This is a genomic window from Terriglobales bacterium (genome assembly GCA_035764005.1).
Lineage (GTDB): Bacteria > Acidobacteriota > Terriglobia > Terriglobales > Acidobacteriaceae > Gp1-AA112.
Genome location: DASTZZ010000055.1, coordinates 115,343 through 160,809 on the forward strand (window position 1 = coordinate 115,343; position 45,467 = coordinate 160,809).

General features: G+C 57.0%; 39 protein-coding genes and 1 pseudogene (1 of these 40 cut by a window edge). 30 read left to right on the forward strand and 10 right to left on the reverse strand.

The annotated features are described in order from the left end of the window. Nucleotides 1-348: the 5' portion of a hypothetical protein gene (locus VFU50_08560; GenBank protein ID HEU5232897.1), read on the reverse strand. 81 nt of this gene lie to the left of the window's left edge; 348 of the gene's 429 nt are visible here — the first part of the coding sequence; its start codon is at nucleotides 346-348; the stop codon falls past the left edge of the window. A 129-nt stretch (nucleotides 349-477) separates the two neighbouring features. Between VFU50_08560 and VFU50_08565 the strand changes: the two genes are divergently transcribed. Further along, nucleotides 478-1,179 (forward strand): RNA polymerase sigma factor, encoded by a 702-nt coding sequence (locus VFU50_08565; GenBank protein HEU5232898.1) that lies wholly within the window; start codon nucleotides 478-480, stop codon nucleotides 1,177-1,179. Nucleotides 1,180-1,381: 202 nt separating this feature from the next. Further along, entirely contained in the window at nucleotides 1,382-2,476 is a 1,095-nt protein-coding gene (locus VFU50_08570; GenBank protein HEU5232899.1) for an enolase C-terminal domain-like protein, read from the forward strand. Between the two features lie 283 nt (nucleotides 2,477-2,759). Here VFU50_08570 and nth read toward each other — a convergent pair whose 3' ends face one another. Further along, nucleotides 2,760-3,506: an endonuclease III gene (gene nth, locus VFU50_08575; protein HEU5232900.1), complete on the reverse strand. Its 747-nt coding sequence runs from the start codon at nucleotides 3,504-3,506 to the stop codon at nucleotides 2,760-2,762. A gap of 27 nt (nucleotides 3,507-3,533) precedes the next feature. Continuing rightward, the gene (locus VFU50_08580; protein HEU5232901.1) at nucleotides 3,534-5,006 is read right to left on the reverse strand and encodes an RNB domain-containing ribonuclease; all 1,473 of its coding nucleotides are present in this window, start codon (nucleotides 5,004-5,006) and stop codon (nucleotides 3,534-3,536) included. On the opposite strand from VFU50_08580, the gene sseA reads away from it, so the two are divergent. The 18 genes from sseA (at nucleotide 5,005) to VFU50_08670 (ending at nucleotide 24,355) form a co-directional block, all read left to right on the forward strand. Beyond that, nucleotides 5,005-5,916: a 3-mercaptopyruvate sulfurtransferase gene (gene sseA, locus VFU50_08585; GenBank protein ID HEU5232902.1), complete on the forward strand. Its 912-nt coding sequence runs from the start codon at nucleotides 5,005-5,007 to the stop codon at nucleotides 5,914-5,916. The genes VFU50_08580 and sseA overlap by 2 nt on opposite strands. A 520-nt stretch (nucleotides 5,917-6,436) precedes the next feature. Continuing rightward, nucleotides 6,437-6,691, forward strand: coding sequence for a glutaredoxin domain-containing protein (locus tag VFU50_08590; protein HEU5232903.1), 255 nt, complete (start codon nucleotides 6,437-6,439; stop codon nucleotides 6,689-6,691). A 25-nt stretch (nucleotides 6,692-6,716) separates the two neighbouring features. Next, nucleotides 6,717-7,454 carry a YggS family pyridoxal phosphate-dependent enzyme gene (locus VFU50_08595; protein HEU5232904.1) on the forward strand — a complete coding sequence of 246 codons (738 nt, stop codon included), beginning with the start codon at nucleotides 6,717-6,719 and terminating at the stop codon, nucleotides 7,452-7,454. 166 nt (nucleotides 7,455-7,620) lie between these two features. Continuing rightward, nucleotides 7,621-8,895: an MFS transporter gene (locus VFU50_08600; GenBank protein HEU5232905.1), complete on the forward strand. Its 1,275-nt coding sequence runs from the start codon at nucleotides 7,621-7,623 to the stop codon at nucleotides 8,893-8,895. 39 nt (nucleotides 8,896-8,934) lie between these two features. Further along, complete coding sequence (locus VFU50_08605) at nucleotides 8,935-9,405, forward strand: nuclear transport factor 2 family protein (GenBank protein HEU5232906.1); 471 nt, start codon at nucleotides 8,935-8,937, stop codon at nucleotides 9,403-9,405. A gap of 151 nt (nucleotides 9,406-9,556) precedes the next feature. Further along, nucleotides 9,557-10,870, forward strand: coding sequence for a M48 family metallopeptidase (locus VFU50_08610; GenBank protein ID HEU5232907.1), 1,314 nt, complete (start codon nucleotides 9,557-9,559; stop codon nucleotides 10,868-10,870). Between the two features lie 55 nt (nucleotides 10,871-10,925). Then, nucleotides 10,926-11,300: a hypothetical protein gene (locus VFU50_08615; GenBank protein ID HEU5232908.1), complete on the forward strand. Its 375-nt coding sequence runs from the start codon at nucleotides 10,926-10,928 to the stop codon at nucleotides 11,298-11,300. 39 nt (nucleotides 11,301-11,339) lie between these two features. Then, nucleotides 11,340-11,786 carry a CYCXC family (seleno)protein gene (locus tag VFU50_08620; GenBank protein ID HEU5232909.1) on the forward strand — a complete coding sequence of 149 codons (447 nt, stop codon included), beginning with the start codon at nucleotides 11,340-11,342 and terminating at the stop codon, nucleotides 11,784-11,786. Between the two features lie 403 nt (nucleotides 11,787-12,189). Next, nucleotides 12,190-12,729: a hypothetical protein gene (locus tag VFU50_08625; GenBank protein ID HEU5232910.1), complete on the forward strand. Its 540-nt coding sequence runs from the start codon at nucleotides 12,190-12,192 to the stop codon at nucleotides 12,727-12,729. A 381-nt stretch (nucleotides 12,730-13,110) separates the two neighbouring features. Then, nucleotides 13,111-14,103 (forward strand): gluconeogenesis factor YvcK family protein, encoded by a 993-nt coding sequence (locus VFU50_08630; GenBank protein ID HEU5232911.1) that lies wholly within the window; start codon nucleotides 13,111-13,113, stop codon nucleotides 14,101-14,103. 3 nt (nucleotides 14,104-14,106) lie between these two features. Beyond that, nucleotides 14,107-15,045: a serine hydrolase gene (locus VFU50_08635; GenBank protein HEU5232912.1), complete on the forward strand. Its 939-nt coding sequence runs from the start codon at nucleotides 14,107-14,109 to the stop codon at nucleotides 15,043-15,045. Nucleotides 15,046-15,296: 251 nt separating this feature from the next. Further along, a complete protein-coding gene (locus VFU50_08640; GenBank protein ID HEU5232913.1) occupies nucleotides 15,297-16,043 on the forward strand; it encodes a hypothetical protein in 747 nt (248 codons plus the stop codon). A 201-nt stretch (nucleotides 16,044-16,244) separates the two neighbouring features. After that, on the forward strand, nucleotides 16,245-17,072 hold the full coding sequence (locus tag VFU50_08645; protein HEU5232914.1) for an FRG domain-containing protein: 828 nt from the start codon (nucleotides 16,245-16,247) through the stop codon (nucleotides 17,070-17,072). A gap of 122 nt (nucleotides 17,073-17,194) precedes the next feature. Further along, a complete protein-coding gene (locus VFU50_08650) occupies nucleotides 17,195-17,539 on the forward strand; it encodes a hypothetical protein (GenBank protein ID HEU5232915.1) in 345 nt (114 codons plus the stop codon). A 259-nt stretch (nucleotides 17,540-17,798) separates the two neighbouring features. Beyond that, nucleotides 17,799-18,698, forward strand: a complete 900-nt coding sequence (locus VFU50_08655) for a nitrilase-related carbon-nitrogen hydrolase (GenBank protein HEU5232916.1) — start codon at nucleotides 17,799-17,801, stop codon at nucleotides 18,696-18,698. A gap of 134 nt (nucleotides 18,699-18,832) precedes the next feature. Then, nucleotides 18,833-20,146, forward strand: a complete 1,314-nt coding sequence (locus VFU50_08660; protein HEU5232917.1) for an aspartate aminotransferase family protein — start codon at nucleotides 18,833-18,835, stop codon at nucleotides 20,144-20,146. 194 nt (nucleotides 20,147-20,340) lie between these two features. Continuing rightward, nucleotides 20,341-21,777, forward strand: a complete 1,437-nt coding sequence (locus tag VFU50_08665) for an NCS1 family nucleobase:cation symporter-1 (protein HEU5232918.1) — start codon at nucleotides 20,341-20,343, stop codon at nucleotides 21,775-21,777. A 61-nt stretch (nucleotides 21,778-21,838) separates the two neighbouring features. Then, on the forward strand, nucleotides 21,839-24,355 hold the full coding sequence (locus VFU50_08670) for an ATP-dependent DNA helicase RecG (protein ID HEU5232919.1): 2,517 nt from the start codon (nucleotides 21,839-21,841) through the stop codon (nucleotides 24,353-24,355). Nucleotides 24,356-25,093: 738 nt separating this feature from the next. Here VFU50_08670 and fsa read toward each other — a convergent pair. The 3 genes from fsa to VFU50_08685 all read right to left on the reverse strand — a co-directional run bounded on the left by fsa (nucleotide 25,094) and on the right by VFU50_08685 (nucleotide 29,157). After that, on the reverse strand, nucleotides 25,094-25,762 hold the full coding sequence (gene fsa / locus VFU50_08675; GenBank protein ID HEU5232920.1) for a fructose-6-phosphate aldolase: 669 nt from the start codon (nucleotides 25,760-25,762) through the stop codon (nucleotides 25,094-25,096). A 19-nt stretch (nucleotides 25,763-25,781) separates the two neighbouring features. After that, nucleotides 25,782-26,630, reverse strand: a complete 849-nt coding sequence (locus VFU50_08680) for a fumarylacetoacetate hydrolase family protein (protein HEU5232921.1) — start codon at nucleotides 26,628-26,630, stop codon at nucleotides 25,782-25,784. 94 nt (nucleotides 26,631-26,724) lie between these two features. Next, nucleotides 26,725-29,157: an ABC transporter permease gene (locus VFU50_08685; protein ID HEU5232922.1), complete on the reverse strand. Its 2,433-nt coding sequence runs from the start codon at nucleotides 29,155-29,157 to the stop codon at nucleotides 26,725-26,727. Between the two features lie 1,142 nt (nucleotides 29,158-30,299). Between VFU50_08685 and VFU50_08690 the strand changes: the two genes are divergently transcribed. From VFU50_08690 to VFU50_08715, 6 genes are all read left to right on the forward strand, one after another. Then, nucleotides 30,300-30,926 carry a (2Fe-2S)-binding protein gene (locus VFU50_08690; GenBank protein HEU5232923.1) on the forward strand — a complete coding sequence of 209 codons (627 nt, stop codon included), beginning with the start codon at nucleotides 30,300-30,302 and terminating at the stop codon, nucleotides 30,924-30,926. Nucleotides 30,927-30,928: 2 nt separating this feature from the next. After that, on the forward strand, nucleotides 30,929-33,094 hold the full coding sequence (locus VFU50_08695) for a xanthine dehydrogenase family protein molybdopterin-binding subunit (protein ID HEU5232924.1): 2,166 nt from the start codon (nucleotides 30,929-30,931) through the stop codon (nucleotides 33,092-33,094). After that, entirely contained in the window at nucleotides 33,091-34,083 is a 993-nt protein-coding gene (locus VFU50_08700; protein ID HEU5232925.1) for an FAD binding domain-containing protein, read from the forward strand. Before VFU50_08695 ends, VFU50_08700 begins: the two co-directional genes overlap by 4 nt. Further along, a complete protein-coding gene (locus VFU50_08705) occupies nucleotides 34,080-34,310 on the forward strand; it encodes a hypothetical protein (protein ID HEU5232926.1) in 231 nt (76 codons plus the stop codon). The genes VFU50_08700 and VFU50_08705 overlap by 4 nt, the downstream gene beginning before the upstream one ends. A gap of 75 nt (nucleotides 34,311-34,385) precedes the next feature. Then, nucleotides 34,386-35,063 (forward strand): DUF1326 domain-containing protein, encoded by a 678-nt coding sequence (locus VFU50_08710; protein HEU5232927.1) that lies wholly within the window; start codon nucleotides 34,386-34,388, stop codon nucleotides 35,061-35,063. A 286-nt stretch (nucleotides 35,064-35,349) separates the two neighbouring features. Then, nucleotides 35,350-36,402: an alkaline phosphatase family protein gene (locus tag VFU50_08715; protein HEU5232928.1), complete on the forward strand. Its 1,053-nt coding sequence runs from the start codon at nucleotides 35,350-35,352 to the stop codon at nucleotides 36,400-36,402. A gap of 119 nt (nucleotides 36,403-36,521) precedes the next feature. Here the strand turns inward: VFU50_08715 and VFU50_08720 are convergent, their stop codons facing one another. From VFU50_08720 to VFU50_08735, 4 genes are all read right to left on the reverse strand, one after another. Then, complete coding sequence (locus VFU50_08720; GenBank protein ID HEU5232929.1) at nucleotides 36,522-36,872, reverse strand: hypothetical protein; 351 nt, start codon at nucleotides 36,870-36,872, stop codon at nucleotides 36,522-36,524. An 87-nt stretch (nucleotides 36,873-36,959) separates the two neighbouring features. Beyond that, nucleotides 36,960-37,847 carry a 5'-3' exonuclease H3TH domain-containing protein gene (locus VFU50_08725; protein HEU5232930.1) on the reverse strand — a complete coding sequence of 296 codons (888 nt, stop codon included), beginning with the start codon at nucleotides 37,845-37,847 and terminating at the stop codon, nucleotides 36,960-36,962. 140 nt (nucleotides 37,848-37,987) lie between these two features. Further along, nucleotides 37,988-39,697 carry a long-chain fatty acid--CoA ligase gene (locus VFU50_08730; protein ID HEU5232931.1) on the reverse strand — a complete coding sequence of 570 codons (1,710 nt, stop codon included), beginning with the start codon at nucleotides 39,695-39,697 and terminating at the stop codon, nucleotides 37,988-37,990. A gap of 59 nt (nucleotides 39,698-39,756) precedes the next feature. Then, complete coding sequence (locus tag VFU50_08735; protein ID HEU5232932.1) at nucleotides 39,757-40,431, reverse strand: TetR/AcrR family transcriptional regulator; 675 nt, start codon at nucleotides 40,429-40,431, stop codon at nucleotides 39,757-39,759. Between the two features lie 217 nt (nucleotides 40,432-40,648). Between VFU50_08735 and VFU50_08740 the strand changes: the two are divergent. From VFU50_08740 to VFU50_08755, 4 genes and pseudogenes are all read left to right on the forward strand, one after another. Beyond that, nucleotides 40,649-41,098: pseudogene (locus tag VFU50_08740) on the forward strand (redoxin domain-containing protein). Nucleotides 41,099-41,360: 262 nt separating this feature from the next. Next, a complete protein-coding gene (locus VFU50_08745; GenBank protein ID HEU5232933.1) occupies nucleotides 41,361-41,765 on the forward strand; it encodes a DUF302 domain-containing protein in 405 nt (134 codons plus the stop codon). A gap of 173 nt (nucleotides 41,766-41,938) precedes the next feature. Then, on the forward strand, nucleotides 41,939-44,458 hold the full coding sequence (locus VFU50_08750) for an ABC transporter permease (protein ID HEU5232934.1): 2,520 nt from the start codon (nucleotides 41,939-41,941) through the stop codon (nucleotides 44,456-44,458). 212 nt (nucleotides 44,459-44,670) lie between these two features. Beyond that, on the forward strand, nucleotides 44,671-45,249 hold the full coding sequence (locus VFU50_08755) for a cytochrome c (GenBank protein HEU5232935.1): 579 nt from the start codon (nucleotides 44,671-44,673) through the stop codon (nucleotides 45,247-45,249). Nucleotides 45,250-45,467: the final 218 nt, after the last annotated feature.

The window sequence follows — 45,467 nt, forward strand, 5'->3', positions numbered from 1 at the left end:
GAACGCGGAAATGGCAAGCTCTACGTCACGCACGGCAAGATCATAGAACATGCCGGTGGTCAGCAGATTCGCCACGATTCCAATGAGCCACAGACTTACAACATAACTGCCAATCTTCGTCCAGCGACTCAATACCACGAGGCCAGCGATGATCTCGACCACGCCGACGATGTGCATGAACGTCGCCGGGCTGAGCGGCACAACTTTGGTCGCCAGCGGGCTGAGATACATCTCCCAGTTGACGATCACATTGAAGAACTTGTCCACTCCTGCGATGATGGGGCCGACTCCAAAGCCAATTCGAAGCACCCACCACGCCAGATTGATCCGAGCATCAAACTTTTGCATTTGATCCTCCCCGTCCTGTGCAATTGAGCGGCAAAGCTGCCTTTGGTTACAACTGATTGGGGAAACCTTTGGTAACGTGGAAAACAGCGTAACCTTTTTGAGGGAAGCCACTCTATCCCATAGACCGCCATGTCAACCAGCATGTTACCCCCGACAATCGGCTCCGACGCCCTCAAGGACGAGCAGATAATCGAACGCGTCCTCTCGGGCGAGACGGCGCTTTATGAGTTGATCATGCGTCGCTACAACCAGCGTCTTTATCGCACTGTGCGTGCCATTCTGCGGAATGACGATGAAGTAGAAGACGTGATGCAGGACGCGTATGTCCGCGCCTATCGCCACCTCGGCGACTTTGCCGGACGCTCGCAGTTCTCCACCTGGCTGACGCGTATCGCGGTCCACGAAGCATTCGCGCGCCTCAGGCACGGCAAGCGGACGCAGCAATTCGACGATGAGTCCACCGGCGGAGGAGCCGACATGATTCCCGCAACCACCATCGATCCCGAACACCACAGTTCCAATGCAGAGCTGGGAGCATTGCTCGAGGAAGCCATTCTCAGCCTGCCGGAGAACCTCCGCACCGTACTAATGCTTCGTGATGTGGAAGAACTCAGCACAATCGAAACCGCCGAAGCTCTCAGCATCTCGGAGGAAAACGTCAAAACCCGCCTCCATCGCGGCCGCGCGCTGGTGCGCAAAAAGCTCTATGCACGCGTGGGCTCCAACGCTCCTGCGACTTTCTCCTTCATGGGTGTGCGCTGTGATCGGGTGGTACGGCGCGTATTCGAAATGCTCGAAGAAGCAGGCCTCTCGCAAAAGCTGCTTCACTGAAAACGAAAACGTCCTCTCCTAAAACACTGTCATCCCTCGCTCCGCCGCGATATCGTCTTGACGCCAAGAATTGCAGTTGCGCAGCGGGGGACCTGCTTTCTCAGGTCGTCGATAAATTGATTCCCGCGTAGCACAACAAAGCTGCGAACCCATCTCACAACTCAACCGCGCACACGTGAATCTTTCTCTTTGAGAGAGATTCATGAAGAGCAGCTTTCCCATAAAAAGTGTTCGCGTCTCCGTCTTCACTGTTCCGACCGACCTGCCCGAAGCTGACGGCACATTCTCATGGAACAAAACGACAATGGTGCTGGTCGAGGTCGCGGCAGGCAATCAAACCGGTCTGGGATACACGTACGGAGACGAAGCCGTCGCATCGCTGATCCACAAACCATTTTCCAAACTGCTCGAAGGCAAAGACGCCTTCTCCATCGGCGAGAGCTGGAGCGCGATGCTCTGGAAGATTCGCAACCTCGGTCGTCCTGGAGTGGCGTCGATGGCGATCTCCGCAGTTGACGCGGCACTCTGGGACCTGAAAGCGAAACTGCTCGGTCTTGCTCTGGTCGTGCTATTGGGCAAGTGTCGCGACCGCGTTCCCATTTACGGAAGCGGCGGGTTCACGTCCTACAGCATCGCGCAGTTGCAGCGCCAGCTAGGAGGATGGGCCGCACAAGGCATTCGCATGGTGAAGATGAAAGTGGGCACGCATCCTGAGCAGGATCCCGACCGGGTGCGCGCCGCCCGCGAGGCGATCGGCCCCGACGTTCAACTATTCGTCGATGCGAATGGCGCCTACTCTCGCAAGCAAGCTCTTGAGATGGCCGAGCGCTTCGCCGAATACGACGTGCGCTGGTTCGAAGAGCCGGTTTCCTCGGACGATCTCGCAGGTCTGCGCCTGATTCGCGATCGCGCGCCGGTGCGCATGGAAATTGCCGCAGGCGAGTACGGATACGACCAGTACTACTTCCGCCACATGCTCGAATCCGAAGCAGTTGACGTGCTGCAAGCCGACGCCACGCGTTGCGAAGGCGTCAGCGGATTCCTGCGCGCCAGCACCATTGCTCAGAGCTTCCACATTCCCTTTTCGGCACACACGTCACCGTCGATCCATTGTCATCCGTCCTGCGCGCTGACCGAGTTCCGCCACATCGAGTACTTCCACGATCACGCGCGCATTGAACAAATGTTCTTCGACGGCGCTGCGAAGCCGGTGAATGGATGCCTTGTTCCTGATCTGACGCGGCCCGGAATGGGATTGGAATTGAAGAGGAAGGACGCACAGAAGTACGCCGCGTGATGTTCTGCTGTATTCGAAATGCCTCGTGTTAACGTGACTGTGCTCGATCGTTATTGCACACAAAACACAACGTGCTTCGGCGAAACTCACGCCTCAGCATGACACGGTTTTTCAAGTGCGGTTTTTTCCACCATTGTCGAATTTCAACAAAACCATGTCATCCTGAGCCCTGATGTTGGGCGAAGGACCTTGTGTTTGTCGTTGGTGTTGCTTTTGCGGTTTCAAACCGCGCCGTCAGACCAGACGCACGCCTTCACCATCCGCTCGGATGACCAAGAGACCCCTACGGCGTCGCGTTCCTGTGAATCTCCACCGTTGACCACGTCTTGTCAGCCGCATGGCATACGGTCTCCAGCTTGCAATCCACGCACTTAGGTTTGCGCGCTATGCAGAGAGCCCGACCATGCCAGATCACGCGATGGGAAAAGTCGATCCACTGGTCGCGTGGGATCACACGCATGAGATCCTGCTCGATTTTGACGGGCTCGTTGTTCGCCGTGAGCTCCAGCCGGCGGGAAATGCGGTGAACATGCGTATCCACAACCACGCCCTCAGCTTTCCCAAACCAGGAACCAAGAACGACATTCGCTGTCTTGCGCGCAGCTCCGGGCACAGTTAACAGCTTGTCCATTTCATCGGGCACCTTGCCGCCGAATTCGTTCACGATCTTCTGCGCTGCGCCGACGATCGACTTCGACTTATTACGAAAGAATCCGGTGGAGCGAATCTCGGGCTCAAGTTGTTCCGGTTTTAATGCCGCGAAATCTTTCGGAGTTGGATATTTCTTGAACAGACCAGGCGTGACCATATTGACGCGCGCGTCGGTACACTGCGCGGAAAGAATCGTGGCGACCAAAAGCTCCCATGCATTCGAGTGATGCAGCGCGCACTTGGCATTCGGATACATCTCAGCGAGCCGATCCAGGATTTGTTTGACTCGCTCAGAAGATGTTGGATTGAATTTAGCCTTTTTCGGCTTCGTCGGAGCTTTCGGCGAGGCCTTCACTGCAGTGGCGGATTTTCCGGGCATTTCGCAACCGATTCTATCCGATGCCCATCAGCGTTCCCTGGCGAAGTCGATGTAGCCGCGGCGGACATCGGTATTTACAAGCTTCACGCGGAGTCTGTCGCCAACATCAACTCCCTGGCGACCGTTCACCAGCATGCCTTCCACGTGCGGCTTCATGATCCGCACAAATGTCCCGTGTTCGTTCGCGCCGGTGACAATCGCATCGAATGTCTGGCCGATATTGTGCGCCAGCGCGACTGCTGCGATTCGTTTTTGCATGTCGCGCTGCGCTTTACGTGCGGCATCCTGCTTCTCTGTGCAGTTGGTCGCGATGGCCGTGAGCTGGTCGTCGGAATATGGAGGAGGCGCGCCCGCGAGAATGGATTTGATAATGCGTTGCGTGACTACGTCTGCGAACCGTCGATTCGGCGCCGTCGAATGTGTGTAATCCTGGACAGCAAGCCCAAAATGACCCTGCCCAACTTCTCCAGGACGCTCCACCGCGTATTCCCCTGGGCCCATGAGTTTCACCATTGCCAGTGAAACGTCGGCAAAGCGGTCGGGATCGGCCGCTTTGCGCTGCATCAGAAAATCATTCAGAGCCTTCGCGTCCGGCTGCGCAGGCAAATGTCCGCCGTGCTGCGCCGCCAGCGCGACAATTCGATCCCAACGCTCAGGTGTTTTTACAACACGACGGATCGAGGAAACCTTCTTTGCTTCGAACATGCGCGCCACAGATTCGTTGGCGCCGATCATGAGTTCTTCGATCAGCTCACTTGCTCGATTCTTCTCGCGATCAGCGATGCTCATCACCTGATCGCCAGACATGATCGGCTGAAGCTCGATGCTCTCGATGTTCAGCGCACCATGAAGATGCCGCTGCTGCTTGAGCTTCTCAGCAGCTTCGGACTGCAGCTTGATTTGAGCTTGCAGTTCCGTCGACGATGCCACTTTGGAACTGCTATCCCCGGTGCCCTCCAGCCATTTGCCTACCGCACTGTACATGAGCTGAGCCTTGTTGCGCACGACTGCGCGATAGATGTCGTAGCTCTCGATGTTGCCGTCGTTGCTGACGACGAATTCGGTCACGACCGACAGCTTGTCAGCGCCTTCGAGCAACGAGCTAAGTCCGGTCGAGAGCTCCTCCGGCAGCATGGGAAACACACGGACTCCGGTGTAAACCGTCGTTGTCTCGCGAGCTGCATGACCATCGATGGGAGAGTTGCGCGTAGCGAACACGTCCACATCCGCGATTCCGACCAGTAATCGCGTGCGACCGCTGCCTAAATCTTCGGCGTATTCGATTTGGTCGAGGTCTTTGGAATCGTCATTGTCGATCGACGACCAAAGCAATGAACGCAGATCGCGGACTTTTCCGTCAGGCGCCACCGCCAGCGGATGCGCCTTGATTTGTGCAACCTGCTGCTGCACCTCGGGAGGAAATTGCGGATCGAATCCGCGCGCGCGGACAACTTGCTCGGCGAGAGCACGAAGATCTACTTCCGAAGAGGACTGGTTCATGCGCCATCGCATTGTAAATGGCAAGGTAATTACAATCGTGGCAATGAACGCGAATAGTTACCGCAATGCTGACTCTCTAATCTCGACCGAAGAGCTGGCGCGCAGCATGGGATCGAAGAACGTGAAGATCGTCGAAGCCGGATTCGACATGCCCGGCTCGAAGCCGCCGCTGGCGCGAGAAAAATATCTGCAGGCGCACATTCCCGGAGCCGTGTTCTTTGATATCGATGAGATCGCCGATAAGAGCACTTCCCTGCCCCACATGATTCCTTCCGCCGAAGAATTTGGCGAGGCTGTTGGCAAACTGGGGATCGGAAGCGAAGATCGCGTTATTGTCTATGATCGCGATGGATTAAAGTTCGCTCCACGCGCGTGGTGGACATTCCGCACATTCGGTCACGAGAAGGTTGCGGTTCTAAATGGCGGCTTGCCCAAATGGCAGGCTGAAGGACGTCCGGTCGAGAGCGGCGCGCCGAAGGTGACGCCGAAATCCTTTACAGCAAAGCTGAATCCCAAATTGGTCCGCAGCAAAGCGGATGTGTTCAAGATCATCCAACAGCATCGAGAGCAGCTCATAGACGCGCGTTCGAAGGGGCGCTTCGACGGCACTGCTCCTGAGATTTGGCAAGGACGGCGATCCGGGCACATTCCTGGAAGCCTGAATCTCCCTTCTGAGCAGCTCGCGGACGCCAACAGTCATGCCGTGCTCCCCGAAGCAGAAATTAGGCAAAAATTCCAGAGTGCAGGCCTCGATCTCAACAAACCAGTGGTCGCGAGCTGCGGGTCCGGAGTCACTGCATGCGTGCTCGCATTCGGGCTGCACCTGCTCGGAAAGTCCGATGTGGCCGTCTATGACGGCTCCTGGGCAGAGTGGGGGCTGCCGGGAGATACGCCGGTGGAAACGAGCTGAATTCCGTTAGGTCTCTCAGTTCGGTCATGGAAAGATTGGAGGATCTATTGAAACCTCCCCGCCAACCCCGAGAACAATATAGCCCTGTCGTCCGTCCGGGAGAGAAATGTCGACGGTAGCGCAGTCCTTCCAATATCTAATTCGTCGCACCCGTGCGATGGTTCCTGCCTCCACTGTAGTCAGCCGCTCCGAACGATCACACTGATTGGTTCCGTTGCCTCCGAAGATAGTCACCGCTGAGTCAAACGTGACAGTGTGTCGGCGATCAGAGCGAACATCGTTAGCCCACAAAACTAAAATCGCTAGTGCGACCACAAGGAGAGCAGTGCCTAGACTGAATACGAGTTTCTTCACTTCTCAGTAATCCCGATGCAGGCTCTTTCGTCTTTATACTACTTAAGTGAATTCCCGGATGTGCTGCATCTTCTGCAGCGTTCATACGAGTCGTCGCGGTGCTCACGCTCCGTGTTCGGAACAATAGAGCGTCCGGTTCCAAGCACTTTCACGCTACGATAGAAGCATGGATTTGACGGTCTACACTGCGTTCTGGTGCCGCGACTGCCGCGAGGCCAAGAACTTTCTGAAAAAGCACAACATTCCCTTTCGCGAGATTGACATTGAAAACACTCCAGGTGCCGCCGACGAAGTGTTACGCAACGTCGGTAAGCGCGCCATTCCGCAGTTTGTAATCGATGGCAAGTGGGTGCAGCCTTACCGGCCCGGACAAGGTTTCCTTTACAAAGAGATGAGCGCACTGCTCGGAGTCTCGGAGTAGGAGTTCTATTCCGGCACTTGCGTCAATGACCGCACAAAGTACTAGCTCAAGCGATGTTGCGAGGCAAGTCGCTGAGAATATCTCCCACATTCGTGGACGGATTGCAGAAGCGGCAAAGCGTGCTGACCGCGATTCAGCCGGCATTACTCTGATGGCGGTGACAAAAACTCAACCGGCAGACAAGATCATCGCCGCCTATGAAGCCGGCATCCGCTCTTTCGGTGAAAACCGCGTTCAGGAGTTCGCGGCCAAGCGTGAGCCATTATCCGATCTGCCCGACGCGACGTTTGCTCTGATCGGCCAGCTTCAGTCGAACAAAGTGAACAAAGCGATCGAGCTGTTCTCTGCCATTCACTCGGTCGATTCGCTTCGACTGGCTGAACGCATCAACGCTGCGATTGAGCGCTCCGAGAGAGAGCCTTTGCCTGTCGCAATCGAAATCAACACCGGAGATCCCGCAAAAGCCGGGCTCTCGCCCGATTCTCCCGAATTGGAACAGATTCTCATCTCTGCCCCGCGCCTGGCGCATCTCCGGATCACGGGTCTAATGACCATTCCACCTTTCACCGAAAACCCCGAAGGAGCGCGTCCCTACTTTCGCCGACTTCGCGAGCTGCGTGACACCATCGCAAGCCGTCGGCTGTCGGGAATTTCAACGGAACTGCTCTCGATGGGTATGTCGCACGACTTCGAAGTAGCGATCGAAGAAGGCTCGACGTGCGTTCGTGTGGGCACGGCGATTTTCGGCGAGCGCAAACCATAGCAAAAACACGACACGGATCACGCGGATTAGACGGATTTTACGGATAGTTCGCTGAAAATCGAGGATTGCAGCTACTATCTTGCTTTGCGATCCGTGGAATCCGTAGCATCCGTGTGATCCGTGTCGTGTTTTTGCTGGAACACTCTCATCAGTCTGAGGATTTGCCTTGTCCTTTTCTGAGCGCCTGCAACAAGTCCGCACCGGATTTGAACGCCCATTTTGGGTCGCGAATATCACTGAGTTGTTCGAGCGACTCTCCTATTACGCCGCCTTCGCATCACTGGCACGATACCTCCACGAGGCGCTGAGATTCCCCGTCGAGCAAGCCAGCAGCCTAACCGGATTGTTTGGAGGCCTGGTTTGGTTTCTCGCAGCTTTTGGCGGAGCGGTGGCAGATCGCCTCGGATTCCGCCGCGCGCTCTCGGTCGCATACCTGATCCTGAGCTGTTCGTATTTCCTGCTCGGCTCAATTGCTGCGCCGTGGCTCGGGCCTGTCCGCGACCACGTTCCTCTGGTGGCGCTGGTCACATTCATCCTGATGCTTCCCGCTTTGGGAATCGCGCTGGTAAAGCCTTCGGTAGTGGGAACAACGGCCCGCGCTTCCAACGAAAACGTCCGCTCAATCGGATACGCGATTTACTACACGCTGGTGAACATCGGCGGGGCCGCCGGACCGTACGTCGCTTCGTGGGTGCATCAGCGCATGAACGTGGAGAACGTATTTCGCGTTGCAGCTCTCAGCGTCTTCCTCATGTTTTTTGCCGTTCTGCTGTTCTTCCGCGAACCGCGCAAACCGGGAGAAGTGCAAACCACAAGCCTGGGACAGGTTGTGCGCAACTTTGGAACGGTGCTCATGAATCCCCGCTTCATGCTGTTCCTGCTGATCTTCACCGGCTATTGGATTTTTTACTGGCAGGAGTTCATCATCCTGCCGATTTACGTTCATGACTACATCAACCCCAATACCGATACGGAACTCATGCTGGTCACCGGACCTGTGATCGTGATTGCTTTTACTGTGCTGGTGAATGTCATCACGCAGAAGATTCCGGCTTTCAGCGCGATCATTTTGGGAACAGTGATCTCGGGCGGAGCATGGATTGTGCTGGTCGTGTCTCGCTCCGTCTTTGCGGCTTATCTCACTCTGGTACTGGTGGCGATCGGCGAAATCACGCAGTCTCCGCGATATTACGAATACATCTCCAGACTGGCGCCGTCCGGACAGCAGGGCACGTATATGGGATTTGCTTTCCTGCCCATCGGCATCGGCTCTCTCATCGCCGGCGTATTCGGCGGCAGGCTGATTCATCATTACGGCGAACTGGTGCATCGGCCGCAGCAGATGTGGTGGGCAGTTGCCGGAGTGGGCCTTGCAACCGCTCTGCTGCTTTGGATCTATGACCGCGTCTTCGCTCCAGCAGCAGCTTCCACGACAGCCTGAGCATTGCGATGCGCGACCATCGAATGCAGGAGTGCCTCCATGAATCAACGTCCTCCGCTTCCGCCATTCACGTTAGAAAGTGCCAAGCAGAAAGTGCGCTCTGCCGAAGACGCGTGGAACACTCGCGATCCGGAGCGCGTGGCCTCCGCCTACACAGAAGACAGCCGCTGGCGCAATCGCGCTGAGTTCTTTCGCGGACGCACCGCGATTGTCGAATTCCTGAAACGGAAATGGGCGAAGGAGCTCGACTATCGACTGATCAAGGAGCTTTGGGCCTTTCACGAAAACCGCATTGCCGTGCGCTTCCAGTACGAATGGCATGACGATTCGGGGAGCTGGTTTCGTGCGCACGGCAATGAGCAGTGGGAATTCGATGAGAACGGACTCATGCGGCGTCGCGAAGCCAGCATCAACGACGTTCCGATCCAAGCGGAGGACCGAAAGTTCTTGTGGCAGCCGCTAGGACCGCGTCCGGCGAACCATCCTGGATTGACCGAACTGGGCTTGTGATCTGACACTTTTTGTCATTTTGCATGGCTTCGGCGCGAGTTGCCCGCCAATTCTCAGCATCTCTGCATGCGCAAGGCAACGGCAGCACGCAACTTTTGTATCCCACGAGTAGCCAGAACGAAATCATCTCTTCTTTGGATTTGGACGCTCTGTGGGACGAATACTCGCATTAGCGCAGTTTCTGTTGCTTCTAGGGACTGCTTTTTCCCAAAACGGCCCACAGTCTCTCGCGTCTCCCACAGTTCAAGATTCGATGCATCAGGCCGTGGCCTCCCTGAGCTTTCAAGGGGTGAATCCATTCACTAAGCCATGGCTGATGGACTTCGATTTCCTATCCGCCAACCAGCAAGCGGCAGAAATCGAGACACAGGCAAATTCCAAACCGGCTCCTTTACCGCAAACCAAGTACAAACTCGAGCCCGATCCGTTCAATTCAGACCTGCACCAGAATTCGATAAATCAGGATGCTCCGGCCACCGTGGCTTCGGCGTCTCCGACTCCCGACACCGCCGAACGTATTGCGACACAGGCAGCCGAGCATGAGCAGCCGCGCGAGCACAAAGCAAAGAAGCAGGATGCAAAGTACGACATCACACGAATCGGCCATCGCGGCATCGGCTCTAACCTGAACTTCTTCTCGATCGATCGTGAAGAGGCTCTCGGCCGCGAGCTATCGCAGGAAGTAGAGCAACAGGCGAAGCTGATTAAAGATCCTGTGATCACCGAATACGTAAACCGCGTGGGACAAACGCTGGTACGGCATTCCGACGCGAAGGTGCCGTTCGTGATCAAAGTTGTCGACGACGAGCAGGTCAACGCCTTCGCTCTTCCCGGCGGCTTTTTCTACGTGAACAGCGGCGTGCTGCTGGCAGCAGATAACGAAGCCGAACTCGCCGGCGTTATGGCGCACGAGATCGCTCATGTGGCCGCGCGTCACGCCACCCGCAATGCAACTAAGCAGGAGATTTGGAATTTTGCGTCGCTGCCTCTCATCTTCATTGGAGGCCCGGTAACCATGGCGATCCGGCAGGTCGCCGGCTTTGCTGTGCCAATGTCATTCCTGAAATTCAGCCGCGACGCTGAGCGCGAAGCCGATTTCCTCGGCGTGCAGTACGAGTATGCCGCCGGGTACGATCCCACGGCGTTCGTCGACTTCTTCGAGAGGATCGACGCGCGCGAAAAGCAAAAACACGGTTTCATCGCCCGCGCCTTTTCCACTCATCCCATGAACGACGATCGTATTCGCCGCGCCGAAGCCGAGCTTGAAACGCTTCCCCCAAAAGATGACTACATCCTCACAACCAGCGAGTTCGACCAGGTAAAAGCGCGGCTGATCCGCCTCACTCGCGGACGCAGCATCAACGAAGGAAAATCCGGACCAGTCCTCCGCAAACACACCGTAGAGGACGAAAAACCGCCGATTCTGCATCGGAAAATTGGCACTACAGCCCCGAACTTCCCCTGACATTCAGCCGCATCCCGCTTACAATATTGCGAGACTTTCTTTCTGAGGTCCGGCTATGACGCGGATTCGCCTCCGCTGGATTTTTCTCGCTCTCCTCGCCTTCGCATCGATCGCAACCTTTGCCGAAGACAAGTATTCACATCTCGAGTTCGTGGTCATCCACAGCTACAACGGCAAGCCTGTGCGCAATGCCAGTGTCGTGCTCCATCCGGTAAACAAAGACGGCAAGCAATCCAAATCGGGGATGGAGTTGAAAACCGATCCGGACGGAAAAGCCTCCATGGACGGCATTCCCTACGGCAAGCTGCGAATTCAGGCCATTGCACCCGGACTGCAGACGTACGGAGACGACTTTGATATCAACCAGCCCGAACAGCAGATCACGATCAAGATGAACAAACCGCAGTCGCAGTACAGCATTTATAAGTAATCGGCGAGCTTCGGCTCCCAAACTTCAGGTCATCACAAAATGAAAAGAATTCTTCCGCTTGCAGTCATCGCTCTTTTCGCCATTGCCAGCTCAGCTCAATTTATGGAAAACGAAGTTCCGGCATACCATAAAACCCCTCCGGCGAAAGGAGAGAAGCTCGCACCAATCGCTTCGTCTGCGGAACTCGACCAGATGAACCTGAAGTACGGCTTCCAGCGCCGCGCCTACGAAGCCGCCGCGAAGGTTCCGCGAGTTCTATACCAGCTTCCCTGCTACTGCTTCTGCGACCGCTCCGCCGGACACCAGAGCCTGCATAACTGCTTCGAAGGCGACCATGGTTCGCACTGCTCAACCTGCATGCAGGAAGCCTTCTACGCGTACCAGATGACCAAGAAAGGCAAGACGGCGAAGCAGATTCGCGAAGGCATCATCAAGGGCGAGTACAAGAGCATTGATCTGAATTCGCTGAATGGACCGCTTGCGTAAGAGGCAGTCGGCACTTGGCATTCGGCACTCAGCCAAATCACAGTGCTCAAGTCCTCGACACTTCCAAACACCAACAACAATAGACAGCCTCTCTGGGGAAGTGCTGCTCAGGTCTTCCGGAATGAGCCGAGTGCCGACTGCTGATTGCCGAATGCCTAGCATTTGACGTACCCTGCATGTTCCGCGTATAAAAGCGAGTTTGTACCGGATACCTCGGCGTAACCGAATCGAAGTTGTGTCACCAGCGTTGAGGATTTCCACAGCCCGCAGACGATTGTGTGTACCTGGGACTGAGTGACCGAAGCGCCGGATAGGATTCAGGGTGACAGAAAAATCGAAGAGTTCCGGATCTAAATCCAAGACAGAAAAGCCGGTTGGCCGACAATCCGGCCACGTTCTTCAGATGCAGAAGTCGTCCGCAGCAAAAGCCGCTCCGCCACCTGACCCGAAATTTACACAGGCTGTGCAAAATTACGAGGCCGGCCTGAAAGCTCTGCAGGAGCGCAAATTCGATAAGGCCAAAGGCCTGCTGGAGAAGGTGGTCGCCGGTCCAAGCCGCGAGCTTGCCGACCGCGCGCGTGTTCACCTCAACACCTGCAACCAGCAACTTGAACGCGGCACTGCATCGTTTAAAACTGCGGGCGAGCACTACGACTACGCCGTTTCTCTCATGAACGGCGGCTCCTATGACGATGCACGCAGCCACATGGAGAAGATCCTCAAGCAAAATGCCAAGGCCGACTTCGCTTATTACGGCCTCGCACTGCTGGACTGCCTCACCAATCGTTCCGAGGACTGCCTGCGAAATCTGAACGAAGCCATCAAGCTGAATGCCTCAAACCGCTTCCAGGCAAGAAACGATCCCGACTTCAAGAACATGGCGGATGATCCTCGTTTCACGGAACTTCTGTATCCCGAAGTTCCTCCCGAGCCGGGTAGCTAGAGCCCTGCCTTTCTGGAAACAGCGAAAGACAAAGCAATTGAACACGGAGGACACGAAGGAGACGAAGGATGGTCTCGTTCGCCCGGCGAGCTTCTTTAGTGTTCACCCGCGAATCGGTTCGAGCGCAATCTCTTCGACACTCAATTCACTAAGCCCAGCCACTCGATAGACTGAGCCCACAAGTTCTCTCCTCCTCTGTGTCCTTCGTGCCTTTCGTGTTCAAATTGCTTTTCTCGTCCCTGTCTCCATGTCTGCCTGGGTTAAGATTTCACCGTGGCGCTGCCAGGGCTTTCCAAACATGGCGGATCGAGCGTGGCTGAACCTGCCGAGCGCGGGGAGCGACGCTCGGATTCGCGTTCGCGTCCATTGCGTGTTGTGGCAATGGGCGGCGGAACTGGGCTCTCCACACTGCTGCGCGGATTGAAGCGCTATGCTCCGCATACTCCCGGAATTGAGAAGCCAAAGTCAGGCTCGCCCGACTTGCCGCCGATTGGCGACCTCACTGCGGTGGTCACCGTCACCGATGATGGTGGCTCCAGCGGACGCCTGCGCAAAGAATTCAACATCCTTCCCCCGGGTGATATCCGCAACTGCCTCGTTGCCCTCTCGGAAGACGAGGCGCTGCTCTCGCGTATCTTCCAGTACCGTTTTGAAACTGGAGAAGGACTCGAGGGACACAACTTCGGAAATCTTTTCGTTACTGCACTCACGGCTGTCACCGGCGACTTTGCCGAGGCAGTGCGTGAATCGTCTAAGATCCTGGCGACGCGTGGAACCATTTTTCCCTCGACCGTCAGCAATGTTCAGCTTGAAGCACGGATGGACGATGATTCGATCGTCTTTGGAGAAACCAACATCACCCGCAGCCATCTGCGCATTGTGCGCCTCCGCATGGTGCCGGAGAACGCAGAACCATTACCGGAGACTCTGGAAGCAATCTCGAAAGCGGATCTGATCACGATTGGGCCGGGATCGTTATTCACGAGCCTCGCGCCAAACCTGCTAGTACACGGAATTCCCGAGGCCATCGCAGCATCGCGTGCGATCAAGGTGTATGTCTGCAATCTGATGACGCAGGCCAACGAGAGCCTCGGGCTCACAGCCGCCGATCACATTCGCAAGCTCTACGAACATGCCGGCGCGCCGATCTTTGACTATGCGGTCGTGAATACGGCTCCGATCAGTGAATCCCTGCAGGCGAAGTACGCACTCGAAGGCGCCAGTCGGATTGTGGTAGATCGCGATGCCATCGAAGCTCTGGGAGTACGGTGTGTGACCGGCAACTTCGTTGCCGAAGGCGATATGGTGCGACACGCTACGGATCGTGTTGCAGCCGAGTTGCTCAAACTCGCCGCAAGGACTAAGAATTCTTAACCGATGAAAAAATCACCGCTCTTGTTCACTGCGCTCTTCTTACTTGCAACACTTTCCTTTGCAGCTACAGACAATGCCCTCCAGTCTAAGATCGAAGCGCTGGCCGCGCAGCATCACGGCAAACTGGCCTTGTATGCCACCAATCTCAAAACGGGAGAGACGGTTGCCATCGATGCCGATACTCCAGTCGCAACGGCTTCGGTGATCAAACTCACCGTTTTGGTCGAAGCCATGCAGCAGGTGAAAACCGGCAAGCATTCGCTGGCGGACAAAGTGACGCTGCACAAAGACGATATCGTTCAGGGCTCCGGCATCCTGCAGTTCTTCGACACGCCGCTCGTTATCACGCTGAAAGACGCGCTCACGTTCATGATTATCGAGAGTGACAATACGGCGACGAATCTCGTGATCGATCAGGTCGGCATTAAGAACGTCAATGACAACATCACGAAAATGGGGCTGAAGGACACGTATCTCTACAAGAAGGTTTACAAGCCCGCTTCCGGCCCAATGCCGCCCGACCAGAAGAAGTTCGGATTGGGAAAAACGACTGCGCGCGAAATGGCAAAGGTGATGGAGAGCATTGTCCGCTGCGATCTGCACGATCAGAAGCTGTGCGACGCCATGCTGTACATGCTGCGCAACCAGCAGTATCGCAATCTCGTGCCGCATTACATCGAGACCTCCGACACCTCCGAAGGTCTCTCGCTGATTGCCAACAAGACCGGCTCACTCGACGCCGTGCGAAACGATGTTGCCGTCGTCTACTCGAAAAATGGTCCGATCATCATTTCGGCCTTCACCTACGACAACGAAGACAAGAGCTGGAACAACGACAACGCCGCTGAGCTTCTGGTCGCTCACATCGCCAAGGACATCATGGACGCATGGTCGCCGCAAGGACTAGCCAAAGAAATCCCCAGCACAACTTCCGCGCCGTAAGCGGGTTAACAGAACCGCCGGCGGTAGCCGGCGGGTCGGAGGTCGCCGAATGGCGAACTCCGAGCGCGACGATATTGCGAGCACTATGGAGAGACGTAGCCGCACACACTTCGGTTGCGCCACCGCGTAGCACTGCAGTAAGCGCAACAGCGGCGCTTGCCGGGGGACCCCGCCTATCGGCGGCGGTGCTGTCGTTACACGCGGCGTATGATATTCACGCGCTGATCGCATCCTAACTTCAGGCGGTTCCTATGCGCTTCTTTGTTGCTTCCGTTCTCCTGCTCAGCTCAGCGGCTTTCGCGCAGACTTCTGATTCGACAACAACCAGTTCCGACACAGCGGCTCAAACCCTGACGGTTCCGGCTGGAACAAAGTTGCTGATGCGGCTCAAGAGCGGCGTCAATACGAAAAGTGCGAAGCCCGGCGACGGCGTGTACCTGGAGACCGACTTTCCGGTGAGCATCAATAACACCATGGCGATCCCGCCGGGCACGTATGTACAAGGCGTGATCGATAACGTGAAGCGCTCCGGCCGCATTAAAGGACGTGCCGAAGTTCTCTTTCACTTCACTACGCTGATCTTCCCGAACGGCTACACGGTTTCCGTACCTGGCTCTGTCGATAACGTCCCTGGAGCCGACAATGGGAAAGTGGTCAACAAAGAGGGCAGCGTCCAGGCCGATGGGACCAAAGGGAAAGATACCGGCACAATCGCGGGCCCTGCTGCCGAGGGCGCCATCATTGGCGCGCTTGCGCGCGGTGGCAAGGGTGCTCTGGTGGGAGGCGGAATCGGCGGAGCGGTTGGTCTGGCAGAAGTGCTCTTCACCCGCGGCAATGAGATCAACTATCCAGCCGGAACACCGGTAGAAATGGTTCTCCAGCGTTCGCTCACCCTCGATCGACAGAGAATGACTCAAGAGAAGGCAGAGTATGTACCTCGGCAAGGGCCGACTCACCTGGAGAAACCGAGGCTGGAGCCGGAGCCATCTCCGAGGTAGGCTAATTTCGGCCCACGAACGCTCATGCAAAACGTCGGCGAATAATCGACCAGAATCTGTTATTCGTGCTCTCGTAAGTACCTGAAATCCTCGCTAAATTTTTTCACAATCTTTTGACTGCGCCGCTCAATTGTGCTGGTGACCTTCGTGTAGCCCCGCGTTCCGTTTCCGCACGTGCACAATCCTGCATCTCACAACCCAGTGGCACCTAAACCCGAATTCGGTGTAGTGGAGACGACGCGGGAGCAGCCGGTCCGAGCCCAGATCGAAGAACATCAGGCTGATTCGTTGATCGACTATCTCGCGGCAGTGTTCCACATCCGCGAACATCTGCCGACACGCCAAGCACGGCGTCCGGAGCTCTGGTTTCGTGGCGCCGACCGCGAGCACGATCCTATTCCCAGCGTTTTCCGATACGAAAATTCCGACGAGTGGGAGATCCGCCGCGAGTTTCGCCGGCGCGGTATCCTCATGCTCTCCGAGCGCGAGCCGCAGGATGAATGGGAGTGGTACTTCCTGATGAGGCATAACAACGCGCCGACGCGTCTGCTCGATTGGACAGACAGCGCGTTAATCGCGCTGTACTTCGCGTTGCGAAAGCCGCTCCCCGAGAAGGCGCCTCCGGCGGTGTGGGTGTTAAATCCGGTGCTGCTGAATCAAATCGTTTGCAAAACCGACTCCGTCGTCTTGAGCAATGAGCCGCAGGCGGCAGGATATTTGCCTGAATCGCCGCGCGATGAACTCAAACCAGAGCTGCCGATTGCCGTCGATCCGATCCATGTCTCGCGCAGGCTCGCCGTTCAGCGAAGCCGATTCACAATTCATGGCAAGGACCAAAATGGGCTCATTACTGTTGCGGCGCGGAATCCAGGTGTTCTGTTTCGAGTGATCATCGCAAAAGAGTGCGTGAACCCCATCCTCAACGACCTTCGCACCTGCGGCGTTTCAGAAACGACGATCTTCCCCGATCTCGAGGGACTCTCACGTGAACTGCTGGGTGAGTGGCCCGTGAAGCGGCGCAAAAGCTGAGTTCCCGGAATTTCAGCGATTTTGTTGCTCCACAGCACCATCTGAGCATCAGCTTCAGGCAAAGCTCTGCATCTAACATTCAGTACCAGTCAGGAAATCTATAAAGAAGTTGAGCGCGCCACGTGGAGTGGGATTCGGCGATAACCCTTGCATTTGCGGCAGAGCACCTGTTCGAAGCTGCCCAGCTACTTACCAGCGACCTGGTGCCGCCTGAACGTGCGCTCAAAATCGCGCACGAACAGCACCTGGTCCCCCTTCTCGAAAACGACACCTTCCTTCCGCCGGCGATTCGCGGCAAACTACTGGCCGCACAGAAGTCGTATGTGGATGCCACCTCCAGAGATTTCACTCGCGACTTCGCTCGTGAACTGGCATCGGAGCTCATGAACATCCTCTCGGAGATCACGGCGACCCTAGGTCCCATCGCGACGCCTTCGTTCCTGCGCATAAATCCAGAAGCAGCGTAGTCTTAGTTCCTGTCATTCCGAACCGCCCTCTGTTGGCGGTGAGGAATCCCTATCGACTTCGACAACGCTAATCTCCAGCGGAAGGACAACCCGCAAAACCTTTAGGACCACAGCTCGAACAAACTTCGTGATAAACGATAGGGATTCCTCAGCGCCAAAATCGCGCTTCGGAATGACAGAAGAGCGCTTCGCGTCTGCGTGGTGAGAAATAAGCGGTTTTGCGTTATAGTCACGAAGCATTCCGAACCCGAGGTAGGTAATGTCGCGAACTGTCCGCTGCGGCCTGATTCAGGCCCACAATCCTCTTGGCCCCGAGCACAGCCTGGTGCAAATCAAGAAAGCCATGATCGACAAGCATCTGAAGCTGATCGAGCAGGCGGCCAAGCAGAAGGTCCAGATTCTCTGCCTGCAGGAGCTCTTCTACGGTCCGTACTTCTGCGCCGAGCAAAATCAGAAATGGTATGAGATGACCGAGCCCGTGCCTGACGGCCCAACCACGAAGCTCATGCAAAAGATCGCGGCCAAGCACAAGATGGTGATCGTGGTGCCCGTGTACGAGGAGGAGATGACTGGCCTCTACTTCAATACCGCGTCAGTCATCGATGCCGACGGACGCTTCCTCGGCAAGTATCGCAAGCACCACATTCCGCAGGTGGCGCCGGGATTCTGGGAAAAGTTCTACTTCACGCCGGGGGACACTGGGTATCCGGTCTTTCAGACGCGCTACGCGAAAGTGGGCGTGTACATCTGCTACGACCGCCACTTCCCCGAAGGCGCGCGCATTCTCGGGCTGAATGGCGCAGAAATCGTATTCAATCCGTCAGCCACTGTCGCCGGCCTCTCCGAGTATCTGTGGGAACTGGAACAGCCAGCGCATGCAGTTGCCAACGGCTACTTCGTCGGAGCCATCAATCGGGTGGGTGTCGAGAAGCCGTGGGCAATTGGCGAGTTTTACGGAAAGAGCTACTTCTGCAACCCACGAGGGAAGATCATCGCGCAGGCCAGCAGAGATAAAGACGAAGTCGTAGTCGCCGATCTCGATCTCGATATGATCGCCGAAGTGCGCAAGACCTGGCAGTTCTTCCGCGACCGTCGTCCAGATTCATACGAGCCGCTGGTCTCGCAGGCAGGTAAGAGCGCGACAGCAGGAAAGGGATAAGAAGGCACTCAGAATCAGCAATCAGCACTCAGCATTCAGCACTCAGCAAAACCAAGCTCTAATAAACGTCGAATTTCAACGACCGCGCCTTTGCTGATCGCTGAATGCTGATTGCTGACTGCCGAGGTTTTTCCATGACCAAAGACGAAATCATCCGCAAACATAAGCAATATTTATTTCCATCGATCTCCACCTACTTCACCGATCCGCTAGTCACCGATCATGCCAGCATGCAGTACCTGTGGGACGTCGAAGGCAAGAAGTACCTCGACTTCTTCGGCGGCATCGTCACCATCTCTGTCGGGCACACCAACCCGCGAGTCACCTCGAAGGTCAAAGCGCAAATCGATAAGATCACGCACGCCTCGACGCTGTTCCCAAATGAGGCCATCGTCGCGCTCGCGGAAAAGATCGCGCAGATTACGCCCGGCGAAATTTCGCAGAGCTTCTTCACGAACAGTGGAACAGAAGCGAATGAAACTGCGATCCAACTCGCGCGCATTCACACCGGTAATTACGAGGTGGTTGCGCTCCGCCACGGCTACAGTGGACGCTCTCAACTCGCGCAATCCCTCACCGGACACGGCACCTGGCGCAAGTCGCTTCCCAGTGGAGCGCATGGAATTGTTCACGCGCTGAATCCTTACTGTTATCGCTGTCCGTTCGGCATGAAGCCGACGGAGTGCGGCGTCGAATGCGCGAAGGACGTTGAGGCCGTAATCCAGACGACCACCTCAGGTCAGATAGCTGCCTTCATCGCCGAACCGATCCAGGGCGTCGGCGGATTCATCACGCCGCCCAAGGAGTACTTCAAGATCGTCTTCAACATCGTGAAGCAATATGGCGGTCTCTTCATCGCCGACGAAGTTCAAACCGCCTGGGGACGCACGGGCAAGAAATGGTTCGGCATCGAGCAGTGGGAGGTGTATCCCGACATCATTACCTCAGCGAAAGGCATGGCCAACGGCATGCCCGTCGGACTCACCGCTACGAAACCAGACATCGCAGCCAGCTTCAAAGGCCTGCAGATTTCAACCTTCGGCGGCAATCCCGTCGTGAGCGTCGCAGCCAAAGCCACCATCGATCTGATTGAAGAAGATCGGCTGATGGATAACGCCGAAGTGGTCGGCAACTACTTCCGCCAAGGTCTCGAAGCACTCAAAGACAAGCACGACCTAATCGGCGACGTGCGCGGCATGGGTCTGATGCAGGCGCTCGAATTCGTCAAAGACCGAAAAACCAAAGAAGTCGCGCCGCAGGAAACAACGCAGTTCATGGAAGAGTGCCGCAAGCGCGGCCTGCTCGTCGGCAAAGGCGGACTCTACGCAAACGTGATCCGCATGTCGCCGCCGTTGAACATTGCCAAGAGCGACGTCGACGAAGCGATCCGTATCATGGACGAAGCGCTGAGCGCAGTCAGAGAGCCGGCGGCTGCGGCAGCCCGGTAGCTCCAGTGTGTTGTTGTCATTCCGAACCGCCGCGTTTTGGCGGTGAGGAATCCCTACGAACTAAGAGCTGTTAATTCGATCGGAAGCCCCGGCAGTTTTGTGGAACATCACTTGTGAGAACTGGGAACAGTTGCACGAGCAAACATCATAGAAGTTGATAGGGATTCCTCACCGCGAGAAGCATGCGGTTCGGAATGACAAACCTGAAAGTCATGGCCACGACCCCACAGCAAAGCCGCGCAACCAGCATCGAAACCAGCCCGCTCTACAACCGCGACCTCGCTCCGGTCGAGCCTGCGGGGAGAACGTGGTCCACCTACAACTACGCCGCGCTGTGGGTCTCGATGTCGGTGAACATCCTCACCTACATGCTTGCCGCAAGCCTTATCCAGGGCGGCATGGACTGGAAGCAGGCGGTGCTTACCGTGTTTCTCGGCAACACCATCGTGCTGGCGCCGATGCTGCTCAACTCTCATCCCGGCGCCAAATATGGAATTCCCTTTCCGGTACTCGCTCGCGCATCGTTCGGACTGCTGGGCGCGAATGTTGCAGCCGTGCTGAGAGCGCTGGTCGCCTGCGGATGGTTTGGAATTCAAAGCTGGATCGGCGGCGAGGCGATCAACACCCTTCTTGCGACACTCTGGCCGGCATGGTCGAAGAACACGCATGGCGTGGCGATCTGTTTCATGATCTTCTGGGCGATCAATCTCATTGTGGTCCTCAAAGGCATCGAGTACATCCGCTTTCTGCAAGGCATGAGCGCGCCGATCCTGCTCGGCGTCGGCTTACTCCTACTGGGATGGGCATACACATCGGCCGGCGGATTCGGCCCGATGCTCTCCGCGCCATCGAAGTTCCAAAACAGCTCAGAATTTCTTAAGTTCCTGATCCCAGCCCTGAACGGCACAGTCGGATTCTGGGCCACAGTCTCACTGAACATTCCGGACTTCACGCGTTTCGCCCGCGATCAGCGCGGACAGATCATCGGCCAGGCCGTCGCTCTGCCCACGACAATGACGCTGTATTCGTTCATCGGCGTCGCAGTCACTTCCGCGACAGTCGTCATCTATGGCTCGGCAATCTGGGATCCGGTCCAACTGCTGAGCCGATTCCATTCGCCTGTTGCGGTCGTCATCTCGCTGCTGGCGATCTTGCTTGCCACACTCAACGTGAACATCGGCGCGAACGTAGTCTCACCGGCGAATGACTTCTCCAATCTTTGGCCAAAGAAAATCTCGTTCAAGCTCGGCGGCCTGATCACCTGCTTCATGGGCATCGCCATGATGCCGTGGAAGCTGCTGGCGAATCACCGCACCTTCATCTTCGGATGGCTCGGCGGATACGCCGCCGTACTCGGTCCCGTTGCAGGAATCATGATCTGCGACTACTTCCTCATTCGCCGCAAAGTTCTCGCCGTAAACGGCCTCTATCTGCGCGGCTCGGAATATGAGTACGCGGCAGGTTTCAATTGGAAAGCGATTGCCGCGCTCGCGATCGGAACCGGCATAGCTCTGATCGGCCTCGTGATCCCGTCTGTGCGATTCCTGTACGACTATTCCTGGTTCGTAGGCTTCGCCGTAGCGTTTATAACGTATCTGCTGCTAATGGAGACACAAACCAAGCGCGGCTGAACAACTTCGATTTGAAGCCTCCGTGTCCTCCGTGTCCTCCGTGTTTAAATAGCTTTTCCGCATGCTAGAACTGCACACGCCAATCCAGTACGTGAAGGGCATCGGCCCGCGTGTGTCCGCCATTCTCAACGAAAAGGGCATCTACACGGTCGAGGATCTCCTCTACTACCTCCCTTTCCGTTACGAAGATCGCGCCAATCCTAAATCCCTCGCCGAACTCAAGCCCGGCGAGATGGCCAGCATCATCGCCGAGGTGCGCTCTTTCCACCTGTACCGGACCAAGAATGGCATTCCCATTTTTGAACTCGTCGTCGGTCAGGCAATGAAGACCATCGTCTGCACCTGGTTTCACGGCGCGTACATGAAGGACAGATTCAAAGCCGGTCAGATGCTCGCGCTCTACGGCAAAGTCGAAGAAGGCTGGGGCCGATACGCGAAAGCGCGGCTGCAGCTTATGCAGCCACAGGTGGAAGTACTCGGAGTCAGCGAAGACGATCCCGAAGACCTGCTGACCGAGCGACTGGAGAACTCAGTCGAAATCGGTCGGATTGTTCCCGTTTACGAAGCGATCGGCAAGCTGAATTCGCGCTGGTTTCGCAACACCATGCATCGTGTACTGAAAGAACTCTCGCAGGAGATTCCCGACGGTATCCCGGCCGCAGTCCGCGATGAGATGAATCTCATCAGCCGCCGTCAGGCATTCGAGCAAGCCCACTTCCCTCCTGTAGGAGAGAGCTTCGCCGCGCTCGAGAACCGCAGCACACCCGCGCATCGACGCCTCATCTTCGAGGAACTGTTTTTTCTCGAAGTCGGCCTGGAACTCAAACGCCGCAACTTCCGGCGACGCACCGGGATCAGCTTCGAGCTAAACGAGTGCGTGCGCGAAGCCATCAAGCGATTTCTTCCGTTCCGCCCAACGGCAGCGCAGAAGAAAGTTCTGGGAGAGATCGCCGCCGACATGCAAACGCCGGTTCCGATGCGCCGCCTGCTGCAAGGAGATGTGGGATCGGGAAAAACCCTCGTCGCCCTCGAAGCAGCCATGATCGCCATCGAGAACGGATATCAAGCCGCGCTCATGGCGCCCACGGAAATTCTCGCGACGCAGCACTATCTTTCCGCGCGCAAGCTGCTCGAACCGCATGGCTACCGAGTAGTGCTCCTCACCGGCTCACTCGAAGAAGACCGCAAGCGATCAACTCGCCGCCACATAGCTCAAGGCAACGCGCAACTCGTGATCGGCACGCACGCGCTGATCGAAGAGAAGGTCGAGTTTTCCAAATTGGGACTCATCGTAGTCGATGAGCAGCACCGCTTCGGAGTCCTCCAGCGCTGGCGCCTAATGCGCAAACCAACCGACGTGGAGCCGGCCGCCCCCGGCCGGGTGTCTGATAGGACTGCCCAGAGTCAAGCCTCAAAGCAATCAAAGAGCAGCACCAATGGCGTTGCTTCGGGTTTTACATCACCCGATGACCCGATCCCGGGGTCCCCAGCAGGCGCCGGTGTTGCGGCTGCTGGGGTGAAGGTCACCCGATCACCCGATCCGACTGAGCCCGACGTTCTGGTGATGACTGCCACCCCGATCCCGCGCACTCTCGCCCTCACTCTCTACGGCGATCTCGATTCGAGCATTCTCGACGAGCTGCCACCCGGACGCTCTCCGATCGTGACACGCCGCGTAACCGACGATCGTGCGCCCGACGTTTGGGATTTTGTCCGCAAGCAAGCAGCGCAAGGACGGCAGACGTACGTCGTCTATCCAGTAATCGAGAGCGCAGCCGACGAAGACGACGTTCCGTTCGACGTGCGCGAAGCCGAATTAGGACGAAATGAACTAAAAGGACCGGCGGCCGCCCCCGGCCGGGTTCTTCGCCGCGAAGGCCGGCAAGCTGCGCAACGCCCAAGACAAGCATCTCTCGCCGGCATCGCTCCACCTCCGAAGAAGTCCCGCTCCGACCGGAGGCTGAACCTGAAATCTGCGACTGCGATGTACGAGGAGCTGCGCAAGAAGATATTCGCTGACCTGCGCGTCGGCTTGCTCCATGGCCGCCTCTCGTCAGATGAAAAAGAAATCGTCATGGCCCGCTTCCAACGCGGAGAAATTGACGTGCTGGTCGCGACCACAGTGATTGAAGTCGGCGTCGATGTGCCCAACGCCACGGTGATGGTCATCGAACATGCCGAGCGCTTCGGACTCTCGCAGCTCCACCAACTTCGCGGACGCATCGGACGCGGCGCGCACAAGTCTTACTGCGTGCTCATGACCGGCGGCAAGATTTCTCCCGAAGGTGAACGCCGCCTGGAAGCGATGGTAAAGACGCAAGACGGATTCGAGATCGCCGAACTCGATCTCGAACTGCGTGGACCTGGAGAGTTCTTCGGCACCAAGCAAGCAGGCGCTCCAAGCTTCCGCGTCGCCAACTTAATCCGTGATCGCAAGCTGCTCGAACTCGCCCGAGCCGAAGCTCACCGCATTGTCACAGGCGAAGTCGGCAAGATTTCCAAAACGGAACTCAACACCGTGATGAGCCACCTGAAAACTCACTGGCAGAGACGTTATGGACTCGTTGAAGTTGGATAATGTTGTGAGAAGGTGAACAAACTCGCTGATAAGAAACAGTAGTGTCATGTTCTCGAGCGTCCAGCCCGAAGGGCGGAATGTTCTAGCCCACGCGCGTGAGAGGCTGTTACGAAACTCGAATTTTGCATTCCAAAACCACAACGCCTCGTGTTTCCCATCCTGGGAAACACAACATATGGCTCGATTTTATTGCCTGTTTCAGAGTTAGTGTGTACGAGAAGCAGAATCTGTGATGTTGAGTTCCCGCGCGTTTTCGTCGGGGTTTCCAGCAAGCGCCGATGTTTGCGGGTTGCTGGGGTGATTGCGGGAACCACCGAGCGTTGCAGTTGCGTTGCTTTTGGCTCTTGCAAAACCAACCCCAACCGCAAGGTGCTTCGGCATTCGCCTCAGCATGACAAAGCTTTATTTAGTTCACGAATGCTATTTTCATCTACTCCTGAGCCAAGGAGCGAAGCGACGCAGGCGAAGGACCTTGCGTTTGCCTTTGATCCTCGGAGGGGTGGATACGGAAGGTGCGGGATACCCAGGAACGCGCTTTTCGTTCTTGAGGTGCAGAGACCGGAGTCGGAAACATCTTGTGTTTTAGTTTTAGAACACAGCAAACCCTGAAACTGCTCTAGAGCTTCGTAACAGCCTCTCACGCGCGCGGGCTAAGATATTCCGCCCTTCGGGCTAGACTCTAGAAGACAACAACCAGTTAAGATAACGCGATTGTCCGCCCTATGGACGGCAGCGCTTTTACCCCATCGCCTTTTGCAAATCCTTCAGGTTCGCCTTCTCCCAATCTTTCGCGAACTTCTCCAGGCCGACGTCCGTCAGCGGATGGTGGAACATCATTTCCAGCACCTTGAACGGCATGGTCCCCACATGCGCTCCGGCGAGCGCCGCTTCGACCACGTGCATGGGATGACGCAGCGATGCGGCCAGCACCTGCGTTGTATAACCGTAGTTCTTGTAAATCTGCACGATCTCGCGCACCAGCGTCATGCCATTGGTGCTAATGTCGTCGAGTCGACCGACGAACGGACTCACATAGCTAGCTCCGGCTTTTGCGACCAGTAGCGCCTGGGTTGGCGAGAAGCAGAGCGTCATGTTGATCTTTATGCCTTCGCTGCTGAGCGTCTTGCAGCCCTTTACGCCTTCAATCGTTGTGGGCAGCTTCACGATCGCATTGCGATGCCATTTCGCGTAGGCGCGCCCCTGCTCCAGCATGCCTTCGAGATCGGTGGCTGTGACCTCAACGCTCACCGGCCCATTCACGATATTGCAGATTTCGATTACCGTTTCCTTGAACGGCTTGCCTTCTTTCGCCACGAGCGAAGGATTGGTGGTGACTCCGTCGAGCACTCCCATCGCCTGTCCTTCGCGGATTTCTTTCACGTTTGCGGTATCAAGGAAGAATTTCATGGCTCTTTTGTCCTCACCTCTATTGTCCTCTAAATACTTGCGGCTGCGTGACCATCTCTCTTATTTCAGATGATGTCCACTGCCCTTCGGTCACAGTGAAATTGGTGAGTGTCCCCAGGCCGGAGATGCTCACCTCGACGCGATCGTCGGCTTTCAGCGGTCCGACCCCAGCCGGAGTTCCAGTGAGAATGAGATCGCCGGGAAGCAGCGTCATCACGCTGCTGATGTAGCGGATCACTGAGGGCAGAGAGAAGATGAAGTCGCGCGTGTTCCCTTTTTGGCGCACTTCGCCGTTTACACGCGTTTGCAGATCGAGAGCCTCCGGGCGAACCTCATCACTGACAAAGGGACCAACCGGACAGAAGGTATCAAAGCCCTTGCCGCGCGTCCACTGACCATCACTCTTTTGCAGATCGCGCGCGGTAACATCATTGGCGCAGGTGTATCCGCGCACAAACGATAACGCTTCGTTCTCAGTGGCATGGCGGCATTTCTTGCCAATCACGACCGCCAGCTCGCCTTCATAGTCCACGCGCTGCGACATCTTGGGCATCACGATCTTGCCTTCCGGAGCAAGCAGCGACGAAGGCGGCTTGAGGAAGATCAGAATGTCCGCAGGAACTTCGTTGCCAAGTTCCTTGGCGTGCTCGCGATAATTGCGACCCACGCAAACGATCTTCGATGGATTCACCGGCGGCAGCAGATGGGCTTCGCTAAGTGGAGTCGGCTGCATCTCGGCTTCGTGAAACAAGCAGGCGTGCTCTTCTTCCGGCGGAGGAATGCGGCGAGTAATTACATACTCGCCGTTCTGAACCTCAACTTCCCCGTACTGCGGGCCGTCAGAGCTGGGGAATTTGCAGTAGCGCATCCTTACAGCTTAAGGGTTGGGGAGAAAAAACAAAACAGCACAACTTGAGCGAGGGTGCCTCCTGAGGACAGGCATTACGCCTCCATAACCGCCATCATTCGTGCCGCAAAGCGACGAGAGGATCTACTTGCGTTGCACGATGTGCCGGAAGAATGCACGCGCCGATCCCAACTATGATGAGTACCACGAGCACCGCACCAAAGGTCGCCGGATCGCGAGGTGAAACGTACCAGAGTTCACTGCGAACGAATCGGGTCAAAGTCAGGCTGGCAATTTCCCCAATTACGATTCCGATCGCGATCAAAGCCAGACCTTTCTTAACGACCATTCTCAACACCGCGCCCTGTTGTGCGCCGAGCGCCATGCGAATTCCAATTTCGCGGGTTTGCAGGGTTACGGAATAAGCAAGCACGCTGAAGATGCCGATCGCAGCCAATATCAAACCGATGGTCGCAAATAGCCCGAATAAAATGAAGTCAAACCGCGGCCGCGAATAACCCCACTCATTCAGATACCTCTCGACGGTACCTGGCATCACTAGAGCCACCCCGCGATCGACCGACCAGATTTCGCGGCGAACGCTGTCCAGCAACGACATCGGTTCCACCGCAGTGCGAACCAGAATCCCACGCCCAAATGCCCCGGTAATTGTGTAGGGCAGGAACGCCTCAGGCTGGGTACCTTCCAACCCAACATTCTTCAGGTCCGCAACCGTGCCGATGATTTCGAAGTACGTGTCTTTAAGCGACTGGTCGGCAATGTCGAGAAGGCTGAACTTAATTGATTTGCCAACTGGGTCCTGGTCAGCAAAAAAATCCTTTGCCAGAGTTTGATTTACCACGGCCACGTGGCGGCCCGCTTCAATATCGTTCTCCGAAAGTAGACGTCCGCTTCGCAAGCGAATGCCTACTGTCCGAAAATAGCCCTCGGTGCAGAGTTGGAAGTAGCCCCACTGGTTCTGCGGAATAGCCTTGCCCGGTACGGTGAATGCTGTGCGCAGGCCGCCGAATGGCGGAATCGTAGTGGTTTCCGTGGCAGACACCACACCGGGTAGAGCACTAATCCGGGCGAGAATCTGGCGGAAGAAAATTTTTTTCTTTTCGGCGCTATGCTCACTGCCGACCGGCAGCGGAGTGCGCACGCTGAGGATGTGATCGGGAGCAAACCCGAGGTCGATATGATAAACGGCAAACAGACTGCGCATCATCAATCCTGCGCCGACCATCAGGACAATCGTCATCGCAACCTGTGCGACAGCCAGGCTCGAGCGCCATCGGCTGTGACTCGATCCCGCGCCACTTCCCGTTCCGGAACTCTTCAGATGAGTGTGCAATCCGCCGCGCACGGAATGCAGAGCGGGAGCCAATCCGCATAGAATCGTCGTGAGCGCCGTGATGGCGAGAGCAAACAACAGCACGCGAACATTCAGTGTTACAACGGCTTCAGAAGGAAGCAGATACGGCGGCACTGCGGCAATCACGCCCTTGATTCCGCCATAAGCAAACAGCCATCCTGCAGCACATCCGAGTGCGGCGAGGATAAAACTCTCGACCATGAGCTGCGCCACAATCCGGGTGCGGCTCGCGCCCATTGACGCGCGAATTGCAATCTCTCGCTCCCGCGCAGTGGTTCGAGCGAGCAAAAGATTGGCAACGTTGCTGCACGCAATCAGCAGCAGCATGGTTACTGCCCCCAACAGCATGTAGAGCATGCCGCGGTACTGGCCGACGATACGATCGGCCAACGTGGCGGTCGTAATGGTGAAGTGCGCCGGGAAGAGTTGCGGATAGTCTTTCGCCAGCGGCCTCTCAATGGCCTCAAGATCACGCGCGACTGTCTCCCGAGTGACGCCCTGCTTAATACGACCAAGCGTGTAGATTCGACCTTGCGCGTCCTTGTCGAAGCGCGCGAACTTCAGCGGCAGCCAGAAATCCCCGTCGGAAAACAGAAACCGGGGTGGCATGATTCCGATCACTGCGGTCGGTGTTGCATTCAAAGTCAGAACTCTTCCAACGACGCTCGGGTCGCCGCTGAATTCCCGCTGCCATGCGCGGTAGCTCATCAGTGCAACGGAAGGCGCGCCATCGCGGCCATCATCTGCGATCATCGTCCGGCCGAGGATTGGCTTTATGCCGAGGAAGTCGAAAGTGTTGGTGGTCGTAGCGATTCCACGAAATTGTTTGGTGCCTTCCTTATCGGTATAAAGCACGTCCAATCCGGTGCTCGCGATCAGATCCTCGAAGACATGATTCTGCTCTTTGATCGCCGTGTACTCGGGCACTGAGAACTCGGCGCGCCCTGCCTGTTCCGGATGTGCCGGATCGTGGACAAAGAATTTTGTAAGCTGATCCGGAGCCCGGTATGGGAATGGCTCGATCAGGACGTTGTCGATCACGCTGAAAATGACCGTGCTCGCCCCGATACCCAGAGCAAGTGCGAGGACGGCCAGCGCCGCAAAGCTCATCTCTTTGCGCAACCCTCGCAGTCCGTATCGCAGGTCTTGAGTGAACCAGGTGAGAACTCTCATAGGCCTGACATTATGACTCACTCAAGGAACGTTCCTGCCCTCGGACCATGCAGAATAAATAAGAGGACATGCTATCCGTAAACGCCAGGCCTGAAGGGCCGAAAGAAGCGGAGCCCAGCGGCGTGAGCCCTGGGTTAGAAACCATCCGCGGACGAGCCCTGAAAGGGCGGCATCGGTCACAGCTTGCGACTCGGGGCTGTTATTCCCAATAACGGAACTTGCGCAGAGCAACGAATCGCAGTCGTTCCCATTACGGGATTACATGTGCGATTTTTTTCGCTTGACTTTCCCCCGGTTTCGTCATAGCACGGAAGTAGGGGAAGGAGTGCTGCGCGCCGTCGTGTCCAACAAAGTCGTATACCCGAGAGCCGACATCGGCACCCTTGCGTCGCTTGGCCCTTCTTTAACCGAAAGTGCGGTGTTCGCGAATGAGATCTCATCGGACCTCGGTGAGATCCACATGAGATCGGGATGGGATATCTCATCCTCCGTGACGAGATATTTGATGAGATGGGATGAGATTTTATGGGATTGGATGAGACTTTTGCATGGGCGGCACTGCTGCCGGCAGCAGCGTCTGAAACGAACTTCTCTCAACCCATCGCATTCGCATGCTCAACCCTGCGAGAGCAGCGTAACCCTGAGGAAATCTCTGGGTAACCCTGTGGAAAAGTCAGGGTTACGCATCCTCGTGAGCAGGGTTGGAATAGAGTCAAACTTTTCCCGCATGTTGCTGAGTAAGGAAGAGATAGCTGCAGATTTGAACGAGAAGATTTGTTGAGCAAACGCAGGTAAATTGATGCGCAACAGAACCGGCGGCGGTACCGGGGTCCCCACCGGACGCCGACTTTGCGTCTGTTGGGGTGGTGGTAGCCGCTGGGGCGGTGCTGGGCGACCAAGCCCCAGCGCCGACATTTCGAGGAGCTGCATTGCATCATGGTTCGCGCAGACGCACAAACCGCGTCTGCCCCATCGCCTACCGGCGACGGTTCTGTACACCCGCGCGAGGGCGCGCGTCGGTCCTGTAGGGTCGGTCCTGTAACAAGGGCGCGTTCATTCCCTGAAAACCGCCCTGCAGCAACTCAGCCCATGCGTTACCATTTCGGGTTGCTTCTGGAACACTCACGAAGGAGATAACGAGGATGAGTGATCAGGAAGATGTCAAAGGTCCAGGAATTTCTCGACGCAGTTTCCTGAAGATCTCCGCTCTAACCACCTCTGCTCCGCTGGTCCTTGGTCCTACCGTCCTGGAAGTTGAAGGTCAGGAAGTTCACGTCTATGGCCCCGGCAAAACTCCAGTCACGCTGAACGTCAACGGCAGGCGCCTCAGTGCCAATTTGGAACCGCGTGTTACCTTGCTCGACGCTCTGCGCGAGAAGTTCGAGGTCACCGGACCGAAGCGGGTCTGCGATCGCGGCCTCTGCGGCGCCTGTACGGTGATGATGGACAACAAGGCCGTCTACGCCTGTTCGGTGCTGGCCATTGATGCGCAAGGCAAGCAGATCGTCACTACCGACGGACTCGCGCCTGAAGGCAAGCTGCATCCAGTGTCGGCCGCGTTCGTCGATAACGACGCGCAACAATGCGGCTTCTGCACTCCGGGATTTGTGATGGCGACCAAAGCCTTCCTTGATAAGCATCCGAACGCCACGAAAGAAGATCTCCATCGCGGGCTCGGCGGCAACTTCTGTCGGTGCGGAACTTACGCGGGGATCAAAGGCGCTGTTGCACAACTCTCGGGCGGCGGTCAGCAGAAAGGAGGCGCATAGCCATGGCAACCGACTACAAATGGCCTGCAGCAGATCAACGCACAGTAATCGGCAAACGCATGAACCGTGTCGATGGCCCGGTGAAATCCTCCGGACGCGCGAAGTACACCTATGACCTTGTGCGTCCCAACATGCTCTATGCGCACGGTGTGAAGTGCCCATACGCTCATGCCAAGGTCACTAAGATTGATACCAGCGCCGCCGAGAAGATGCCCGGCGTAGTTGCAGTACTGCCGATCAACGATGTCGGCAAAGAGATCTTCTGGGCTGGAACCGACGTGGTCGCCGTCGCTGCAGTCGATGAGCCCACCGCTCGCGACGCAGTGCGCGCTATCAAAGTTGAGTACGAGCAGCTTCCCCACTTGGTACTCGACGAAAAGGAACCCGATCTCAGCGAAGCCGAGAAGAGCGAGTGGTACAAAGTCGCGCTGAAAGAAACCAGCGGCGATCCGACCAGCGCGTTCCAGCAATCGGAAGTAGTTCACGAGGGCTACTACGGAACTCCTGTAATCACGCACTGCTGCCTGGAGACACACGGCAGCATCTCCGAGTGGCCTGACTCAGACCACCTCTTCGTGCACATCTCCACCCAGAATGTGCCCGGCATCGCCGAACAGCTTGGCAAGGCCATCGACTTCCCTGCTTCGAACATTCATGTTCATCAGGATCACGTCGGCGGCGGCTTTGGCAGCAAGCTCGGCCTTGATCCCTGGGGAGTGGCGTCCGCGCAGCTTTCGAAGAAAGCCGGCGGCAAGCCGGTAAAAATGATGCTCGACCGTAAGCCAGAACTTGAGACGGCCGGCTGTCGTCCGTCGGCTCGGGCGCGAGTGAAAGTCGGCGCCAAGAAAGACGGCACGCTGCTCGCGTGGGAATCCTATTCCTGGGGTACGGGCGGCGTCGGTGGTGGCGGTTCTCCGCCGATTCCGTACGTGTGGAAGGTTCCGAATCAGCAGAAGCAGCACGTAAATGTCGTCAACAACATCGGCCCATCGCGCGCTTGGCGCGCGCCGAACCATCCGCAGGCGTGCGTCCTCACTATGTGCCCGCTGGATGATCTTGCTGCGAAGTTAAATATGGACACCTTCGACTTCGTGAAGAAGAACATCGACTTGCTCGATCCGCGTTCGAAGATTTATTCGGAAGAGCTCGATGTCGCGGACAAGTTGATGGGCTGGAAGGCGCGCTGGCATCCTCGCGGAGACAAGACCGCCGGACCGGTGAAGCAGGGACTCGGTCTCGCGCTGCACACATGGGGTGGACGCGGACATAACAGCAACACCGATCTAACCATCCATCCGGATGGATCGGTCGAAGTCAAAATGGGAACGCAGGACATCGGCACCGGCACGCGCACGTCGATTCTGCAGGTCGTCTCCGACACGCTCGGCATTCCCATGGACCAGATCAATCTGCTGATCGGCGACAACCAGTATCCGCGCGACAGCGCCTCTGGCGGCAGTAGCACGATTGGCGGCGTAAGTTCTGCCAATTTCCGCGCCGCAACCGACGCAAAGAACCAACTTTTCGCCAAAGTCGCTCCCGCCCTGAATGCTCAACCTGGCGATCTCGAAGCCGCCGATGGACGTGTTCGAGTAGCCAGCGATCACAACCGCAGCCTGAGCTGGAAAGAAGCCTGTGCCAAATTGGGAGCGACTTCGATCACCGCTCACGGCACCAATCCCGGCGAGGGCGATCTGACCAACAGCGGCGTGGGAGGCGTGCAGATGGCCGACGTCTCCGTCGATACCGAAACGGGAATCGTCAAAATCAACAAGATGGTCGGCGTGCAGGACTGCGGCCTGGTGATCAGCCCGAAGCAGGCGGAAAGCCAGGTGCTCGGCGCCATGATCATGGGCATCAGCTACTCGCTTTACGAAGAGAAGGTCATGGACCAGACCACGGGCACGATGCTGAACTCAAACATGGATATGTACCGCCTGGCCGGCCTGGGTGATGTCGGTGAGTTGGTCGTCCACTTAATGAGCGGCCCCGGCTACGACGAGCGTGGCGTGATCGGCATCGGCGAGCCTCCGACGGTATCGCCGGGCGCTGCCATCTCGAATGCAGTGGCCAACGCCATCGGAGTCCGTGTGCCATTTCTGCCGCTCACTCCGGAGCGCGTGCTGGAGGCACTGGAGAAAGCCGAGTCCGAAGGAGCTAAAGCATGAGAGCCTTCGAATACACCGTCCCAAAAGAGAAAAAGCAGGCAGTCGCGCTGCTGGGCAAACAGTGGAACGACGCCGAGGTGCTCGCCGGCGGCAGCGATCTGCTGGGCTTGATGAAAGACGACATTGTTCATCCCAAGCGCCTGGTGAATGTAAAGAGCATCAGTGACCTGCACGGCATCACCTATGGCACGCAGGGATTGCGCATCGGAGCACTGGCGACGCTGCTCGAAATTTCCGAGCATGCCCAGGTAAAGCAGCACTATCCCATCCTGGCGCAAGCCGCCGGAGATGCTGCCAGTCCGCAGATTCGCAATGTCGCGACCATCGGCGGCAACATGTGCCAGAGGCCGCGATGCTGGTGGTTCCGAAATGGATTTGGACTGCTGGCCATTGGACCAGACGGCAAGTCGCTGGTGCTCGAAGGTGACAATCGCCATCATGCCATTTTGGGAAACGATGGTCCGGCCTACTTCGTGAGCCCGTCGACCGTTGCTCCCGTATTAATCGCCTACAACGCCAGAATCCGACTGCTGGGTCCGGGCGGACCGCGCGAGGTTCCACTGGAGAAATTCTTCGTAATTCCCAAATCGGAAAACGAACGCGAGCATGACGTGCGTCCAAACGAGATCGTCACCGACATCGTGGTTCCGGCTCCGCCTGCCGGAGCCAAGGTTTCCCATTATGAGATCCGGCAGAAAGAGGCCTTCGACTGGCCGTATGCAACCGCTTCCGTGATTCTTGACATGAACGGTGACAGCGTTCGCGCGGCGCGGGTCGTGATGAGCCACGTCGCGCCAATCCCCTGGGTCTCAAACGAAGCGGCTCAGGCCCTGAATGGGAAATCTATTTCGGAAGAAACGGCCGACGCTGCTGGAGCTGCGGCTGTAGCGAACGCCAAAAGCCTCGGCCGCAACAAGCACAAGATCAAGTTGGCTCGGGTTGCGGTCAAACGCGCCATCCTGCAGGCGGCGAAAGGAGAACGGGCATGATTGTCGACGAACGGGAACGTTTCAACACGAACCATCCGGACCTGTGTCCCTCGCTACGCTGGAAACGGATCTACCTAAACGTCGAGCCAGATCCCACTGTCCCACCCTGCAACGACGGCAACTTCTGGTGCGTGCACACGCAGACCTGCATTGGACCTGACGGCAAACTCGCCGAGCCGGGCAATTGCCGGTCGCATCGAGAGTGTCACACCGGCAAATGCGGCTGATTTATGCGCCCGCCAGCGATAAAATGTAGAAGAGAATTTTGCTGCTCAGGCATCGAAATCCTCAGGGAGTTCCTTATGCGCAGTTTATTTACTTCTCTCTTCTCCGCTCTGATTCTGACTTCCCTCTCGTTTGCCAGCCAGCCGTCGCAGAAGATCAGCGGTGACTATCTGGAAAGCCGCAGCGCTGACGTGTACGTGGCCCAGTGCTTTGCGAACAGCGAGGTCAACCTTACAGGCGATCAGGCGCTACTTGCCTGGCATGTGAACCATGGGATTTGGAACGGGCAGAACCTCGATGGACTCACCGTGATTGCCGCTGTAAAGGCCAGCGCGACCATTGGAGATCCTTACGCCAGCCCTTATCCGGCAAAGTCGGTGATGCTGGTCGATGAGCAGGCTACACCGGCCCAGCGTGAGGCGCTGGTTTCTTTCGCCGAGCACATGGGTGGGAAGCTGGTTTCCGACGTGGTGAAAGTGATCCCCACTACGATCGAGATGAGTGTCTTTCACGACGCCGCTCATCACGGCCAGGGAATCCTCCGCGCCGGGCAGTTGGCGGAGATCCGCACACGGGCTCTCACCGAGAACGATCATTCCTGTGGCGCCGAGGTCACCTATTATCCTCCGCTGGCCAAGCTGAATCACTCGATGGCGGCTGTCGCCATGACCGATGAGTATCAAGGTCCCGGATTAGGTGTTGACTGGGATCGTCACGGCAAACGCAGCGCCTTCGTCGGCAGCTTCGCCGAGTAAGACCCAAATCGGGAACGACTCCCTATCGGGCTGATCGCGCTTGCAGTGGCCGACTTGCTGTAAGCGCGAATCCTTGATCGGATCGCCGGTGTCGAACACCAGATACAGAATCACCCATTCGCTACCGCGAACGGTACTGACGCTGAGCCCCGGTCGCTCACTTAACTCGTGTCATTTAACCCTTAACTTTGCCTTGGGTATCCTTTCGGGCTAAGAGTAAGACCCTTACCTGATCCATCCAGAGTAGATGCTTCCGTAGCCTCCACGAAGTCCCCGTGGAGGTTGAATGCGATCTACTCGCAAAAACATTCTTAGTACTGCACTCATAATCGGCTGCTCTGCTGGAGCTGCCTTCATCTCAGGCTGTGGAACCAGCAGCACGGTAACTGCATCGAATGCGAGCTCACTTACAACTCCGACTCCTGTCGGCAATCCAACACCGACTCCGATTCCCACACCAAGCCCCACGCCAACTCCGACGCCCACTCCTACGCCCACGCCCAGTGCTGTTCCTCATTCATCGCACGTGGTGCTGGTAATCGAGGAGAACCACATGTTCAGCGAGGTGTACCCGAACGGAATGCCGTGGCTGGTCTCACAGGGAAATCAATACGGCTACACCTTGAATTACCACGCAGACACGCCCGGGTCGCTGATGGACTATCTGTGGCTCTCGTCTGGCAGTTGTCACAACGCGCAGAATTGCACACTTCCAGCAGGCACGAACGACTTTGGCTGCCAGGGCGATGCGTGTTCATCGCCAATTACCGATGACAACATTTTCCTTGAGCTGGATCGAGCTGGCCTGACCTGGAAGCTCTACGCTCAATCGCTCCCCAGTGTCGGATACATGGGCGGAGACTCGGGCGCGTACGTTGACCGGCACAATCCCGCGAAGTGGTACGACTACGTGATCAAGACGCCGTCGGCACAGCAGAAAATCGTGCCGTTCACGCAATTCGCGACTGATCTTGCGTCCAACCAGCTCCCCAACTACTCGCTGATCATTCCCGACGTGAACAACGATGCCCATGACGGCAGCGTTGGGCAGGCCGACACTTTCCTGGCCAACAACGTCTCTCCGCTGCTGAACTCGCCGGCATTCCAGCCGGGCGAAGACGGACTGTTGTTTGTCACGTTCGACGAGTGTGATGGAGCCGTGGGGGCTTGCCCAGAACAGGTGTACACGGCTGTGATCGGTCCCAAAGTAAAACCGCAGACCGTCTCATCGACGCTGTACAAGCACGAGAACATGTTGCGTACCATGCTCGATGCGCTTGGGATTACGACCTACCCCGGCGCGTCGGCGACTGCGGCGGATATGACTGACTTCTTCTAGGCAGCGAGAGCGGGAAGGCACGGCTTAATCGTTGGGTGCCGCGCCTTCGCGAAACTCCGTCCGGAAGCAGGAAGTTTTGCGGTCGACCGTCTTTTCTTCGACGGCCTCGAACGCGCGCCTTAGTGAACGGCAACTGTCGCGCGCTCTGTTTGCAGTGCTTCTCGCAGCTTTGAAAGAAGCTCCAGTTCGGTCATTCCATGTTCAACGAGAATACTGGGATAGCGTTCCAACAGGTCGGCAGCCTCGTCGTCCGGAGCGCATTCTCGATCGAGCAGTACCAGATCGAAGCTGCAGAGATGACACATCTGCTCCGCCGCAAACAGCGTGCTGGCGGAAGCAACCACATACCCTGCAGCGTGAAGGGTGTATTCCCGGTTCTGCATCCGCTCGATGTCCGGACAGACGGAAAGCAGCACCGGCCAGTGTGAGCTTTCGTAATTGTCGGCGATGTTGGGGCCGAGCCATTGCATAGGGGTACTCCTGAGGCTCAGAGCTGATCGTTTATCAGTTTGGTTCGGGGGGACGGGGAGGCATTCTCATCATTGTCACGGAAACTGTCAAGAACTTTTTTCAATTTGGGTTCGGGCTGCTTCTGCCCGTTTGGCCAATTCGGGAACGCCTAATCGTTCACAGACGACCCCAAAGTCGGCGCGAGGGCTCGTCCAGCGCAGTTCGTCCAAGTCACTGAAAACAGGCACGTCTAGCCGCAAAGTCGCCAACTTGCGGAAAAGCAGCGCATCTTCCCAATCCGAGAACAACGACTCGGCGAGAGCGCGGGCACGACGGATGCTGGGATGCCATTTCTGCCAATCCTTTGGGATTGCTTCCAGATTCTCGTATTGGGAAAGAGCCAGCGCTGCCGCCTTCATTCCCCAACCGGGAAGTCCAGGATAGCCGTCGGCAGTGTCGCCAACCACGGCGAGAAAGTCAGGGATGGATTTCGGCTTGACCCCGAACTTCTCGACTATGCCGTTTTCATCGCGCAGGATTTCGCGGCGGCGGTCGAGTTGGACGATTCGACTACCAACAACGCACTGCCCGAGGTCCTTATCCGGGGTGCAGATGATCACTTGCTCGACGCGCTCATCCAGCGAAGCTTTTGCGGCAGCTGAGGCGAGGGCATCGTCCGCTTCAAACTCGACCATCGGCCAAACCACTACTCCGAGAGCGCGGAGCGCATCTTCCAGAATTGGAAATTGCGAGAGCAGTTCCGGAGGCACGCCTTCGCTGGTTTTGTATCCGGCGTACAAGTCGTTGCGAAAGGACTCGACTACATGATCGGTAGCAACGCCGATATGCGTCGCGCCGGCTTCGATCATCGACAGGACTGAAGCCGTGACGCCACGCACTGCGGCGATCTCCTGCCCGGTGGCATCGACCGAGCTCGGCAGCGCGAAGAAGTACCGGAACAGTTCGTAAGTGCCGTCGATGAGATGGACTTTCATCAGAACTGCCGCCGTAACCCGTCAAGGCAACCGGGTTTCTTGCGGCTGCGAACGCCGCGCTGAACCGAACTCAAAATACCCCGGACCTCGATGATCTTGTCGTGGAACCTGGGAACTCAGGCATGATGTCCGTGATTCCGTTAGCGCGAGACCGTCGCTAAGTTCGAATACAGCGAATCGATCTGCTCCTTGTATTTCTCTTCGATCGCCTTGCGACGCAGCTTCAACGTTGGCGTTACCTCGCCGGCGGAGACGGTGAAGTCGTCAGGAACGAGCACGATCTTCTTTATGGTTTCGAAGTGCGCGAGGTCCTGGTTCACATCAGCTAGAATGCGATCGAACTCTTCGATCACCCTGGCATCGCTTACCAACTCTTCCCGCGAGTGGAACGCTATGTCTCGCTCCCGCGCCCATTGTTCCAAAGCGGGAAAGTTGGGTGAAATAATCACGCTGGCAAACTTCCGTCCGTTACCGATGACGATCGGATGCGCGACAAGAGGCGACAGCTTCAGCTTGGCCTCAATCGGCTGCGGAGCGATGAACTTTCCGCCGCTGGTCTTGATGAGGTCCTTTTTGCGATCGGTGATGCTGAGGAAGCCCAACGCATCGATTGTGCCGATGTCGCCTGTTTTGAACCAATCGCCCTCGAAGGCTCTGGCGGTTTCCGCAGGATTATGCCAGTAGCTTTTGAATATCGAAGGACCGCGCACGAGCAGTTCGCCATCAGGCGCGATACGGCATTCGACATTCGCCAGCGGCTTGCCTACCGTGCCCAGCTTGTTTGCCTCGGGAGTATTTACGGCGATCACTGGCGATGTTTCGGTGAGGCCATAGCCTTCGAGGATGCGAATGCCCACATCGGCATACCAGCGCGCGAGATCGATTCCCAGTGGCGCGCCGCCGGAGACAAACATCTGCGTGCGTCCTCCGAACCATGCATAAACCTTCGAGTAGATCAGCTTATTGGCGGCCTTCCAGCGCCAATCTGAAGGCTTTTCGCCGCGCACGATCTCGGCCCGATGCTGCTGCCCAATCCGCAGCGCCCAGGCGTAGATCTTGTGTTTCAGTCCGGAACTCGCCCGACGATCCACCTCCTGGCGGACTTTCTCGTAAACGCGCGGAACGCCGACGAACAGGTGCGGGCGCGTCTGCTGCAACTTCGCCGCCAGTTCATCGAAGCTGGGGCAGTATGCAAGCGTGACACCGCGCAACAAGCACAGATAATCAACGTGTCGCGCAGTCACATGCGATAACGGCAGAAACGACAAGGAAACCTGGCCGGGCTGCCAGCCGAGGCTCTGCCCTGTTTGTTCCAAATTGGAAGCGATGTTGCCGTGCGTGAGCATCACGCCTTTGGAGACACCGGTCGTTCCCGAGGTGTAGATGATGGTGGCGAGATCGTCGGGAGCAACGGCCTTCGCGGCCGTGTCGAACTGCGCATCGCGATCGACTGGCGCCTCGGCTTGCATGATGGTGCTCATGCGCATCGCTTCAGCGGTGTTGATTTCGTCCATCACCACGACGTGCTCGAGCCTGGTCCGCGCTCGGATGCTGAGGATCTTTTCGAGCTGCTTCTGAGTGGAAACGAAGATTGCTTGAGCGCCGGAGTTCTCCAGCATGAACTCGGTCTGCTCAGCAGTGAGCGTCGGGTAAATGGGTACGTCTACGACGCCGAGTAACAGACAAGCCCAGTCAGTGATTGCCCACTCAAAACGATTCTCGGCGATCAGCGCGACACGATCACCTTTCGCGATCCCCCACTGCTGCAACTGGCGCGCCGTGTGGTACACGCGCGCGTATAGTTCCCGCGAGCTGATGTCGCACCAGGTATCTGAGCGTTCGTAGCTCATGACGCGCGGCAGGTCGCGGTCAACCGCAACGAAGAAGATGTCGTTGAGAGTGCGAAGGCTCAGGAGCGAACCTCCATGCCGGCGAAGAGAAGGTTCATTACCGGATCAGCGGCTGCGGCGAGATCGTGCTCGCGTGTACCTAAGACCCAAGCGGTGGCTAATTCATCGAGAGCACCAAATAGGCAAGCGGCGGCAAGCTTATCGGAGACATCGCGCCGAATCTCGCCGGCAGCTTGCCCTTCGCGAATGATCTCGCGAATCAGGTCGAAGTATCCTTTCAGCTCGCGTTGGGAAAACTCAGCAAGAAACTTGGCGCTCTGGCGGAGTTCGGTCTGCAGCACGACTGCCAGGCTGCGGTTGCGGCCAAGCTCCCGCAGATGCAAGCGGGCGAGAACGCGCAATTTCATTCTGGGACTCGACGCCTGCTTCAGTTCCTGCTGCGCCAGACGATAGAAAGCTTGGAAAGCCCCATCGAGCGCGGCCATGAGGATCTGCTCTTTGGACTTGAAATACAGATATACGGTGCCGTCAGCAACGTCTGCCCGCTCGGCAATATCGGAGACCCGGCTGCTGTGGAATCCTTTTTCGGCGATCACGTCGATGGCCGCCGAGAGAATCCGCTGATATTTATCGCCTCCGCGTGCTCCATTAGGCGAAATACGCGGGGAAACTCGTCCCTGCTCTTGCGACCCAGCCTGTATTTTCGCCTTGCCCGCGTGCCTGGTTTGCGCCATGGTGGTACTGAAACTGCACTCTACTGGGTTTTTGCCGCGTGACGCAAGACACCAAGGGTTGACGCTCTAGCTCACCGGCGAGTAATCTGACTTGCTTTTATTGGGAGCAACTCATATGCGAACCAGGGCCATAGGCTCATTACTGACGGCAGCGCTGTTGCTCGGCACGATCTCGGCGATGGCGGCGGACCAGGCGTCAACGCCCGATCCGAAGGTCAAAGTCGGCGACACCGCGCCCGACTTCACGCTGCGCGATCAGAATGGGAAAGAAGTAAAACTCTCCGACTTCCACGGCAAAAAGAATGTCGTGCTCGCCTTCTACGTCTTCGCCTTTACCGGCGGTTGAGAGAAGGAAATGAAAGCCTACCAGGATCAGCTGAAGACCCTGGAAGGCACAGACACCCAGGTTCTGGGTGTAAGCATGGACAGTCCATTCGCCAACAAAGCGTGGGCGCAGCAGATCGGCGTCACCTTCCCGCTGCTCAGTGATATGGGCGGCGATATCAGCAAGGAATACGGCGTCTACAACCCAAGCTACAAAGCCGCGCGACGCGTGACTTACCTGATCGACAAAGATGGAAAGGTGGTCGAGATGCAGAAAGACCGCGACGCCATCGACCCGACCGAGGTCGTCACCAGTTGCCAGCGTCGGCGAATGAAGGGCTGATCCTCACTAGTTCTTGACACATCAACGGCGGCAGTCCAGCATAGTGCCCAAATTCGGGAGATCACTGTGCTGGGTCGTCGCCGTTTTCTTCTTTGTTCTGCGACTATCGCTGTTCTGCGACTATCACTGCGACTTCTCGACTTTCCTCCAGCTTTGCGGAAGCGCGCGCAGTCACTGAATGCAATGACGACCTGCCGCTGTCTACGAAGTGTCCGGCCAGCTTTGACGAACTAAAGGCGCCTACTCGTAAAAAGGAGGTTCTATGTCTGTCGCTGCAGGCAAAGAGGGCAATGGTGTTGTAAGTGTTCGAAGCCAGCATCCCTTCGCCGAGACCATGCAGAAGCTGGAGCGCACACTGACCAGCAAGGGAATGAAGATCTTCGCAACCATCGATCTCAGCGGCGAAGCCGTAGCCGCCGGCTTCCGTATGCCGCCGACGAAGCTCGTAATCTTCGGCAATCCCAAATTGGGAACTCCGGTGATGCTCGGTGCTCCTTCCACCGCGCTCGATCTTCCACAAAAGATCCTCGTGGGCGAGGATCCCGGGCGGCAAACCTGGCTTTCCTACAATTCGCCTGCCTATCTTGCCAAGCGCCATTCCATTCCGGATGACCTGCTGCAAAACATCAGCGGAATCGAAGCTCTAGTGCAGGCAGTCGCGAATTGAGGCTCGGATTTTGAAGGTCGAGTTGCTGTCCGGAATCGAACGATCCCCTGTTGATTCCGGTCAGGGCCATTCTCTGCACCCTCACTGAATCAATAACTTAGAAATGACGTCTCATGGACGAGGGCGTGCATTCAGTAGCTCGAATATTTGTCTTTAATCCTCCAAGGAGTCTCATGGACAGCTTTCTCCAGGACATTCGTTTCGCGCTGCGCCAACTGACCAAGTCGCCAGCCTTCACGCTTACGGCGGTGGCAACGCTGGCGCTGGGCATCGGCGCGAACACGGCGATCTATAGCCTGCTCGATCAAGTCATGCTGCGCAGCTTGCCGGTGCAACATCCGGAACAGTTGGTGAGGCTGAACGCCACGGGCAGCGATCGCGGACGCACGAGCGCCTACGGAGGAAGCGACAAAGACTATTTCTCCTACCCGATGTACCGAGACATTCGCGACAAGAACACGGTGTTTAACGGCGTGCTCGCGACCGACCAGGTTCAAGTCGGCATACAGTGGCGCAACCAACCCGAACTCGTGAACGGCGAACTGGTTTCGGGAAACTACTTCGATGTTCTGGGCATAAAACCTGCGATCGGCCGGCTATTCGTGCAGTCCGATGATGAGGTGCAGGAGCGCAATCCCGTCGTCGTACTCAGCTTCGGATATTGGGAGCGACGCTTCGGTTCCGACCCGCGCGTCGTGAACGACAGCATCCTCATCAATGGCCATCCGTTCACCGTAGTCGGCGTGGCTCCGCCGAACTTCAGGAGCATCGTCGTTGGCCAGGCGCCGGATGTCTTTACGCCAATGATGATGAAGCCGCAGATCACGCCGGGATGGAACGATCTCGACAATCGCCGCTCGCGCTGGCTCAACATCTTCGGTCGTCTCAAACCGGGAATCACAGCAGAACAGGCGCAGGTTGGGCTCGCGCCGCTCTGGCACTCAATCCGCGAAGACGAACTCAAGGCGATGCCGAACGCCACTCCGAAGTTCCGTCAGGGATTCCTCGATAAATCGCATCTCGACCTGATTCCTTCCGCCACCGGCTTTTCGCCGGTTCGCGACCAAATTGGAACGCCGCTCCTCATTGTCATGGCCATGGTTGGCCTGGTGGTACTGATCGCATGCGCCAATATCGCTGGACTGCTGCTGGTGCGCGCTGTCGGACGTATTCGCGAGATGTCGGTTCGCTACGCTCTCGGAGCCTCGCGTATGCGCGTAGTGCAGCAACTGCTGATCGAGGGCGTTGTGCTGGGGCTTTCAGGCGGAATTCTCGGTATCGTACTCGCGCCGGTGATCGCTCAATTGTTGTTAAACAAGCTGTTCACCGATTCGGTCGGCCAGATTCCCTTCTCGTCGGGGCTCGATTCCCGGATTCTGCTGTTCAACTTCGGAGTGTCGATTGCAGTCGGACTGCTCTTCAGCCTGGCTCCGGCGCTGCAGTTCTGGCGTCCCAATTTGGTCCAGACACTGAAAGAGCAGCTTACGACTTCGAGCGGCGGCCAGCTTCGTTTGCGCCGTGGCTTTGTTGCGGTGCAAATGGGACTCAGCCTCTTGCTGCTCTTCGGAGCGGGGCTGTTCGTACGCACGTTGCACAACCTGAAGAACGTGGACGTGGGCTTCGCTACCGATCATCTGGTCACGTTTGGAGTTGCGCCGGGCATGGCCGGATACCGGCCAGAGTTGAATCCTCAGCTCTACAAAACCATCGACGACAGGCTTTCAGCTCTTCCCGGCGTGCGCTCGGCTGCGGCAACCAGCGATCCCGAATTGGCCGGCAATGATGAGCGCAGCAGCATCGGCATTCCGGGCTACACTCCGGGCGAGAACGAGCGAATGAATGTTGAGTGGGAGCAAATCAGCACAAAATATTTCGAGACGCTGAAGATCCCACTGGTCGCAGGCCGAGACATTACCGAACAGGACGGCACGGGCGCAAAGGTTGCGCTGGTGAATGAAAGCTTTGCCAAACGCTATTTCGGCGACGCACAGCGCGCGATCGGCCGCAATTTCGCTCGCGGGGGTGCTCCGGAGGACAAACCCGAATATCAGATTATCGGGGTCGTCAAAGACTCCAAGCATGGAACCCTGCGCTCGGAAATTCAGCCGACCGTCTTCGCTCCGTATTGGCAGCCGGACGTGAGGCGCGAGCTTGGCTTCATGCAGTTCTATATCCGCACATGGCAACCTCCGGATCAGGCGATGAACACTGTGCGCAGCGCGATGCAGAACCTGGACTCCAAGCTTGTGCTGATATCCCTGCAGACCATGGATACGCAAATCGAGAGCGATGTCACCAACGAGAGCATCATCGCCTTTCTCGCCATCAGCTTTGGCATCCTCGCCAGCTTCCTCTCGGCGGTGGGACTCTACGGAGTGCTGTCGTTCTCCATTACGCAACGCACGCGCGAGATTGGAATCCGCATGGCGCTTGGCGCTAGCCGCCGTTCCGTTGTGGGCATGATCATGCGCGAGGTGCTCTGGCTCGCGGGAATCAGCATCGTAGTTGCCGTTCCTGCAGCGATCCTGCTCGGCCGTTATCTCGGCAGCCAGCTCTACGGCGTGTCACACACAGATCCCTTCACGCTGGCTTGCGTTGTGGTGCTGGTAAGCCTCGTCGCGCTCATTGCGGCGACGATTCCCGCACGGCGCGCCGCAGGTGTGAATCCGACCAAGGCGCTGCGTTACGAATAGCAGCTTTTTTCTGTCATTCCGAACGGATGCTCACGCGCGCTGTTCGCGGGGGCAGGAGTGAGGAATCCCTACGAACTTCTAGGTTGCGTGATTGGCAACTGCAGGGATTCCTCACGCCAACGTCAGGCGTTCGGAATGACGATCGCTGAGCTTCAACATTCTTCACAGAGAACGCTCAAGTTTCTGCGCCTCACCCACTACAATGCTGAGCCATGCGACCCTCACGCTTTCCTGCATTTCTGCTCGGATTGATTATTGGCCTGATCATCATCCCAATCACCGTGTACTGTTATTTCCGTTTTGGTTACGCGCCAGTCGCGACCGGTGCTCCAGCAATGCCGTTCGAAAAGAAGTTCGCAAAGATGGGCCTGCACGGCAGGATGGATAAGGAATATCCGCGGACGGTTGCGATTCAACCCACTGCCGAGAACTACATGGCGGGCGCGCACATTTATCGCGAGCACTGCGCCGTGTGCCACGGCATCGGCGGAGGAAACCCAAGCTCAGTGGCAAAGGGCATGTATCCACGTCCGCCACAGTTGATCGATCCAAAGCACGGTGTAACCGACGATCCACCCGGCGAGACCTATTGGAAAGTTGAAAATGGAATTCGCATGACCGGCATGCCGTCGTTCCAACAGTCACTCAGTCAAACGCAGATGTGGCAGGTGAGCCTCATGCTCGCGAATCTCGATAAAGTCCCGCCCGACGTCACGCTGTTACTCAATCAGCCTTTGCCGACAGATCAACCTGCAGCAGCGCCGGCAAGCTCAACCGCCGCGAAGCGTTAACGGAACCGGCGCCGGTAGGCGGTGGGTCGGAGATGGCCGGATGGCCAGCTCCGAGTTTGTCGAGGGCGAAAGGTCTCCGCATCCGGAGCCCACGAAATCGCTGCCCCGCACGCGCAGCTCGCAAATGCTTTACATTAGTCGTTTGCCATTTTCACAACGGAGAGAAACTGCATGGCTCGTCAGCCCGGGACTTACGCCACCTTCGACACCAGCATGGG

Excerpts from the sequence above, each read along its gene's own strand:
- VFU50_08565 (HEU5232898.1), top strand. The coding sequence starts at position 478 with ATGTCAACCAGCATGTTACCCCCGACAATCGGCTCCGACGCCCTCAAG.
- VFU50_08570 (HEU5232899.1), top strand. The coding sequence starts at position 1,382 with ATGAAGAGCAGCTTTCCCATAAAAAGTGTTCGCGTCTCCGTCTTCACT.
- nth (HEU5232900.1), bottom strand. The coding sequence starts at position 3,506 with ATGCCCGGAAAATCCGCCACTGCAGTGAAGGCCTCGCCGAAAGCTCCG.
- sseA (HEU5232902.1), top strand. The coding sequence starts at position 5,005 with ATGCGCCATCGCATTGTAAATGGCAAGGTAATTACAATCGTGGCAATG.
- VFU50_08580 (HEU5232901.1), bottom strand. The coding sequence starts at position 5,006 with ATGAACCAGTCCTCTTCGGAAGTAGATCTTCGTGCTCTCGCCGAGCAA.
- VFU50_08590 (HEU5232903.1), top strand. The coding sequence starts at position 6,437 with ATGGATTTGACGGTCTACACTGCGTTCTGGTGCCGCGACTGCCGCGAG.
- VFU50_08595 (HEU5232904.1), top strand. The coding sequence starts at position 6,717 with ATGACCGCACAAAGTACTAGCTCAAGCGATGTTGCGAGGCAAGTCGCT.
- VFU50_08605 (HEU5232906.1), top strand. The coding sequence starts at position 8,935 with ATGAATCAACGTCCTCCGCTTCCGCCATTCACGTTAGAAAGTGCCAAG.
- VFU50_08615 (HEU5232908.1), top strand. The coding sequence starts at position 10,926 with ATGACGCGGATTCGCCTCCGCTGGATTTTTCTCGCTCTCCTCGCCTTC.
- VFU50_08620 (HEU5232909.1), top strand. The coding sequence starts at position 11,340 with ATGAAAAGAATTCTTCCGCTTGCAGTCATCGCTCTTTTCGCCATTGCC.
- VFU50_08625 (HEU5232910.1), top strand. The coding sequence starts at position 12,190 with ATGCAGAAGTCGTCCGCAGCAAAAGCCGCTCCGCCACCTGACCCGAAA.
- VFU50_08630 (HEU5232911.1), top strand. The coding sequence starts at position 13,111 with ATGGGCGGCGGAACTGGGCTCTCCACACTGCTGCGCGGATTGAAGCGC.
- VFU50_08635 (HEU5232912.1), top strand. The coding sequence starts at position 14,107 with ATGAAAAAATCACCGCTCTTGTTCACTGCGCTCTTCTTACTTGCAACA.
- VFU50_08640 (HEU5232913.1), top strand. The coding sequence starts at position 15,297 with ATGCGCTTCTTTGTTGCTTCCGTTCTCCTGCTCAGCTCAGCGGCTTTC.
- VFU50_08655 (HEU5232916.1), top strand. The coding sequence starts at position 17,799 with ATGTCGCGAACTGTCCGCTGCGGCCTGATTCAGGCCCACAATCCTCTT.
- VFU50_08660 (HEU5232917.1), top strand. The coding sequence starts at position 18,833 with ATGACCAAAGACGAAATCATCCGCAAACATAAGCAATATTTATTTCCA.
- VFU50_08665 (HEU5232918.1), top strand. The coding sequence starts at position 20,341 with ATGACAAACCTGAAAGTCATGGCCACGACCCCACAGCAAAGCCGCGCA.
- VFU50_08670 (HEU5232919.1), top strand. The coding sequence starts at position 21,839 with ATGCTAGAACTGCACACGCCAATCCAGTACGTGAAGGGCATCGGCCCG.
- fsa (HEU5232920.1), bottom strand. The coding sequence starts at position 25,762 with ATGAAATTCTTCCTTGATACCGCAAACGTGAAAGAAATCCGCGAAGGA.
- VFU50_08680 (HEU5232921.1), bottom strand. The coding sequence starts at position 26,630 with ATGCGCTACTGCAAATTCCCCAGCTCTGACGGCCCGCAGTACGGGGAA.
- VFU50_08685 (HEU5232922.1), bottom strand. The coding sequence starts at position 29,157 with ATGAGAGTTCTCACCTGGTTCACTCAAGACCTGCGATACGGACTGCGA.
- VFU50_08690 (HEU5232923.1), top strand. The coding sequence starts at position 30,300 with ATGAGTGATCAGGAAGATGTCAAAGGTCCAGGAATTTCTCGACGCAGT.
- VFU50_08695 (HEU5232924.1), top strand. The coding sequence starts at position 30,929 with ATGGCAACCGACTACAAATGGCCTGCAGCAGATCAACGCACAGTAATC.
- VFU50_08700 (HEU5232925.1), top strand. The coding sequence starts at position 33,091 with ATGAGAGCCTTCGAATACACCGTCCCAAAAGAGAAAAAGCAGGCAGTC.
- VFU50_08705 (HEU5232926.1), top strand. The coding sequence starts at position 34,080 with ATGATTGTCGACGAACGGGAACGTTTCAACACGAACCATCCGGACCTG.
- VFU50_08710 (HEU5232927.1), top strand. The coding sequence starts at position 34,386 with ATGCGCAGTTTATTTACTTCTCTCTTCTCCGCTCTGATTCTGACTTCC.
- VFU50_08715 (HEU5232928.1), top strand. The coding sequence starts at position 35,350 with ATGCGATCTACTCGCAAAAACATTCTTAGTACTGCACTCATAATCGGC.
- VFU50_08720 (HEU5232929.1), bottom strand. The coding sequence starts at position 36,872 with ATGCAATGGCTCGGCCCCAACATCGCCGACAATTACGAAAGCTCACAC.
- VFU50_08725 (HEU5232930.1), bottom strand. The coding sequence starts at position 37,847 with ATGAAAGTCCATCTCATCGACGGCACTTACGAACTGTTCCGGTACTTC.
- VFU50_08730 (HEU5232931.1), bottom strand. The coding sequence starts at position 39,697 with ATGAGCTACGAACGCTCAGATACCTGGTGCGACATCAGCTCGCGGGAA.
- VFU50_08735 (HEU5232932.1), bottom strand. The coding sequence starts at position 40,431 with ATGGCGCAAACCAGGCACGCGGGCAAGGCGAAAATACAGGCTGGGTCG.
- VFU50_08745 (HEU5232933.1), top strand. The coding sequence starts at position 41,361 with ATGTCTGTCGCTGCAGGCAAAGAGGGCAATGGTGTTGTAAGTGTTCGA.
- VFU50_08750 (HEU5232934.1), top strand. The coding sequence starts at position 41,939 with ATGGACAGCTTTCTCCAGGACATTCGTTTCGCGCTGCGCCAACTGACC.
- VFU50_08755 (HEU5232935.1), top strand. The coding sequence starts at position 44,671 with ATGCGACCCTCACGCTTTCCTGCATTTCTGCTCGGATTGATTATTGGC.